Genomic DNA, 55,439 nt, shown 5'->3' on the forward strand with positions numbered 1-55,439 from the left:
TGAGCATCGGCGCAGATCTGGCGGATGTTGCTGCGGGTGGCGGTGGCGCTCTGGCGGCGCAGAAAGTCGTTGCCGCCAATGCTCACGATCACCAACGCCGGCTTGTGCTTTTGCAGCAACCCCGGCAGGCGCGCCAGCGCATCGCCCGAGGTGTCACCCGAAATGCCACCATTGACCACCTTCCAGCCTGTCAGGCGTGCCAGCACGGCCGGGTAGGCGGTGTCGGCCGAGGCACCCACGCCCGATGTCAGCGAGTCGCCCAGGGCCAGCACGGTGGCATCGGGCGGCAACGATTGCGCGCGCGGGGTTTTGCGCCCGCAGCCCACCAACGGCACAAGCGCCAGCGCCACCAGGCTTGCCATCAGCGCGCGGCGGCTTGCCAAGGCGTCGGAACCCAGGGCTCTGCGGGAATCGGTCATCGGAGAAACCCCAGCGCAAACGGCAGGCTGACCATGCCCAGCAATGTGGAGAGCGTCACCAGCCCCGCCACATACGGCCCGTTGTAGCCCATGCGCGCTGCCAGCACATAGCAGGTAGAGGCAGTGGGCAGGGCCGAGAAAGCGAGCAGCATGGTGGTCTGCACGGCATTGAGCCCAAACAGCCGGGCCATCGCAAACGCCAGCAGGGGCTGCACCAGGTGCCGGATGGACAACACCGCCACGCTCAGGGCCTTGCCGCGCGAGAGCAGGCCAAATTGCAGGCCTGCGCCGGCTGCCATCAGCCCCAGCGCGAGCGACGCCGCACTGATGCGGCTGACCGTGGGGCTGGCCCATTCCGGAATCTGAAAGCCCAGCAGGTTGGCCACCAAGCCCGACACCGTGGCGACGATGAGCGGGTTGCGCACCAGCTCGCGCGCAAAGCTGTGCTGGCCATGCCGTGCCATGGGCCACACGGCCGCCACGTTGAACAGCGGCACACACACGCCGATCAGCACGGCAATCATCAGCAGTCCCTCAGCGCCCGCCAGGCGCTCGGCAATGGCCAGGCCAATGAACGAGTTGAAGCGGAACGCCACCTGCGCGCTGGCCGCGTGGTCGCGTGCGTCGATGTGTTGACCCAGCCCGGGCCAGTGTGGCAGGCTGTAGGCCAGCGCAATGCCCGTGATGCCCATGGTCAAGCCCGCAGCGATGAGGCCGGACGCAGCGCCGATGTCCACCGGGCTCTTGACGATGGACTGGAACAACAGCACAGGGAAGAGCAGGTAGTACACCAGGCTCTCCACGGGTTGCCACACCGAGCGGTTGAGGGCGGTGTACCGGCAGATGAGGTAACCGCAGAGGATGAGGGAGAAGTCCGGGATCAGGAGCTGGGCGTAATTCACGTGCCGAGAATACTTGATCCGTGTCAGTCTCTGCGGGTTAGCCCTTATGTGGAATCCGCAGGGCTCCAAAGCAGCCATTGCGCATACCATCAGCGCTGTTTGTTACCCCCGCTCGAAGGAGAACTCCATGCATCGTCGTCAATGGCTCGCGCTGACCGTACTGGCTGCCGCCGCAGGCACCGCAGCCGCCCAGGGCTACCCCAACAAGGTAATCAAGCTGCAGGTGCCGTTTGCACCCGGTGGCACCACCGACATCATTGCGCGCGTGATCGCCGACCCGCTGGGCAAGGCCCTGGGCCAGAGCGTGATCGTGGAGAACAAGGCCGGTGGCGGCGGCATCGTGGGTGCGGCAGAAACGGCACGCTCGGCACCAGACGGCTACACGCTGGGCGTGGCCACCGTGTCCACCACGGCCGCCAACCCCGCCATCAACCCCAAGACCCCGTACAACCCGCTGACGGACTTCACGCCCATCATCAACATTGCGGCCACGCCCAATCTGATTGCCGTGAACCCCAGCTTCCCCGCCAAGGACTACAAGTCGTTTGTGGCCGAAGTGCAGAAGAACCCCGGCAAGTACTCGTATGCATCGTCGGGCACGGGCGGCATTGGCCACCTGCAGATGGAGCTGTACAAGAGCCTGTCCAACACCTTCGTCACGCACATCCCCTACCGCGGTGCGGGCCCGGCGCTGAACGACACCGTGGCCGGCCAGGTGCCGATCATCTTTGACAACATTCCATCCGCGCTGCCCTTCATCAAGGACAACCGCCTCGTGGCCATCGCTGTGGCCGCGCCACAGCGCGTTGCCGCACTGCCCAATGTGCCCACGTTCAAGGAACTGGGCCTGGAGCCCGTGAACCGCATGGCCTACTACGGCATCCTGGGCCCCAAGGGACTGCCCAAGGACATCGTTGACAAAATCAACGCCGCCGTGCGCACCGCACTGCAAGACCCGGCCGTGAAGAAGCGCATCGAAGACACCGGCTCCATCGTGGTGGGCAACACGCCCGAGCAGTTTGCCGAGCAGATCAAGGCCGAGTTCGCGGTCTACAAGCAGGTGGTCGCCAAGCAGAAGCTGACGCTGGAATAAGCAAGCGCCGTATTCCATACTTCTCAGTCAAAGCCGCCCGTTGCCACGGGCGGCTTTTTTACGTGCTATCGTTTTTTGCATGCTTGCCACCAGCCTGACCGCCATCGACACCTTTGTGGACGCCCTCTGGCTGGAGGTCGGGCTTTCGCGCAACACGCTGGCCGCCTACCGGCGTGACCTGACGCTGTACGCGCAGTGGCTGGCCGACCAGCAGCCTCCGCAGGCGTTGGACGGCACGGCCGAGCACCATCTGCAGGGTTACTTCGCCGCCCGGCATGCGCAGACCCGCGCTACGTCTGCCAACCGGCGCCTCACGGTGCTGCGCCGCTACTTTCACTGGGCGCTGCGGGAGCGGCGCATCACGGTCGACCCCACGGTGCGGTTGCAGGCTGCACGCCAGCCCCTGCGCGTGCCCAAGACCTTGTCGCAGGCGCAGGTGGAAGCCCTGCTGAATGCGCCAGACGTCGGCAACCCGCTCGGGCTGCGTGACCGCACCATGCTGGAGCTGATGTACGCCAGCGGCCTGCGCGTGACGGAGCTGGTCACGCTCAAGACCTTTCAGCTGGGCCTGAACGAGGGCGTGCTGCGGGTCATGGGCAAGGGCAGCAAGGAGCGGCTCGTGCCGTTTGGCGAAGTGGCCCGCCAGTGGCTGGACCGCTATCTGCAGGAGGGCCGCAGCGCCATCCTGGGCGGGCAGCAGACAGACGACCTGTTCGTCACCCAGCGGGGCAGCGGCATGACGCGGGTCATGTTCTGGGTCATCGTGAAGAAATGGGCGCAGGTGGCGGGCATCACCGTGCCACTGTCTCCCCACACGCTGCGGCACGCGTTCGCCACGCACCTGCTCAACCACGGTGCAGATTTGCGGGTGGTACAGCTGCTGCTGGGCCACGCCGATATTTCCACCACCACCATCTACACCCACGTGGCGCGCGAGCGGCTCAAATCGCTTCATGCGCAACACCATCCGCGCGGGTAGCGCAGGCGCCCCGCCCTGGTTGTGGTGCCCCTGCGGATACACGCCCTTTCACCCAAGGAAACATTCATGAAAAAACTATTTGTCGGCGCGTTGCTGCTGAGCACGGTCACCCTGGCCATGGCGCAGGCCTGGCCCACGGCCAAACCCATTCGCATCGTGGTGGCCTACCCCGCCGGCGGCGTGAGCGACACGGTGGCCCGAGCGCTGGCCGACAAGCTGGCTGTGCAGCTCGGCACCCCCGTGGTCATCGAGAACAAGGCCGGTGCGAGTGGCAGCCTGGGCGTGGACGCGGTGGCCAAGGCGGCTCCCGACGGCTACACCCTGGGCTTTGCGGCGGTGAGTCCGCTGGCGCTCAATCCGCACCTGGGCAAGTCGCCGTTCGATCCCCAAAAGGACATTGCACCGGTCGTGAGCGTGATGTATTCACCCGTGCTGCTGCTGGGCACATCCGCCAGCAAGGCGGCGGATTTCAAGGACCTCATCGCCACCGCACAGGCCAAGCCGCGGGCTGTGCGCTGGGCGACCTCGGGGCAGGCGTCGCTGGGCCACATCATGCTGGAGCAGATCATGGGCAAAAGCCAGGTGCAGATCACCCATGTCCCCTACAAGGGCGGCGGCCAGCAGATGAACGACGCGCTGGGCGGCCAGTACGAGGTGTTGTCCACCAACGCGGGCCCTGCCGTGCTGCAGCACATCAAGGCGGGCAAGCTCAAGCCGCTGGCGGTGGGCGCACCAGCGCGGCTCGACTCGCTGCCCCAGGTGCCCACGCTGGCAGAGCTGGGCCAGCCTGCTGCCAACCTGTCTTCGCTGTTTGGCATCTATGCGCCAGCGCAGACGCCTGTGGCCGTGCTGGAGCGCATCAATACCGAGGTGAACAAGGCGCTGGCTCTGCCCGACATCCGCAACAAGCTCGAAGCCACGGACAACGTGCCGACCGGCGGCACGGCTGCCGAATTCGCGCGCCAGATTGCGCAGGAGTCGGAGAACAACGCGCGCATCATCCGCGCGGCCGGTATCCAGGGCAATCAATGACCGCCTGAAAAACCACGGGCCCTGGATGACCAGGGCCCGTGCAGGCAAAGGTGTTTCTGGGACGAATCAGTCTTCGTTGAGGCTCTCGGCCCAGGTCAGTGCCTGCAGGTGGGCCCAGTTGACCTGGCGATTGGACAGGTGCAGCGCATCGGCGTTCTTGGCAAAGGCCACTTCGTCGCCGCTTTCGCAGGCCTTGGTCAGTTCCAGGAAGGGCGCGAACACACCGGTGCCGCGCAGCAGGGCGTCCATCACGGGCTCGGGCAGGGCCACGGATTCGAGCGCCTTTTCAATCGGAACTCCCAGCATGGTGTCCAGCAGCGAGAACACGCCCACCACAAAGGCGTTGTCACATTCTTCGGGTGGCAGCAGCTCGGCGGCCAGCAGCTCCATCAGGCGGCCGCGCACCACGGCGGTCTGGCCCACGGCGGGGGGCGCGCCGCCGGCGCGGGACGTGGTCATGAGCAAGGCCGCCCATCGGAACAGCTTCTTGAGGCCCAGGATCATCACCGCATGGCGGAACGAGGTGATCTCGCACGACAGACCAAAACCGGAGGAGTTGATGAAGCGCAGCAGGTTGAAAGACAGCGTGGGGTCTTTCTTGAGCAGATCTTCGATCTCGGCCGTGCTGGCCTGTTTGCGCACCAGGTTGATGAGCTGGATGATCGTGGCCTGCGAGGGGCGGATGGTGGTGGCCTTCACCAGCGAAGGCTGGGCAAACCAGTAGCCCTGGAAGAGCTTGACGCCCAGGCCGCGCATCAGCTCGTACTGTTCGGCAGTTTCCACCTTTTCGGCCACCAGCGTGGCCTTGCTGTGGGTGGTGGAGAACTTGACCAGCGGCCCAGCCAGTTCAGGCTTGAAGGCCTGCATGTCGAGCTTGATGAAGGAGGCCATGGGCAACCAGCTGGTGTAGGCGCGCTTGAGGGCCTGCTGGTCGAATGCCAGGCGAAAACCGCGCGTGCGCAGGGCTTCCAGCGTGGGAATGCGGCCTTCGATCTCCTCGGGCGTGGCGCCGTCGGGTAGAGGGGGGACTTCCAGCACCACCTTTTCGGGGTGGATCAGTTCAAGGTGGCCGCCCGAGAGGCTGTCGTGCGTGCAGTTGATAAACACCGTCTTCTTGCCGACCAGGGCCTCGGTGCCGGCGTACGACAGGGCGTTGAACAGCAGGGCAGCGTCGCTGGCCGCTGTGTGAGCGTCGGAGGCGGTGGACCGGTCAAACAGCTCATAGCCATAGACAGCGCGGGATTCGTCCACGATGGCCTGGCGCGCAATGATGGCGATGTTCTCGTCTACAGGGTCAACCGCAGGCGATGCAGCTTCGGGGGCGTCTTGTTCAGGTGTGGTCGACATGGGGTCTGCTGGAGTGATGTGCTGGGGTCTGCAATGATTCTAGACCTGCACGTGGCGTGCGCCTATCAATCAATATGAGCTTCAGTCGGTGAGTTGGTCCGCCCAGGCCAGGGCTTGCAGGTGCGCAAAGTTGATCTGCTGGCTGGTCAGGTGCAGCAGGCCCGCCGTGCGGTCGAACACCACATCGTCGCTGGATTCGCAGGCTTCGGCCAGGGTCAGCAGGTCTCCCAGGAAGCCTTCTCGCCGCAGCAGCGCCGCCGCCACGGGCTCAGGCACGTTGAGCAGGCCGAGCGCGGATTCCATGGGCATGGACAGCATCACGTCCAGCAGCGAGAAGATGCCTACGACGAAGGCCTGGTCGGCTTCTTCGGGCGGAAGGGTTTCGAGCGCCAGCAGTTCCATGAGGCGGCCCCGCACCACGGCGGTCTGGCCCACAGACGATGGGGTGCCGCCCGTGCGCGAGGCAGTGAGCAGCAGCGCTGCCCAGCGGAACAGTTTTTTCAGGCCCATGAGCATCACGGCCTGGCGGAAAGACGTGATCTCGCGCGACAGGCCAAAACCTGCCGAGTTGATCAGCCGCATCAGGTTGAAGGCCAGGCCAGCGTCTTTCTTGAGCGTTTCTTCGATGTCATCGGTGCTGGCCTGTTTGCGCACCTGGTTGATGAGTTCAATGATGCTGGCCTGCGACGGGGTCAGCAGCTTGGCCTCGACCAGCGCGGGCCGTGCGAACCAGTAGCCCTGGAACATCTGCACGCCCTGGCTGGAGACCATGTCGTACTGCTGAGCAGTTTCCACCTTTTCCGCGATCAGTTCGGCCTGGCTGTGGCGCCCGGCGTAGCTGATCAGCACGGCCAGCTGGTCGGGCGCCAGCACCGAAAGATCCAGCTTGATGTAGTCCGCCAGCGGCAGCCACGGGGCATACGCGGACTGCAACACCGTGTGGTTGAACGCCAGGTGAAAGCCCCGGTCGCGCAGCTCGGTCAAGATAGGCAGGCGTGTGGCGACTTCTTCGGCCGCAGTGTGGCCCAGTGGAGGAATTTCGAGCACCACCTTGTCGGGCTCCACGAGTTCGAGGTGGCCACCGGAAAGGCTTTCATGCGTGCAGTTCACGAAGATGAGCTTTTTGCCCACCAGCTCTTCGGTGCCAGCGTGCGAAAGGGCGGTGAAGACCAGGATCACGTCGGTGGCGGCCGTGTGTGCGGCGCCGCTGCGCGAGCGGTTGAACAGCTCATAGCCGACCACCACCTGCTGCGCATTCACGATGGCCTGCCGCGCGATCATGGCGACCGAGGACTGGTTGCCGGAGGGCGGTGCGGTGGGAGTGCCGGGGGCAGTGGGTGAAGTCATGGAGGGAGTATCGAAGAAAGAGGGGCCAGTGTCAGCGGGCGGGGCTGGCGCGGCAAATTGTAGGAGCCGCTGCGGGCGCGCGCTGCAACCAGGAATTCAGACAGGGCTTGCATACATCGGGATGCGCCAGCCTTCTCGCCCTGGGACTGGCCGCTTGACGGAGCCTTTTTTTGCGCAAGCCATGTCAGATCTGCTGGAGCCAGCGCAGCTCGTTGTCAGTGAACCCGGCCTTGCGGCGGGCGGCTTCGTTGAACGGCGGTTTCAAGCGGGGGGCTTCGTACTGCTTGACCAGGGTGCCATAGTGGGTTTCAGGGTCTACCCCCTGGCGCTCGCACAGCCAGCGGTACCAGTGGTTGCCGATGGCCACATGGCCGACCTCGTCGCGCAGGATGATGTCCAGAATGGCCACGGCGGCGAGCGCATCGGGCGTGCCCACCTGGCGCAGCTTGGCCTGGATCTGGGGCGTGGCGTCCAGCCCCCGCGCCTCCAGCGTGCGCGGCACCAGGGCCATGCGGGCCAGGATGTCGTGGCTGGTTTTCTCGCACATGGTCCACAGGCCCTGGTGGGCCGGGAAGTCGCCATAGTCATGGCCCTGGCGGCGCAGGTGATCGCGCAACAGGCGAAAGTGCCGGGCCTCTTCCCCTGCGACCAGCATCCAGTCGGTGTAGTAGCTGCGGGGCATGCCGTCAAAGCGCCATACCGCGTCGAGTGCCAGATTGATGGCGTTGAACTCGATGTGCGCAATGGCGTGGATCAGAATGGCGCGTCCCTGTGGAGTGGCCGGCGAACGGCGGGCGACGTCGGTATGGCGAAGCAGCTCCGGCCGCTCGGGACGGCCAGGCAGTGCACTGGCGTCGGATGGGGGCGTGGGGGATTGTTTTGCTATCGAAAGAGTAGCTGATTGCGCTTGCAGGTCAAGCGCTGCGGCCGCTTTTTGTTCAGGGTCTGCAAGGCACAAGACCTGCAGTGCACGGTGGCGAAGCTCCATCCTTACAATTCTAGGCCCTGCCATGCGGAACACGGCGCACGCTTTGTAACGTCTGGCGACTTCCCTGGGCCTGTGCAAACGCTGGCCTTTCCTCTTTTTTGGAGTGGTGCATGGCGATTTACGAACTCGATGGCATGGTGCCCCAGTTGGCGGCATCGGCCTGGGTGGCGGACAGTGCCCAAGTGATGGGCAATGTGGTGCTGGGCGAAGACGCCAGCGTCTGGTTCGGCACGGTGATCCGCGGCGATACCGAGACGATCACCATCGGCGCTGGCTCCAACATCCAGGATGCCAGTGTCTTGCATGCAGACATCGGCAAGCCCCTGGTGGTGGGTGAGCGTGTGACGGTGGGCCACCAGGTCATGCTGCACGGCTGCACCATCGGCGACGAATCGCTCATCGGCATTGGCGCCGTGGTGCTCAACGGCGCCAAGATCGGCAAGCATTGCCTGGTGGGCGCGGGCGCGCTGGTGACCGAGGGCAAGGAGTTCCCGGATGGCTCCATGATCATCGGCAGCCCTGCCAAGGCAGTGCGCGAACTGACTCCCGAGCAGATTGAAGGCCTGCGCCAGAGCGCCCAGCACTACATCGACAACGCGCGCCGCTATCACAACGGCCTGCACAAGCTCGCCTGAGCGGCGGCCACTTTTTTTCGTTGCTGCCGTCCATTTTTCTCCTGGAACCCCTGCGTGTCTGAACTCCACAAGTTTCTTTTCGACGGCCTGCCCGTGCGCGGCATGATCGTGCGCCTGACCGATGCCTGGACCGAAATCCTGCGCCGCCGCGCCAGCAACACCAGCACGGGTGCCTACCCTGCGCCCGTGAGCGAGCTGCTGGGCGAGATGGCCGCCGCCGGTGTGCTCATGCAGTCCAACATCAAGTTCAACGGCGCACTGGTGTTGCAGGTGTTTGGCGATGGCCCCGTAAAGCTCGCCGTGGCCGAAGTGCAGTCGGACCTGAGCCTGCGAGCCACGGCGACCGTGAACAGCGAGGTGCCAGAGGGCGCAGCCCTGAGCCAGATGGTGAATGTGGGCGGTGGCGGCCGCTGCGCGATCACGCTCGACCCCAAGGACCGCCACCCAGGCCAGCAGCCCTACCAGGGCGTGGTGCCGCTGTATGGCGACCGCCACGAGAAGCTGGAGCGTCTGTCCGACGTGTTGCAGCACTACATGCTGCAGTCCGAGCAGTTGGACACCATCCTGGTGCTGGGCGCCAATGACCAGGTGGCTGCGGGCCTGTTGATCCAGCGCATGCCGATCAAGGGCGAGGGCAATTTGGCCGCAGGCCTCACGCACCGCGAGAACGAAGACCAGATCGGCCACAACGAAGACTACAACCGGATCGCCCACTTGGCTGCCAGCCTCACGCGCGAAGAGCTGCTGACCCTGGACGTGGACACTATCCTGCGCCGCCTGTTCTGGGAGGAAAAGCTGCTGCGCTTCGAGCCCCAGCAGGGCGCCAGCGGCCCTCGGTTTGCCTGCACCTGCAGCCGTGAACGTGTGAGCAACATGCTGCGCAACCTGGGCGTCGAAGAAGCCGAGAGCATCCTCTCCGAACGCGAAGACATCGAGGTGGGCTGCGAGTTCTGCGGGCAGCAGTACCGCTTTGACGCGGTCGATGCCGCGCAGATTTTTGTGCCACCCACCGTCAGCCAGCCGCCGGGACCCACCGGCATCCAGTAGGGCATCCGGTAGGTCTTCCGGCGCCCGTCGCAGCCACGGCTGCCTGCGCTCCACGGGCCAGCCGACGTGCCGGGCGGATGACCATCGTTGACAATCGCACGCGCTTTATCACGCTGTGCGCCCCTAAGATGTCGCCTTCCACACGGCAGGTTCTCTGCAAGGCCACCCCAGGGGCAGGCCCGCAGCCGCACCGCTTTCTTGGTGTGGTGCTGCAAGTGCAAGAGGAGCTATGGGGTTACTACGCCGTGTGTTTGGGGGTGCCCGGGGGCAAGAGGCTGTGCCTTCCCTGGAGCTGTGCGACAGCAGCCGGGCTTCCGGCACGCAGGATTCGCTGCGCGCGGACACCGTGCTGGCGGCCCTCGACATCGACGCCGCCATCAATGCCCACGAGCGCTGGAAAACCCATCTCATGGACTACCTGGAAGGCCGTACCACCGAGGGTCTGGACCCTGAGGAGGTGCGCCGCAGTGACCGGGGTGCCCTCGGGCGCTGGCTGCATGGGGTGGGCGGTGAATTGCTGGGCGACCAGCCTGCGTATGCGGTGCTGATGGCACGCCACCAGTATTTCCACGAACAGGCCGCGATGCTGGTGGAGCTGGCCCAGCAGGGCGAGTGGGACAAGGCCGTGCAGGTGCTCCATGGCGGCTACCGCTATGGCTCGAGCCAGGTGGTGCTGCTGCTCAAGGAGCTCAAGCGCGGACTGGTGCAGCAGGCCTGATCTCATCCCTCTACCTCCATCCCCTCCACGTTTTTTGGGGATATGCCTCGGGTCGCGGGTTTTAGGTGGAGCCTGTGTCCCGCCCCATCAGTGCAGTGAAGAGTCGGTGTTCGCATTCGGGATCACTGCATTTTTCGCAGTTCCAGGCGCGCAGGCGGGGCACTGTCCGGGTACTGGAGCCAGAATCTGAATCGAAATTGCCTCTGGCGCTTGATGGGTATGTGCTAGAAGCTATGTTTTTTATAGCATTCAGCGCATTGGCAATGCGCTGCTCACCGTGGCCATACACAACGCGATAGCCCATACCCACCTGGGTCAGATCCGCACGCAAACGTGCATCGGCGGCTTCCTGTGCGGCCCGCTCGCTGGTGGGGCAGGGCAGATCCAGCCCCATGAGCAGAATCAGGCTGGCATCCACGACCCCCTCAGAGGGCAGGCCAGGGTTGCAGAGAATTTGCGCGGAGCCGGGGGCAAGTTGCGCGTGGAGCGCATCGCGCAGCGCCTGGGCCCCGGTGCCGGGCGCGCCGAGGAGAACAAGGGTGGGCGGGAAGGGCACGGTGGCAGGGGGGCAGAAGGTGGGGCGTCGTCCCCAATCCACCATCAAGACATCCGACGGGCGGCTTTTGGGGACCGGGGCACTGAACCCCGGAGGGGCGAGCACAAGGACTCAGCGTGGCGTGAACTGCACGTAGACCTCGTTGGGCTTGACCATGCCCAGTTCGCTGCGCGCCTTTTCTTCCACCATGTCGAGCCCTTCCTTGAGGTCATGCACCTCGGACGACAAGCGCTCGTTGGCCAGCTTGGCCTGGTCATTGGCAGCCTTTTGCACATCGATTTGCCGCTGCATCTCGTTGACGCGCGGCACGCTGCCCCGCCCGAGCCAGAGCTGGGCGTGCAGCGCTGCCAGCAGAGTCAGCAGGATCACAGGCACAAGGCGGGAGCCCATGGCTCGCTCGGGCTGGATGGGGATCAGCGCAGGTTATAGAACGCAGCGCGGCCGGGGTACTGAGCGATTTCACCCAGGTCTTCCTCAATGCGCAGCAGCTGGTTGTATTTGGCGATACGGTCCGAGCGGCTCAGCGAGCCGGTCTTGATCTGGCCTGCGTTGGTGCCCACGGCGATGTCGGCAATGGTGCTGTCTTCGGTTTCGCCCGAGCGGTGCGAGATCACGGCGGTGTAGCCTGCGCGCTTGGCCATCTCGATGGCGGCAAAGGTTTCGGTCAGCGTACCGATCTGGTTGATCTTGATCAGGATCGAGTTGGCAATGCGCTTGTCGATGCCTTCCTTCAGGATCTTGGTGTTGGTCACGAACAGGTCGTCACCCACCAGCTGCACCTTGTCGCCCAGGCGTTCGGTCAGGTGCTTCCAGCCGTCCCAGTCGCCTTCGTGCATGCCGTCTTCGATGCTGATGATCGGGTACTTGTCCACCCAGGCCGCCAGCATGTCCGTCCACTGCTGCGCAGTCAGCTTGAGGCCGCCTTCGCCTTCCAGCACGTAGTGGCCGTCCTTGTAGAACTCGCTCGCGGCGCAGTCCAGGCCCAGGGCGATCTGTTCGCCCGCCGTGTAGCCAGCGGCTTCGATGGCTTGCAGGATCAGGCGGATGGCCGCCTCGTGGTTTTCAACGCTGGGGGCAAAGCCGCCTTCGTCGCCCACGGCGGTGCTGATGCCCTTGTCGTGCAGAATCTTCTTGAGCGCGTGGAACACTTCGGCGCCCCAGCGCACGGCTTCACGGAACGTGGGAGCGCCCACCGGGATGATCATGAACTCTTGCAGGTCCAGGCTGTTGTTGGCGTGCGCGCCGCCGTTGATCACGTTCATCATGGGCACGGGCAGTTGCACGCTGCCCATGCCGCCCAGGTAGCGGTACAGGGGCAGGCCGGACTCTTCGGCGGCAGCACGGGCCACGGCCATCGACACAGCCAGCATGGCGTTGGCGCCCAGGCGGCTCTTGTTCTCGGTGCCGTCCAGGTCGATCAGGGTCTTGTCCAGGAAGGCCTGCTCGGAGGCGTCCAGGCCCAGCACGGCTTCGCTGATCTCGGTGTTGATGTATTCCACGGCCTTGAGCACGCCCTTGCCCAGGTAACGGCTCTTGTCGCCGTCGCGCATTTCAATGGCTTCGCGGCTGCCGGTGGAGGCGCCCGATGGCACGGCGGCCCGGCCCATCACGCCCGATTCGAGCAACACGTCGCATTCGACGGTGGGGTTGCCGCGGCTGTCCAGAATTTCGCGACCTACGATGTCAACGATTGCGCTCATTTTTTTCCTTTGGATAGATAGAGGTCAGACCGGGGCGTCAACGCCTTCGACCAGCACCATATTGAAAAACTCGGTCGCACCGGCGCGCTTGCTGCGCGCGGCACGGTACAGCTCGGCGTCGTAGAAAGCCTTGGCGGCATCGAAACTGGGAAAGCGCAGCATCGCCACGCGCGCGGGCGTCCAGTTGCCTTCCAGGGTCTCGAACTTTCCGCCGCGCACCAGGTATTCGCCACCGTGGGCCTTCACGGCTGCGGGCGCGGCCGCCATGTAGTCTTTGTACTGTTCGGGGTTGGACACTTTCATGTCCACGATGATGTAGGCAGCTGGCATGGGGTCGTCCTGTTAGTTGAAATTGTTTTCGAGAAATCCGCTTTTCTTCGTGATGTCGTCCAGTGCCACCAGGGTTTCGAGCAGCGCCTTCATGTGCTTGAGCGGCACGGCGTTGGGGCCGTCCGACCAAGCCTCAGCAGGGCGGGGGTGGGTTTCCATGAACAGGCCCGCCACGCCCACGGCTACACCGGCGCGGGCCAGCACGGGCACCATGTCGCGCGCGCCACCACTCACGGCACCCAGGCCGCCGGGTTTTTGCACCGAGTGGGTGACGTCAAACACCACGGGCGCACCGGAGTTGCGCATCACGGCCAGGCTGGTCATGTCGGCCACGAGGTTGTTGTAGCCAAAGCTCACACCGCGCTCGCAGGCCAGGAAGCGGTCTTCCGACAGGCCAACTTCGGCCGCTGCAGCCCGGGCCTTGTCGATGACGTTCTTCATGTCCCAGGGCGCCAGGAACTGGCCCTTCTTGATGTTCACCGGCTTGCCGCTTTGCGCCACCGCGCGGATGAAATCCGTCTGGCGGCATAGGAACGCAGGCGTTTGCAGCACGTCCACCACGCTGGCCACCTCGGCCACGTGCGAGGTGTCGTGCACGTCGGTCAGGATGGGCAGCTGCAGCTGGCGGCGCACTTCATCAAGGATCTTGAGGCCAGCGTCGATGCCGACGCCGCGCTTGCTGGTGCCGGAGGAGCGGTTGGCCTTGTCGAACGAGCCCTTGTAGATCAGCGGAATGCCCAGCGGCGCGCAGGCTTCCTTGAGCTGGCCTGCGACGTCGAGCGACATTTCCAGGCCTTCAATGGAGCAAGTGCCCGCGATCAGGAAAAAGCGCTGGTCCAGGCCAACGTTGAATCCGCACAGCTGCATGCTTGAGTCCCCTTATGCTTTTTTTGCGGCTTGCTGGTGTTCCACTGCGGCCTTGATAAAGGCGTTGAACAGCGGGTGGCCGTTCCAGGGCGTGGACTTGAACTCGGGGTGGAACTGCACGCCGATGAACCAGGGGTGCACGGTTTGCGGCAGCTCCACGATTTCGGTGAGTTCTTCACGCTGGGTCAGCGCCGAGATCACCAGGCCCGCCTTGCGCAGCTGGTCCAGGTAGTTCACGTTGGCTTCGTAGCGGTGGCGGTGGCGCTCGGTAACCACGTCGCCGTAGATGCTGTGGGCCAGCGTGTCCTTGGACACATCGGAGCTCTGCGCGCCCAGGCGCATGGTGCCGCCGAGGTCTGAGTTCTCGTCACGCTTCTTGATCGTGCCGTCCGCATCCTTCCACTCGGTGATCAGCGCGATCACGGGGTGGGGCGTGGTGGGGTCGAACTCGGTGCTGTTGGCGTTGGCCAGGCCTGCCACATGGCGGGCGTATTCGATGGTGGCCACCTGCATGCCCAGGCAGATGCCCAGGTAGGGCACCTTGCGCTCGCGGGCAAACTGCGCCGTGGCGATCTTTCCTTCCACGCCACGCTGGCCGAAGCCGCCGGGCACCAGGATGGCGTCGTATTTGGCGAGCTTGGCGGCCGCGTCGGCGCTGTCGATGGTCTCGGAATCGACATGGTCGATCTTCACGCGCACATGGTTGCGCATGCCCGCGTGGCGCAGGGCCTCGTTGACGGACTTGTAGCTGTCCGACAGGTCCACATACTTGCCGACCATGGCGATGGTGACTTCGCCCTGGGGGTGTTCGGTTTCGTACACCAGGTCGTCCCAGCGCTTGAGGCTGGTGGGTGGGGTGTTCAGACGCAGCTTGTCGCAGATCAGGCCATCGAGGCCCTGTTCGTGCAACATTCGGGGCACCTTGTAGATGGTGTCCACGTCCCACATGCTGATCACGCCCCACTCGGGCACGTTGGTGAACAGCGAGATCTTGGCGCGCTCTTCTTCAGGGATGCGGCGGTCGGCGCGGCACAGCAGCGCGTCGGCCTGGATGCCGATTTCGCGCAGCTTTTGCACGGTGTGCTGGGTGGGCTTGGTTTTCAGCTCCCCCGCTGCAGCGATCCAGGGCAGGTAGGTCAGGTGCACGAAGGCTGCGTTGTTCGGGCCCATGCGCAGGCTCATCTGGCGCACGGCTTCCAGGAACGGCAGCGATTCGATGTCACCCACGGTGCCGCCGATTTCGACAATGGCCACATCCACGGCATCCGGCGTGCCGATGCCGGCGCCGCGCTTGATGAATTCCTGGATTTCGTTGGTGACGTGCGGAATGACCTGCACGGTTTTGCCCAGGTAGTCGCCGCGACGTTCCTTCTCCAGCACGGACTGGTAAATCTTGCCCGTGGTGAAGTTGTTGGTTTTCTTCATGCGCGTTTCGATGAAACGCTCGTAGTGGCCCAGATCCAGGTCAGTTTCTGCGCCGTCGTCGGTCACGAAAACCTCGCCGTGCTGGAACGGCGACATGGTGCCCGGGTCTACGTTGATGTAGGGGTCAAGCTTGATGAGGGTGACTTTGAGTCCCCGCGATTCGAGGATCGCGGCAAGGGAGGCTGAGGCGATTCCCTTACCGAGGGAAGACACCACACCGCCGGTGACGAAGACAAATTTGGTCATGTCTGAAGGGGGCCTCTCACGAGAGGTCTCCTGGTGGTGGGAAATTGGGATTATAGATGGCACCCCGGCGACACCCCGCCGGGCAGGGTCGCCCCCGTCTGCTAAATTCGCCCCATGAATGAGCTTGTTGGCAAACACATTGTTCTGGGTCTGAGCGGGGGCGTGGCTTGCTACAAGGCGGCTGATCTGTGCCGCCAGCTCATCAAGGAGGGGGCCACCGTGCAGGTGGTGATGACCGAGGCGGCTGAACAATTCATCACGCCGGTCACCATGCAGGCGCTGTCTGGCCGCACGGTGTACGGCTCGCAGTGGGATGCGCGCGAGCCCAACAACATGCCCCACATCAACCTGAGCCGTGAGGCCGACGCGATCCTGATAGCGCCATGTAGCGCCGATTTCATCGCGCGGCTGGTGCAGGGCAGGGCGGATGAGCTGCTCAGCTTGCTGTGCCTGGCCCGCCCTGCGCAGCGGGTGCCGTTGCTGCTGGCTCCGGCCATGAACCGCGAGATGTGGGCCCATCCGGCCACGCAGCGCAACCTGGCCCAGGTGGCGCAGGATGGCGCGGTGGTGCTGGGTGTGGGCAACGGAGACCAGGCTTGTGGCGAGACGGGCGATGGCCGCATGCTTGAGCCTGTGGAGCTGCTGGAAGAGTTGATTGCCTTCTTCGCGCCCAAGGTCCTGGCGGGGCGCAAGGTGCTGGTGACGGCGGGGCCCACTTTTGAGGCGATCGATCCCGTGCGTGGCATCACCAACCTCTCGAGCGGAAAGATGGGTTTTGCCATTGCCCGTGCGGCCCGCGAGGCCGGTGCCGAAGTCACTTTGGTCGCTGGGCCTGTGCATGTGCCCACGCCACGTGGGGTGCAGCGTGTGAATGTGCAGTCGGCCCAGGAGATGCTGGCGGTTGTACAGCGCCATGTGCAGGCGGCGTCGGTGTTCGTTGCCACCGCTGCCGTGGCGGACTGGCGGCCCGCCAGCCAGTCCTCCCAGAAAATCAAGAAAGACGGCTCGGGCCAGACACCGACCCTGGGTTTCGTGGAAAACCCCGACATCCTGGCCATGGTCGCGAAGTCATCGCATGCCCTGGAGGGTGATCTCTTTTGCGTCGGTTTTGCTGCTGAAAGCCATGATCTGCTGGCCCACGCCACGGCCAAGCGTGCGCGCAAAGGGGTGCCGCTGCTGGTGGGCAACATTGGCCCTGCCACCTTTGGGCAGGATGACAATGCCCTGCTGTTGGTGGACGCCCAAGGGCACCGCGAGCTGCCCCGGGCTTCCAAGCGGGTGCTGGCCCAGCAGCTGATCGGGGAGATTGCGGCGCGGTTGTCCCCTGTGGGTTCCTAGAGGCCTTTGCCGGGAGGCCGTATGAAGACTGGTGCCACCAAGCCTGAATGGGATACGCCGCCCGATGGCGACTTTGCACGCTACGTGGAACGGCTGACCGCGCCTGCACCTGCCAGAGGTGTACAGGCTCCAGCCCCTGGCTCCACCACCGCCCAGAAGCCCGCTGGGGCGGGTGGGGTGCGCCCGGCGCCCCAGTCCGGTCCGCCGGATCTCGCTCTGGTTCTGAAGCCTTTGCTGGGCGTTGTGCGTGCGGTGCGCGCCGTGCTGCTGGTGTTGATTGCCTTGCACGGGGTGGCGCTGTTCATGTTCAGTCAAGGGTCTTTGCCGGGGCTCGCGGTCATGGCGGCCACCTGGTGGGGGTTGGGGCGTTTGATTGACGTGGCTCCCAAGGCCCTATCATCCGCAGCCTTCGGGGCCGCGTCTGGCGTGGAGCCCTTGCAGGAGCGGCTGCGGCAAGTGGCCCAGCAGCGCACAACTGGAAAGAAGAAATAACCGTGAAGATTGACGTGAAGATTCTGGATCCGCGCATGGCGGACCAATTGCCCACCTATGCCACCCCCGGCAGTGCTGGCCTGGACCTGCGCGCTTGCCTGGATGCTCCGCTCACCCTGCAGCCGAATGCCTGGCAACTGGTGCCCACGGGCATTGCCGTCTACCTCAAAGACCCCGGGTACGCCGCGCTGATCCTGCCGCGCTCGGGTCTGGGCCACAAGCATGGCATCGTGCTGGGCAATCTCGTGGGCCTGATTGACAGCGACTACCAGGGGCAGCTCATGGTGAGCGCCTGGAACCGCAGCAGCACCGCATTCACGCTGGAGCCCATGGAGCGGCTCGCACAGCTGGTGATCGTTCCGGTGGTGCAGGCGCAGTTCAATGTGGTGACTGAGTTTGCAGCGACGGAGCGGGGCGAGGGTGGCTATGGGTCAACCGGGAAGGCCTGAGCACCGGGCTGAATGGGGTCGTGGCAGGTTGGGGTTGTAAGACGCCGCTTACCTTTGGATGGGTTTGTTACTGACGCAGGCGCAGCCCCTGCGTCTACGGGACAGGGGGCTGGGGCGTTGTTCCAATCTAGGTATGCGCACCAAGGCCGGATTCCCTGCAAGCCGTGTGCACCCCCTGACTTTAGGAGTACGAAAATGCTGCAAATTACCCGTTCTTTCGCCATCGTTGGCGCCGTGGTCCTTGTGGGCTCGTTGGCCGCCTGCGGCCACAACCGATCGGCCCCTGCGCCACAATATTCGGGGGGCTACTCGGGCGGCTACCAAACGGCGCCGGCCTACCCGAACAATCCGGCCGGCACGGAGTACGGTCGGGTTTCCAATATCGAAGTGCTGCAGGGGCGGTCGCAAGGCCAGACCTCCGGGGCTGGTGCTGTGATCGGCGCTGTCGTCGGTGGTGTTCTGGGCAACCAGATCGGCAAGGGCTCCGGTCGTGCCGCCGCAACCGGCGTGGGCATTGTTGGAGGCGCAGTAGCAGGCAATGCCATTGAAGGTCGCAACAACAGCCAGGAGGTACAGGGCTACCGCCTGTCGGTGCAACTCGATCACGGCGGCTACCGCGTCTACGACGTAAGCAGCCCCGGCGATCTGCGCATTGGCGACCGTGTACGCCTGTACAACGGCCAGATTTCACGCCTTTAATCGACCATTCGGGCTTGGCTAGGCTCTGAAAACCGTTCAGGGCCTTCCTTTCGCCTAGCTCAGTGGAGCAGGTTACTGCCAGGCGCCTGCGGCTGTACCCGAAAAAAGCCTGTGCCGGCGCTGCCCCGGCCAATTTCCTCTTCGGTGGCTTCCCGCACGGCCTGTACGGTCAACTGCAAGCGCAGTGCAATTCCCGCCAGCGGGTGATTGCCGTCCAGGACCACATGCTCCGGATAGATCTCCGTGACCGTGTAGAGCCCCGTGCGGGGGGCATCGGGATTGCAGCCCTCGGGCAGCGCGGCGCCGTCAAACGTCATTCCCTCTTCGATCTCTGCCGGAAAAAGATCGCGTGGCTCCAGGAACAGCAGTTGGTCGTTGAAGTCACCAAACGCATCTTCGGGCTCCAGGTGCAACGCCAGCGTGGCACCGGGGCCGTGGCCTTGGAGGGCTTCTTCGATGCGGGGTAGAAGGTCGTCGCCGCCCACCAGAAACTCTACGGGATCGTCGAGCACATCCAGTTCTTCGCCAAGGGTGTCTTTCAGTGTCCAGGTCAGTGCGACCACACATTGTTGGGTAATTTCCATAGGAGAATTGTCGCAGTTTGACCAACGGCTCCGCAAAGGGGCAGACCAGTTCCCATGGATATCCAGCAACCTCTTACCCTGCTCGGTGGCCTGACCCCCGCCCAGTTCATGCGCCGCCATTGGCAGAAGAAGCCCCTGCTGGTGCGCCAGGCCATTCCCCAGTTTGCTCCCCCTGTGTTGCGGTCGGACCTGTTCGCGCTGGCCGCCCAGGAGGGCGTGGAGTCCCGCCTCGTGCAACTGGCCAAAGGGGCGTGGAAGCTACGCCATGGACCCTTTCAAAGGCGTGCCCTGCCTGCGCTCCAGCAGCCCGATTGGACTTTGCTGGTGCAGGGCGTGGACCTGCACAACGACGCCGTGCATGCGCTGATGCAGCAGTTCCGGTTTGTGCCGGAGGCGCGGCTTGATGACCTCATGATCAGTTATGCGTCCGACGGCGGTGGTGTGGGCCCGCATTTCGACAGTTACGACGTCTTTCTGTTGCAGGCCCACGGAACGCGGCGTTGGCGCATTGGCCGCCAGAAGGATCTCACGCTGCGCGAAGGTATTCCCCTCAAAGTGCTGGCGCAGTTCGAGCCTGAAGAGGAGTACCTGCTGGAGCCGGGCGACATGCTGTACCTGCCGCCGCGTTATGCCCACGATGGCATAGCCGAGGGCGAATGCATGACTTATTCGATCGGCTTTAAGGTGCCGTCCCGCGCCGAACTGGGCCAGGAATTGTTGGTGCGCCTGGCCGAGGATGCTGCGGATCAAGACAAGCCCCTCCTGTACCGCGATGCCCAGCAGGAAGCTGTGTCTCAACCTGCGGCCATTCCGGCGGGTTTGCAGGACTTCGCGCGGGATGCTTTGAGCCGCGCACTGGCGCAGCCCCTTGTTTTGGAGCGCGCACTGGGGGAGTATCTGACTGAGCCCAAGCCGAATGTGTGGTTTGAACCCGGCGATACAGGCGTGATGCTGGAAGGGGTGCGCCTGGACCGCCGCAGCCGCATGATGTACGACACGCACCATGTGTTCATCAATGGCGAGAGCTACCGTGCAGCAGGCCGCGACGCAACGCTAATGCGCCGCCTGGCTGATGAACGTCAGCTGACCGCCCGTGAGCTTGCGCGCGCCAGTGACGACGCGCTGGAGCTGCTGTCGTCCTGGTGTGATGCGGGCTGGGCCCACGTCTGGGCTGGATAGATCGAAGCACTCCAGGAGACACCGCCATGACCGAGATTTCTGCCAGTTCCGCCGATTCGCGGCCCGATCTCCCGGTGGGTCGTTTCAGCAGCCGTGAAGCGTTTCAGCAAATGGTGCGCGACGCGATTGCCACAGCCGCCCGGGATGGCTGGAAGGAAATTGTGATCAGCGATGCGAATTTCCATGACTGGCCCCTGGGCGAACGCAGTGTGGTGGAGGCCTTGCAGGATTGGGCCCATGGAAGTCGGCGTTTCACCATGCTGGCGTGCAGCTACGATGATGTGATCCGTCGGCACGCGCGTTTTGTGCGTTGGCGGGGCACCTGGGACCACATCATCAATTGCCGTCGCAGCCCGGCGGCTGATCCCCTGGATATTCCCAGTGCATTGTGGTCCCCGCACTGGGTGATGCAACGGCTGGACCCGGAGCGGTGCGTGGGGGTTGCAGGCTTTGAACCAGATCGCCGTGTGCTGCTGCGCGAGACGCTCAACGAGTGGGTGCGCAGCAAAAGCACGCCCGGTTTCCCCGCATCGACGCTGGGGTTATGAGCAAAATGCGCGCTTTGCGCCTTGTCAATTGGGCGTAAAGGTTTCGTCAGTGTTAGTCTGTATTGACTAAATACCAATATAATCAGCGGCTGCGCCGAAAAGGTGCAAGCCAAGCGCATTGTGCCAAAGCGTACCGGGGCTTCCAAAAAGCCTGACGCCGTGGCTTTTCAAGATTCTGTCTGTCCAACTAGGAAAATCGAAATGAAGAACTCTCTCGTTCTGGCCGCCCTGATCGCCGCTGCTGCACTCGCCGCTTGTGGCAAGAAGGAAGAGCCCGCTCCTGCTCCAGCACCAGCTGCCGTGGAAGCCCCAGCTCCAGCACCCGCACCAGCTCCTGCCGCTTCTGAAGCCGCTCCTGCCGCTTCCGACGCTGCCTCGGCTGCTGCTGCACCTGCTGCTGATGCTGCCAAGGCTGCCGCTGACGCTGCTGCCACCGCTGCTACTGGCGCTTCCGCAGCCAAGTAATTCGCTGCAGGCCGTAGCGGGTTGCAAAACCTGCTGTCGACCGAGAGCCCCGCACCGCAAGGTCGGGGTTTTTTCTTTTGGGAGGCGCTTTCCTTCCCCGGGGGGGCGTTGGCGGCGTTACGGGAGTCACTTCATCCTGCAACTGCAAGCCAGGGCGTTCCCACCGTTGGGCTGGCGACGGTGATTTCCTCGGCGGACCACTCCAGTGCAAGGCCTAGCGCCTGTTGAGCGAGGCTGGGTGCATTGTTCTGTGCGCTCAGGTGGGCGGCCACCACACGCTGCAGGCCAGGGTGCCGCACGGCACGCAGGATGTCGGCTGCCGCAAAATTGGCCAAGTGCCCATACGGTCCCCCGACGCGGCGTTTCAAGAAGGTCGGATACCGGGATGCTTCGAGCATTGCGGGGTCGTGGTTGGCTTCAATCATCAACGCATGGCAGCCTTGAAGTTGCTGCAGAACATGGTCGCTGGCGTGGCCCAGGTCGGTGAGCACGCCCAGGTGGAATGCGCCGTCCGAGCAGCGCAGCTGCAGCGGCTCTCGCGCATCGTGGGGCACCGTGAAGGGCAGGGCGCTGAAGGTGCCGAGGTCCAGAGCCTCCATGTCGTGTGCGATGCGCAGCATGCCATCAAAGTCGGGGGCTCCGAGGGCGGCGTAGGTGCCCTGGCTCATCCATACCGGGATGCGGTAGCGCACGGCCACGGCCAGTGCACAGCCGATGTGGTCCGAGTGTTCGTGGGTGATGAAGACGGCATCCAGGTCTTCGATCTGCAACTGCGCTTGCGCCAGGCGGGTCTGCAGTTGCCGGATGCCGAATCCGCAATCGATCAGCAGGCGGCGTACCTGTGTGCCGCTGCTGCCTTCCACCACCGTGGCATTGCCCGTGCTGCCGCTACCCAGGTTCTTGAAACGCAGCATGTCGTGGTTGAAGGCGCTTGCCGCGCAGCACCTCTGTAGCCTGGGCCCCGGGCCCAGGCAGGGGGAGCGAAGAGGCGCGCGGTTCGTCGCTTATTTCAGATCGTCGGCAATCACGCGGACGATGCGCTCGGCATTGGCGGACGATTCGGGGACGCCGGCTTCGTTGAGCACCGATACCGTGGTGGACTCCCCTTGGCTGCGCACCAGAATGCGGTACTTGAGTGGAGGTGTGGCGTTGGACGAGCTGAAGAGTTTGCCGAAGAACCCTGGCTCCTTCTTCTCGGCATTGGGCGCCACATAGCGCACAAAGTAGGTGCCTTCATTGCGATTGCGGTCTTCCACCGTGAAGCCAGTGCGGTCCAGGGCCAGGCCGATGCGGCGCCAGGCGCGGTCAAAACCCTCGTCAAGCTGGACCACGGGTTTGTTGTCTACCGTGGCCATGCGGGCCGACTGAGCGCGTGGGGCGGGGGCTGCAGCCACTGCCTTGGACTGCTCTTGGCTCACGCCCAGCTTGACCATCAGGCGGCGCAGGAATTCGGTTTCGAGTTCCGGGTCGGAAGGGCGGGGTTGCCACACGGTGCTGTCTTTGGAAACGTTGCCGTAGACCTCAATCATGCCGCGGTGGGTGATGTAGATCTCGGTGCCGCCATTGGCGTTGCGCTCCAGGCGCGTGCGGAACTTGTCGCGTTCACCGGTGGAGTACAGCGAGTCGAGCAGCTTGCCCAGGGTCGAGCGGATGAAATCCTGCGGCAGCTTGGCACGGTTTTCGGCCCAGTCGGTTTCCATGATGCCCACGTTGGCGTCTGCCTGCGCCAGGTTGAAGCCGCTTTCCTGCCAGAAGTCGCGCACGGGTTCCCAGAGCTTGTCGGCCGGGCGGTTGACCACCAGCCAGCGCTGGTTGCCGTCGCGCTCGATGCGCACGTCGCCCAGTTGCAGGGCTGCGGCGTTGGCGGTGCCCGATGGCTGAGCAGCCTGGCCGGCCTGCATGGCGGCGGCCGAGACGGCGCCGCCTGGGACGTTGTAGCGTGAATCACGCGACAGCTGGGTCAGGTCTGGCGGGACTTCCAGGGTCGAGCCTTTGGTCGCGCTCTTGTAGTCGATCTTGTCGCCCTCCAGGGCGGCACAGGCAGACAGGGCCATGGCAAGGGCCAGCAGGCTCAGGCGGGTGGTAGCAGCTTTCACGCGGAAATCCTTGGAGAGTGTCTCGGGGAGCGGGCGCAGCCCGGATTAGATCAGGCCGCTGGTGCGCAGCGCAGATTCGACCACAGCCTCGTTGCTGGTGGTCAGCGGCGTCATGGGCAGGCGCATCGTGCCACCGCACAGGCCCATGCGGGCCATGGCCCACTTGACCGGGATGGGGTTGGCTTCGACAAACAGGTTCTTGTGCACCGGCATCAGCTTGAACTGGATTTCCATGGCCCGGCGTGCATCGCCCGCCAGGGCAGCCACACACAGTTCGTGCATCAGGCGCGGGGCGACGTTGGCCGTCACGCTGATGTTGCCGTGGCCTCCGCACAGCATCAGCGCCACAGCGGTCGGGTCGTCGCCCGAATACACGCCAAAGCCCTGGGGCACATCGCGGATGAGCCACTGGGCGCGTTCGATGTTGCCGGTGGCTTCCTTGATGCCGATGATGCCGGGCACCTGGGTCAGGCGCAGCACGGTGTCGTGTTGCATATCGGCCACCGAGCGGCCGGGCACGTTGTACAGCACGATGGGCAGGTCGCCCGTGGCTTCGGCAATCGCCTTGAAATGCTGGAACTGGCCCTCTTGCGTGGGCTTGTTGTAGTAGGGCACGACCTGCAACTGGCTGTCGGCCCCCACGCCGCGCGCGAACTTGGCCAGCTCGATGGCTTCGGCGGTGGAGTTGGCGCCACAGCCCGCCATGATGGGCACGCGCTTGGCAGATTGCTCCACGGCCACGCGGATGATCTCGCAATGTTCTTCGACGTTGACGGTGGGCGACTCGCCCGTGGTGCCCACCACGCCGATGCAGTCGGTGCCTTCGGCAATGTGCCAGTCGATCAGTTTGCGCAGGGCCGGGTAGTCCACGCTACCGTCCTCGTGCATGGGAGTGACGAGGGCGACGATGCTGCCGGTGAGAGCGACGGAGGAAGAGGTCATGTCCGCAGTGGTAAACGGTAAAAGAGCATTCTAACTAGCCCACATGGGCAGAAGATGTCGTGAGGGTCCCCCAGGCGGCGGGAGTTCCCGCATGGCCGTGATGCGTTGCACGAAACGGTCGGGTTTTTTTTGGAAGCCGTCTTCATAGGCCAGCGTGCGCAGCCCCGTGCAGGCGGTCAGCAGTTCTCCGGGCTGCAGCAGGAATTCCGGCCGGGCCGGGCGGCCCACAGTTTCGTTGCCGTGTGCAAAGGTCTCGTAGATCAGCACACCGCCTGGGGCCACGCTTTCCACCAGGGTGGCCAGCAGGGGCCGCCACAGGTAGTTGGTGACCACCACGGCACCAAACTGGCGGCCTGCAAAGGGCCATGGGCCGCTCTCGATGTCGGCCAGTACCAGTTCACCCAGACCCTCGCAAGCGGCCAGAGCCTCGGCAGAGCGGTCCACCCCCACCACGGAGTGCCCCAGGCCGCGCAGCCAGCGCAGGTGGCGCCCGGCGCCGCAAGCCACGTCGAGCACCGTGCTGCCCGGCGCAATCAGGTGGGACCAGCGGCGGACCCAGTCGGAGGGAGCTTCGTTACCGTGCATGTGCTATTGAAAAAATAGCTATCAGCGCTTGTCCATCAAGCGCTAGCGGCCAAAAAACTTGAAAGAGGAAGGCGCGGGCTCAGAAGCACGCCCACATCTGGTCGGCCAGCATCACCATGAAGTCCGGCACCGTGTACATGCCAAACACCGCCAGGCACAGCACCACCGCCGTGATCCAGCCAAGCCAGCGCCATACCCGTGGCACGCTGCTGCCGGGCGGGGTGGTGGATGCGCTGACGGTGGGCATGAAGAAGTTCTTTGCAGGGGATGGTCAGGCAGGTTGGGCTGCGCCGCGCTGGATGGGGCTTTCCCGGACCGGCAGGTTTACCAGCCCGGCAAAAATACCCAGGCCGATGGCGATGTACCAGACGATATCGTAGCTGCCCGTCGCGTCATACAGATAGCCCCCCAGCCACACGCCCAGGAAGCTGCCGATCTGGTGGCTGAAGAACACGAAGCCGCCCAGCATCGACAGATGCTGCACGCCAAAGATTTGCGCGATGGTGGCGTTGGTGGGCGGGATGGTAGACAGCCACAGCGTGCCCATCACCGCCGAGAACACATACACCGACAGCGGCGACAGCGGCACCAGCAAGAACACGCTGATCGCCGCAGCCCGCGCAAAGTAGATAAAAGCCAGGATGAACCGCTTGGGTATGCGCTGGCCCAGCGTGCCGGCCACATAGGTGCCCAGCACATTGAACAGGCCAATCAGCGCCAGTGCATAGCTGGCCACCTGGGGCGACAGGCCGTGGTCCTTGAGGTAGCTGGGCATGTGCACGCCGATGAACACCACCTGGAATCCACAGACGAAGTAGCCCGCCATCAACAGGTTGAAACTGGGGTAGCGGAACGCCTCGCCCAGCGCTTGCAGGATCGTCTGCTCGCGCTTGACCGGGGCCGCTCCCGCGAAGTTGGGCTCGCGCAGCCCAAAGGCCAGCGGCACGATGAGCAGCACCATCAAGGACAGCGCCAGCAGCGCCTGCTGCCAACCCAGTCCGGCAATCAGCCAGCCTTCCACCGGCACCATGAGGAACTGGCCGAACGAGCCTGCCGCAGCAGCCACACCCATGGCCCAGGACCGGCGTTCGGGTGCAATCTGGCGCCCCAGCACACCGTAGATCACGGCATAGGTGGTGCCTGCCTGGGCCGCGCCAATCAGCACGCCCGCCGTCAGCGCAAACAGCGTGGGCGTGGGCGACAGTGCCATGCCCGCCAGGCCCAGGCCGTACAGCACGGCACCGCCCATCAGCACGCGGAACGCGCCAAACCGGTCGGCCACCATGCCCGCAAAAATGCCGATCAGGCCCCAGGACAGGTTCTGGATGGCAATTGCCAGTGCGAACGACTGGCGCGTCCAGCCCATCTCCTGGGTGATGGGCAAGAGCCAGAGCCCGAAGCCGTGGCGGATGCCCATCGACAGGGTCACGATGGCCGCGCCGCAGGCCAGCACCTGGAACATGGACAGTTTGGGAGGATTCGTATGCATGCGCAGGAATGTAGCCAGATTGCGTGAAACGTGCTGATACACCGGGGACCAATACAGTTGGTAGCAGGGGCGAAGGTGGGGCTGGTTTTATATCCAGCTATTGCTGCGTTGCCGCACTACAATCCGCCCCATGTCTGCCAAACCGTCTTCTGCATCCGCCAGCGAATATTCCGAAGGCTCGATCCGCGTGCTCAAGGGCCTGGAGCCCGTCAAGCAACGCCCGGGCATGTACACCCGCACCGACAACCCCCTGCACATCGTTCAGGAGGTGCTGGACAACGCGGCCGACGAGGCGCTGGCCGGGCACGGCAAGAAGATCCGCGTCACGCTGCATGCCGACGGCTCGGTCAGCGTGGAGGACGACGGCCGGGGCATTCCGTTTGGCATGCACCCCGAGGAAAACGCCCCGGTGATCGAACTGGTGTTCACCCGGCTGCACGCGGGTGGCAAGTTCGACAAGGGCAAGGGCGGGGCCTACAGCTTCTCGGGCGGCCTGCACGGCGTGGGCGTGAGTGTGACCAACGCTTTGGCCACACGGCTGGAGGCAACGAGCTACCGCGAAGGCAAGGCGGCACGCCTGGTGTTCTCGGCCGGTGACGTGATCGAACCCCTGGTGGCCCGACCGCTGGAGGCGGGCGAGCGCAAGCAGGGCACGTCGGTGCGCGTATGGCCCGATGCCAAATATTTCGAGTCGAGCGTGCTGCCCATGGGCGAGCTCACCCACCTGCTGCGCAGCAAGGCGGTGCTCATGCCCGGCGTGACGGTGCAGCTGGTGAACGAGAAAACCCGCGACACGCAAACCTGGCAGTACAAGGGCGGCCTGCGCGACTACCTCATGCAGACGCTCAACGGCGACCCGGTGATCCCGCTGTTTGAAGGCGAGGGTTTTGCCGACCGCAACAACGAAAGTTTTGCCGAAGGCGAGGGCGCATCCTGGTGTGTTGCCTTCACCGAAGACGGCCAGCCCGTGCGCGAGAGCTACGTCAACCTGATTCCCACGAGCGCGGGCGGCACGCACGAGAGCGGTCTGCGCGACGGCCTGTTCAATGCAGTCAAGAGCTTCATCGAGCTGCACAGCCTGCTACCCAAGGGTGTGAAGCTGCTGCCCGAGGACGTGTTTGCGCGCGCCAGCTATGTGCTCAGTGCCAAGGTGCTCGACCCGCAGTTCCAGGGCCAGATCAAGGAGCGCCTGAACTCGCGCGACGCGGTGCGGCTGGTCAGCGGCTTTGTGCGCCCCGCGCTCGAACTCTGGCTCAACCAGCATGTGGAATACGGCAAGAAGCTTGCCGAGCTGGCCATCAAGGCCGCGCAGACGCGCCAGAAGGCGGGCCAGAAGGTCGAAAAACGCAAGGGCTCGGGCGTGGCCGTGTTGCCCGGCAAGCTCACCGACTGCGAAAGCAAGGACATCGCCCACAACGAAGTCTTCCTGGTCGAGGGCGACTCGGCCGGGGGCAGCGCCAAGATGGGCCGCGACAAGGAAAGCCAGGCCATCCTGCCGCTGCGCGGCAAGGTGCTCAACACCTGGGAGGTGGAGCGCGACCGCCTGTTTGCCAACAACGAAATCCACGACATCTCGGTGGCCATCGGCGTGGATCCGCATGGCCCCAACGACACTCCGGATTTGAGCGGCCTGCGCTACGGCAAGGTTTGCATCTTGAGCGACGCCGACGTGGATGGCTCGCACATCCAGGTGCTGCTGCTCACGCTTTTCTTCCGCCACTTCCCCAAGCTCATCGAAACCGGTCACATCTACGTGGCGCGCCCGCCGCTGTTCCGCGTGGATGTACCCGCGCGCGGCAAGAAGCCCGCCGCCAAGATGTATGCGCTGGACGATGGCGAACTGACGGCCATCCTCGACAAGTGCGCCAAGGACGGCGTGCCCAAAGAGAAGTGCCAGATCAGCCGCTTCAAGGGCCTGGGCGAGATGAACGCCGAGCAGCTGTGGGAAACCACGCTCAACCCCGACACCCGCCGCCTGCTGCCCGTGCAACTGGGCGACATGGACTTTGCCGCCACCGAAGGCCTCATCACCAAGCTCATGGGCAAGGGCGAAGCCGCCGCGCGCCGTGAGCTGATGGAGTTGCATGGCGATGCGGTCGAGATCGATATCTGACCGCATCGACGCGCTCCGCCCGGTGTTTGTGATCAAAATATGAATAAAAACAGTGCCCTGCGCTTGTCTGTATTGGGTTTGCTGCTATGTTTTGTGCAGCAAATGGCCCATGCGGACCTGTGGGCGCATGTGGACGAGCGTGGCGTGACGCACTTTGCGGCCGAGCAGGTCGATGCGCGCTACCAGCTGTTTTTTCGCGGCAACGACTTTGACTCCACCCGCGACGCGCCTGCCAATGCGTCGCCCATGCCCTACGCGCTGCCCGCAGCGGGCGCGCGCCTGCTGGCCTTTTTTGACATCGCCCCCGACTACAAACGCGTCAAACACCACCTGCGCGCTGCGTCCGCCAAACACGGTGTGGACTACGAGCTGCTGCAGGCCGTGATCGCGACCGAGTCCGGCTTTGACGCCACCGCCGTGTCGCCCAAGGGCGCCGTGGGCCTGATGCAGGTGATGCCCGCCACCGCCAACCGCTTTGGCGTGAGCAGCGACGCCAAGCGCACGGTGGAACAAAAACTGGCCGACCCGGCGGTGAATGTGCCCACTGGCACCCGTTACCTGCGCCACCTGCTGGACCTGTTCCCCGGCCGCATGGACCTGGCCGTGGCGGCCTACAACGCCGGTGAAGGTGCGGTACAGCGCGCGGGCAACCAAATCCCCGCGTACAAGGAAACGCAGAGCTATGTGCGCACCGTGCTGGGCCTGTATGCCCAGCTCAAGCCCCCGGCACCCGTGCTGGCACAGCGTGCAGCGCCTGGCCGCGTACGCATGGAGCTCTCGGGCGGTGCCACCAACAGGGGCAACTTGCCGCCCACCCGCGTCGCGCAGACACGCGACCAGAACCTGAATCAAGAACCTGTAGTTAACGAATGAGCGACCAACCGACTTTGGATTTCACCACCGCAGGCGATGACGGGGGCGACTCCCTGGGCCTGGCAGGCTATGCCCAGCGCGCCTACCTTGAATACGCACTGTCGGTCGTCAAGGGCCGCGCGTTGCCCGATGTGTGCGACGGCCTCAAGCCCGTGCAGAGGCGCATCCTGTATTCGATGGACCGCATGGGCCTGGGCTACAGCGGCCCCACGCGCAATACTGCCGCCAAGCCGGTCAAGAGCGCCCGCGTGGTGGGCGATGTGCTGGGCCGCTTCCACCCGCATGGTGACCAGTCGGCCTACGACGCGCTGGTGCGCATGGCGCAGGACTTTGCCCAGCGCTACCCGCTGATCGACGGCCAGGGCAACTTCGGCAGCCGCGATGGCGATGGCGCCGCTGCCATGCGCTACACCGAGGCGCGCCTGTCGCGCATCACCAGCCTGCTGCTCGACGAGATCGACGAAGGCACCGTGGATTTCATGCCCAACTACGACGGCAGCACCGAGGAGCCGCGCCAGCTGCCCGCGCGCCTGCCGTTTGCGCTGCTCAACGGCGCCAGCGGCATCGCTGTGGGCCTGGCCACCGAGATCCCCAGCCACAACCTGCGCGAGATCGCCGACGCCTGCATTGCACTCATCAAGACACCTTCGCTGAGCCAGGACGAGCTACTGGCCATCGTGCCCGGGCCCGACTACCCCGGCGGTGGCCAGATCATCAGCAGCCCCGGTGACATTGCCGATGCCTACCGCAGCGGCCGGGGCAGCCTCAAGGTGCGCGCGCGCTGGAAGATCGAGGAACTGGCGCGTGGCCAGTGGCAACTGGTGGTGAACGAGCTGCCACCGGGCGTGAGCACGCAGCGCGTGCTCGAAGAGATCGAGGAAATCACCAACCCCAAAGTCAAGGCCGGCAAGAAGGCTCTGAGCCAGGACCAGACGCAGCTCAAGGCCAGCATCCTGGCTGTGCTCGATGTCGTGCGCGACGAGTCGAGCAAAGACGCGCCCGTGCGCCTGGTGTTCGAGCCCAAGACGGGCAAGACCCCGCAGCAGGAGCTGATCACCGCGCTGCTGGCGCACACCAGCCTGGAGACCTCGGCCCCGATCAACCTGACGATGGTGGGGCTCGACGGCAAGCCGGTGCAAAAGTCGCTGCGGGTGATGCTGGAAGAGTGGATCGCCTTCCGCCAGACAACGATCACGCGCCGCAGCCAGCACCGCCTGAACAAGGTGCTAGAGCGCATCCACATCCTCGAAGGGCGGCAGACCGTGCTGCTCAACATCGACGAGGTGATCGCCATCATCCGTGCGGCCGAGGAGCCCAAGGCCGCGCTGATTGCGCGCTTCAACCTCAGCGATCGACAGGCCGAAGACATCCTTGAAATTCGCCTGCGCCAGCTTGCGCGGCTCGAAGCCATCAAGATCGAGCAGGAACTGAAAGAACTGCGCGAAAGCCAGGGCAAGCTCGAAGACATTCTGAACAACCCCGGCTCGCTGCGCCGTACCATGGTCAAGGAGATCGAAGCCGATGCCAAGACCTTTGCCGATGCGCGCCGCACGCTGATCCAGGCCGAGAAAAAGGCTGTGGCCGAAGTGAAGGTGGTGGACGAGCCCGTCACGGTGATCGTCTCGCAAAAAGGCTGGGTGCGCGCTCGCACCGGCCATGGCCACGAGGCTGCCAGTTTTGCCTTCAAGGCGGGCGATGGCCTGTATGGCACGTTTGAATGCCGCACGGTCGATACCTTGCTGGCCTTTGGCAGCAATGGCCGCGTGTACTCGGTGGCGGTGTCATTGCTGCCCGGCGCACGCGGTGACGGCCAGCCGGTGACCACGCTCATCGAGCTGGAAGCCGGCACGCAGCTGCTGCACTACTTTGCAGGGCCCGCCAACGCCACGCTGCTGCTGTCCAACTCCGGTGGCTACGGCTTTCTGGCGGCGGTGGAGAACATGGTCTCGCGCCAGAAGGGCGGCAAGGCCTTCCTCACGTTGGGCGAGGGCGAGACGGTGTGTGTGCCTTCGCATGCTGCGGGCACCACGGGCAGCAAGCCCGTGCTGCCTGCCACGCATGTGGCCTGCGCCTCCACGGGCGGACGCATCCTCACGTTCGAGATCGCCGAGCTGAAAACCATGGTCAACGGCGGTCGCGGGCTGATGCTGATTGACCTGGAAGACAAGGACTCGCTGGCGGGCGCGGCGGCGTACACACGCAGCATTCGCCTGGATGGCATTGGCCGGGGTGGCAAGCAGCGCGACGAGACGCTGGAGATCCGCAGCCTGAACAACGCCCGCGCCGCGCGAGGCCGCAAGGGCAAGGCGGCGGACCTGGGCTTCAAGCCCAACGCAGTGACGCGCGTGGAGTAAGACTGTGGCGTCGCGCTCACCCACGCTGGATGAGCTGCGCCGCTACGCGATTGCGCGCAGCCTGTTCAAACCGCTGACGCTGCCCGGCGCAATCCGCAAGCTGGGGTTTGTGCAGGCTGACCCGATGCGAGCACCCGCGCGGGCGCAGGACCTGATTTTGCGTCTGCGGGTGCGCGACTACCGCGCGGGTGACCTGGAACGCCGCTACGAGCGCTTAGGTATTGAAGAAGACGCCTTCGTTAACTACGGCTTTGTGTCCCGCGAGATGCTGGCGCTGCTGCACCCGCGCACGCCGCGCAGGCCGTGGGACGCCGCCACTACCGAACGTGCGCTTGAGGTGCTGGCGTTTGTGCAGGAGCGGGGCATGGTGCACCCGCGCGAAGTGAGCGAAGCGTTTGCGCACCATGGCCGCGTGGCGGGCTACTGGGGCGGCGAGCTCAATGCCAGCACACGCCTGCTGGATGCGATGCACCACCACGGCTGGTTGCGGGTGTGCCGCCGCGAGTCGGGCACTCGGGTGTATGCACCCGTTGCGCATCCCGAGCAGGACATCAGCCCCGCTGCACGTTTGGCCCGCGCCGAAGCCCTGGTGGATCGCATCGTGGCGCTGTATGCCCCGTTGCCTGCCCCCAGCCTGGGTTACCTGGTCACGCTGCTGCGCTATGGCGCACCGCAGCTGGCTGCCGAGGCGCGCGCGGTGGCCAAGGCCGCACCGTCACGCTACGGCCATGCGGTGGTCGATGGAACCACCTGGTTTTGGCCTGTCGCTGAAAGTCCGGCATCGCGCCGCCACCAGCCGGATAACGGCGTGCGGCTATTGGCACCGTTCGATCCCGTGGTGTGGGACCGACGCCGCTTCGAGATGCTGTGGGGCTGGGCGTACCGGTTCGAGGCGTATGTACCGGCGCCCAAGCGCACCATGGGCCACTATGCGTTGCCGGTGCTGTGGGGCGAACAGATGGTGGGCTGGGCCAACCTGCGCGTGGAGCGTGGTCGGCTGCAGCATGCTCTGGGTTTTGTGGCCGGGCGCCCACCACGCGACGCGGGGTTCCGGCGCGCGCTGGGCGAGGAACTGGCGCGTTTTGAGGCCTTCCTCGGCTCCGCAGCCTGACAGCCCGCTCATGCACCCGGCACCCCGGGCCTGCGAGTTAGCACCTGTCGCCAGTTTTTTTTCAGGGTGTTGCAGCGGGCGACAGGGGCCGCTGGCACCGCGCTTTTGTCGACGATGGGCGTACAGATGGCATGCGAATGGGGCATTTGCCCGAGCGACACGACTTGCTGAAACCCCGTGGCCGAACCCTGGCGGCGCGATGATGCCCGCCCCGGGAGGTGTGGTGGGACCCATGCAGGCAGGGCAGACCCTGATGTGCAGTGCCGGAGTTTGTGCAATCGTGAAAAAGCGTGCAACATCTGTACACAAACACAACGCTTCAGGAGGCAACCATGCCCAAGCATCTTCGGATGGCTCACAAGCTCTGGCTGGCGGTGATTTTGATTGTGGTCATGCTGGTGGCGGTGGTGGGCTTTGCGGCCTACCGGTCTGCCAAGGTACAGGCCCATGCTGATGCGGTGAGCAAAGACATGGAGTCGCGCGTGCAGGCGGCATTGCGCTGGTCGGGTCTTACCGAGACCAATGCCGCCAGAACCCAGGCCCTGATCGTCAGCAGCGACCCGGCCGTCGAAGCCGAGTTCAAGGATGTGATCACGGCCACATCGGCGCAGATCAGCGAAGTGCAAAAGTCGCTGGAATCCATGGCCCTGTCAGAGGCCGACAAGCAGCAGATGGCCAAGATCGCCGCTGCGCGCAAGACCATGATCGACCTGCGCGGCGAGGCCCGCAAACTCAAGAGCGATGGGCAGCAAGAACAGGCTGTGACGTTGATCACCCAGAAGTACAACCCTTCGGTGGCGGCCTACACCACCACGCTGCGTGAGTTCGTTCAGCAGCAGCAGCAAGGCGCCGAGGCCGTTCAGAAGCAGATGGCGGCAGAGCGCATGCTGACGGTCAAGATTGCTGCCGTGGCCGTAGGCCTGCTGCTGCTGGCCATCATTGTGGGTGCCTACTACCTGATCGGCAGCATCCAGCGGCCCTTGGAGCAGGCCAACGGGCTGGCCGAACGCATTGCGGGGGGCGACCTGAGCATGCAGGAATCCGTGACCCGGGGCGACGAGTTTGGCGACCTGCTGCGTTCGCTTTATGCCATGAGCAGCGCCTTAGGTCGCATGGTGCACCAGGTGCGCCAGAGCACCGACAGCATCGCCATCGCCAGCGCCGAGATCGCTACGGGCAACCACGACCTGTCGGCCCGCACCGAGCAGACCTCCAGCAACCTGCAGGAGACGGCGGCCGCCATGGAGCAGTTCACCAGCACCATCCAGCAAAGCGCAGGCAGTGCGCAGCAGGCCAGCAGCCTGGCGGCGGGCGCCACGGGCGTGGCGCGCCGGGGCGGCGAGGTGGTGAACCAGGTGGTGGCCACGATGGAGGACATCAACCACAGCAGCAAGAAGATCGCGGACATCATTGGCGTGATTGATGGCATAGCGTTTCAGACGAACATCCTCGCGCTGAACGCCGCTGTGGAAGCTGCCCGCGCGGGTGAGCAGGGCCGGGGTTTCGCGGTGGTGGCCAGCGAGGTGCGCAGCCTTGCCCAGCGCAGCGCCGAGGCCGCCAAGGAGATCAAGTTGCTCATCAGTGCATCGGTCGAGAAGGTGGAGACGGGCTCGCGCCTGGTGTCGGACGCGGGCACCACCATGACCGACATCGTGCAGTCGGTGCAGCGCGTGACCGACATGATTGGCGAGATCACCGCAGCATCGTCCGAACAGAGTGCGGGGGTGTCGCAGGTCAACAAGGCGATCAGCAACCTCGACCAGATGACGCAGCAGAATGCGGCGCTGGTGGAAGAAAGCGCCGCCGCCGCCCAGAGCCTGCGTGAGCAGGCAGACCACCTTGCGCGCGAGGTGTCCATGTTCAAGGTGAATGCCGCCAGCTATGGGCCCGCGCAGGCGGCCATTGGTGCGGCGCGCGCTACGGCTGCCCAGCGGCCACAGGCACCCGCCGCTACCGCTGTCCCCTCGGCACCCGCACGGCCTGCACCGGGTTCTGGTGCGAAGGCACTCCACGGCACGCCCGCTGCGGTGGCCAAGGCTCCGGCTGCAGCGGCCGCTGTTGCCAAGGTATCTGCCGCACCCGCCAGCCGCAAGCCCGCGGTGGCCCAGGGATCGGAAGAGGACTGGGAGTCTTTCTGACGCTCTGACAACTGGCAGCCATGGTGTCATGGCGGCTGGGAGGGGCGTATCCGTCACCGCCCAGCGCAGAAAACAAAAAAACCCATGGCAGTCATGCCATGGGTTTTTTTTGGTGAGGGGGGTGGGGTCTGTCAGGCCAGCTCTGCGATCAGCTCGATTTCCACGCAGGCGCCCAGGGGGATCTGCGCCACGCCAAAAGCACTGCGGGCGTGCACGCCTTTTTCGCCAAAGACCTGGCCCAGCAGTTCGCTGGCACCGTTGGTCACCAGGTGCTGCTCGGTGAAATCACCCGTGGAATTCACCAGGCTCATGACCTTGACGATGCGCTTGACGCGGTTGAGGTCGCCGCCACAGGCAGCCTGCAACGTGCCCATGAGGTCAATCGCTACCGAGCGTGCAGCTTCCTTGCCTTCTTCGGTGCCGATATCGCGGCCAAACTGCGCGGCCCAGGGCTTGCCGTCCTTGCGTGCGATGTGGCCGGACAGGAACACCAGGTTGCCCGTCTGCACATAGGGCACATAGGCTGCAGCGGGCACCGACACGGGGGGCAGGGTGATGTTGAGTTCTTTCAGCTTGTCGTAAACGCTCATGGTCTTTCCTCGGTTTGGCGTGAAGGTGGATGGCGGGGGCTGGCCGGTGCAGGTGCGCCGGCACGGCCTGCTGGTCAGCGCGGTGGCTTCGCGGTCCGGCGGCACCCGGATGGCCGCGAGTGTTACACAGCCTGGTGTGCAGAATCCAGCGGCCAGCCCCCAGGCATCGCATTAGCATCAGCCCATGCCCGCCATAAGCGCCCCTAATGCCATTTCATCCGCCCCTGTGGGCCTGGATGGCGCCGTGGCCAGCGAAAGCTCCGCGATGGTCGCCGCCGTTCCCTGGCGCTTGCCTGCGTGGCTGCTGGGGGCCGTATTGGGGGCCGCGCTGCAGCTACAGCAGCCGGTGTTGTGGCCCGGGGTGGTCTACGGGGCGGTTCTGGTGGCGGCGTGTGTGGTGGGCGGGTGCGCGCGGGCAGCGTCCAGACGCAGCAGATGGGGCGCTCATGCTGCCACCGCGCTGGCCGTGGGCGCCGGAGTGCTGGTGATGTTCGCCCTGTGTGGGCTGCGCGCTGTGGACTATGCGGCCCAGGGCCTCGCGCCCGCGCTGGAGGGCCAGGACATCCGGGTGACCGGCGTGGTGGCGGCCATGCCCCAAACCAACGAGGCTGGCACCCGCATCCGCGTGGACGTGGAGGCCGCGCGCCTGAACGGTGCCCCGGTGACGCTGCCGCCGCGCATCGATGTGGCCTGGTACGGCGGCCCGTTCCGCGATGCGGCCGGAACCTTGGACCTGCAGCGTCCACCGCCCGCCCTGAAAGCCGGCGACCGCTGGGCGTTGACGGTGCGTCTGAAGGCGCCGCACGGGCTGCGCAACCCCCATGGTTTTGACTACGAGTTGTGGATGTGGGAGCAGGGCGTGCAGGCCACAGGCTACGTGCGTGCAGGGCCCAAGGACGAGCCGCCGGAGTTTGTGGCTGCAACCTGGCGGCATCCGGTGGAGCGGGCGCGGCAGTCGGTGCGCGATGCGATCCTGGAGCGCCTGGCGGGCGACCAGGATGGCAGTGACCCGGCCCGCACGCGCGTTGCGGGCGTGGTGGCGGCGTTGGTGACGGGTGACCAGCGCGCCATTGACCGTGCCGATTGGGATGTGTTCCGCGCCACGGGCGTGGCTCACCTCATGAGCATCTCCGGGCTTCACATCACCTTGTTTGCCTGGCTGGCCGCGCTGGTGGTGGGTGCCCTGTGGCGGCGTTCCACCCGGCTGTGCCTGGCGGTGCCCGCGCCCTCTGCAGCACTGGCCGCCGGGGTGGTGCTGGCGGCAGCCTACGCGCTGTTCAGCGGCTGGGGCGTGCCTGCAGAGCGCACGGTGATCATGCTGGCGGCCATTGCCGTGCTGCAGCTCAGCGGCCGCCGCTGGCCCTGGCCGCAGGTGTGGCTGTGGGCCTGTGCAGCTGTGGTGGTGGCAGACCCGTGGGCGCTGGCGCAGGCAGGCTTCTGGCTGAGCTTTGTGGCGGTGGGTATTCTGTTTGCTACTAATTCAATAGCTGGTAGCGCTTATCCAACCAGCGCTAGGCACCATTTTTATGCATTGATTCGGGAGCAGTGGGTGGTGACGCTGGCGCTCACGCCCCTGACCCTGCTGCTGTTTGGCCAGGTGTCGGTGGTGGGTTTTGCCGCCAACCTGGTGGCGATTCCCTGGGTCACCCTGGTGGTCACCCCGCTGGCGTTGGGCGGCGTGCTGTGGGCGCCCTTGTGGAGCCTGGCCGCCCTCAGTTTGCAGCCGCTGGCAGCTCTGCTGCAATGGCTGGCGTTGTGGCCCTGGGCCGTGGTCTTCCTGCCTGCCGCGCCGTTGTGGGCGGGCATGCTGGCCGTGGCCGGAGGCGCGCTGCTGGCCACGCGCCTGCCCTGGCGGCTGCGGCTGCTGGCATTTCCCCTCCTGTGGCCCGCGCTGTGGTGGCAGCCGGTGCGCCCGGCGGCAGGGCAGTTTGAACTGCTGGCCGCAGACATCGGCCAGGGCAATGCGGTGCTGGTGCGCACCGCCACCCACACGCTGCTGTACGACGCAGGGCCGCGTTTCAGCCGCGAGAGCGACGCGGGCCACCGCGTGCTGGTGCCGCTGCTGCGGGCACTGGGGGAGCGCGTGGACACCCTCATGCTCAGCCACCGCGATGCAGACCACACCGGCGGTGCGGCCGCGGTGCTGGCGCAGCAGCCGCATGCGGAGCTGGTGGGCTCGATCGAGGCAGAGAACACCTTGCAGGCCTTGCGCCCAGTCCAGCCCTGCCTGGCGGGCCAGCGCTGGGAATGGGATGGTGTGGCTTTCGAAGTGCTGCACCCGCAGCCGGACGACGCGGCGGTGCGCAGCGTGCGCCCCAATGCGCTGAGCTGTGTGCTGCGCATCACCTCCGCCGGGCCGCAGGGCGTGTCGGCCTTGCTGGTGGGCGACATCGAAGCCCCGCAGGAACAGGCCCTGCTGGCGCGCGGTGCGGCGCTCCAGGCCGACCTGCTGCTGGTGCCCCACCACGGCAGCAAGACATCATCGTCCCCGGCGTTTCTGGATGCCGTCCAGCCGCGCACTGCTTTGGTGCAAGCCGGGTACCGCAACCGCTTTGGCCATCCAGCCCCGCAGGTGTTGCAGCACTATCGCCTTCGCGACATCGAGGTGGTGGAGTCTTCGCGCTGTGGCGCCGCGACCTGGGCCTCTGCCAAACCCGCAGCAATAGGGTGTGAACGCGATGCGGGCCGACGCTACTGGCAGCACCAGATGGTGCCCCGGGCGGACTCAGCAGGCGCGATGCCGTAGTGCCACCAGGGGCCGTTTGCAGAGTGTGGGCGCGCAACTTGCTATCCTGTCTTCAGGAGGCCAGTTCATGCAGAAATTTGACGAGATGTACGCCATGCTGCCTTTTGATGGCAGCGATGTGCGGGAACACTACAAGCGCTACGCGCAGTGGTTGAGCAAACAGCCCCCTGATGTGATGCAGGCCCGCAGGGCCGAAGCCGAGATGATCTTCCGGCGCGTGGGCATTACCTTCGCCGTTTACGGCGCAAAGGACGAGGGCGGCGCGGGCAATGAGCGGTTGATTCCGTTTGACCTGATTCCGCGCATCATTCCGGCCCATGAGTGGAGCAGCATGCAGCAGGGGCTGGTGCAGCGGGTCACGGCGCTCAATCGCTTCATCCACGACGTGTACCACGGGCAGGACATCATCCGCGCCGGCATCGTGCCTGCCGACCTCATCCTCAACAACGCGCAGTACCGGCCCGAGATGGCCGGGTTGCATGTGCCGCAGAACATCTACGCGCACATTGCCGGCATCGACATCGTGCGCGCCCCCAACGCGCAGGGCGAGGGCGAGTACTACGTGCTGGAAGACAACCTGCGCGTGCCCAGCGGCGTGAGCTACATGCTGGAAAACCGCAAGATGATGATGCGGCTGTTCCCCGAGCTGTTTAGCCTGCACAAGGTGGCGCCCGTGGCCCACTACCCCGACATGCTGCTCGAAACCCTGCGCGCCAGCGCGCCCGCAGCGGCCGACGAGCCCACGGTGGTGGTGCTAACGCCCGGCATGCACAACAGCGCGTACTTCGAGCATGCCTTCCTCGCGCAGCAGATGGGCGTGGAGCTGGTCGAAGGGCAGGACCTCGTCGTCAAGGACAAGTTCGTCTACATGCGCACCACGCGCGGCCTGCAGCGGGTGGACGTGATCTACCGCCGGGTGGACGACGACTTCCTCGATCCGCAGGTCTTCCGCCGCAACTCCACGCTGGGCTGCCACGGTCTCATGGAGGCCTACCGCGCAGGCAACGTGGGCATCTGCAACGCCGTGGGAACGGGCGTGGCCGACGACAAATCGGTGTACCCCTACGTGCCCGAGATGATCCGCTTCTACCTGGGGCAGGAGCCCATCCTCAAGAACGTGCCCACGTGGATGTGCCGCAAGCAGGAGGATCTGCAGCATGTGCTGGCCAACCTGAAGGACCTGGTCGTGAAGGAAGTGCACGGTGCCGGTGGCTACGGCATGCTGATCGGCCCGGCCGCCACGCAGGCCGAGATCGAGGACTTCCGCCGTGCCCTGCTGGCCAACCCGGCGGGCTACATCGCCCAGCCCACGCTCAGCCTGTCGAGCTGCCCGACCTATGTGGAAAGCGGCATCGCCCCGCGCCACATCGACCTGCGCCCTTTCGTGCTCAGCGGTCGCGAGGTGCAGATGGCCGCAGGGGGCCTCACGCGCGTGGCGCTGCAAGAGGGCTCGCTGGTGGTGAATTCGTCGCAGGGCGGCGGCACCAAGGACACCTGGGTGCTGGGCGAGGGTGCGCCTGCCGCGCAACCCAAGGCCGTGCAATCCCAGTCGCAATCGCAATCCCAGGGCCAGTCGCAAAGTCAATCGCAAGGGAGTCTCTGAACATGCTGAGCCGCACCGCCGACCATCTGTTCTGGATGTCCCGCTACACCGAGCGGGCTGAAAAGCCCCATGCCATGGGGCTTTCGACACAACACCGCGTGCGTGCGCAGCACGTGCGGGGTTCTCAGCCCTGCTCGATCAAGGAGGCCGCATGCTGAGCCGCACCGCCGACCATCTGTTCTGGATGTCCCGCTACACCGAGCGGGCTGAGAACACAGCCAGAATGCTCAATGTGAGCTACGAGACTTCCCTGTTGCCCCAGGCTGCCGATGTGGCGCAGAAAGGCTGGGAGGGCCTGCTGTCCATCAGCGAGCTGATTCCTGCCTACACCGCCAAGCATGGCGAAGTGACGCCCGCCAACGTGCTGGAGTTCATGGTGCACGATGGCAACAACCCGTCGTCCATCCTGTCGTGCCTGCGTGCAGCGCGCGAGAACGCGCGGGCCGTGCGCGGTGCGTTGACCACCGAGGTGTGGGAAACGCAGAACCAGACCTGGCTGGAGCTGCACCGCCAGCTGGAGGGTGGCGCCTTTGAGCGCGACCCAGGCCAGTTCTTTGAATGGGTGAAGTACCGCTCGCACCTGTCGCGCGGTGTGGTGCTGGGCACCATGCTGCAGGACGAGGCGTTTCACTTTTTGCGCATGGGCACCTTCCTGGAGCGCGCGGACAACACCGCGCGCCTGCTGGATGTGAAGTTCCACGCCGTGAAGAATGACTTTTTTGGCCGCCCCAGCGACCGCAACCAGGAAAGCGACTTCTACCACTGGAGCGCCATCTTGCGCAGCGTGTCGGCGTTCGAGGTGTACCGCAAGGTCTACCGCGATGTGATCACGCCGGGGCGCGTGGCCGACCTGCTGATCCTGAGCCGCGATATGCCCCGATCGCTGCACGCCTGCCTGCGCGAGGTGGTGGACAACCTGGCCGTGCTGGCCAATGGGCAGTCCGCCGAAACCAGCCGCAGGGCAGGGCGCTTGCTGGCCGACCTGCAGTACGGTCGCATCGACGAGATCCTGGCGACCGGGCTGCACGCGTTCCTCACGCAGTTCCTGGACCGGGTCAACGACCTGGGTGGCGGCATCAGCCGCGATTTTCTGGTGACGTCCGGCGATTGAAAACCAGCATGGCGGCGCCATGCAAGGCCAGCCCCGCTGCGTAGGGAAGGAGTGGTGCCCAGGGAGAGCCCAACCAGGCTCTTGCCTGCGCGCCACGCAGCCAGTCGGGCATCACTGCGCCCCAAGGGGCGTGCAGGCTCGTCTGCAGAAACCCATAGGTCGTCAGCCCCAGACCTACAGTCGCACCCAGAGCGATGCCGTAGGCCACCGGCAGCTTGCGGCGACCCGCCATGGCCATGAAGGCTGCACTGAAGAAAACCCCCAAGAACATGGTGGCCAGCCACGCCACGGGCCACCATCCTGCATCACCCCTTCCGGACTGAGCCGCCAGCAAAGCATTGAACCCACCGATGACGCCCAGCGTCAGCAGGGGGACCAGAAAATTGCGATACCGTGCGCTCAGCCGTGCCGAATACGCATTCGGGGTTGGCGATGCTTGGGGCGTGGTAGCGCGCATTGCCAGTCATTCTTGCGCGTTGCGCCGCTGGTCGCGCAGCATGAAGAGGTAAAGGCTCTCGACCTTCTCGCGCGCCCAGGGGGTTTTGCGCAAAAACTTGAGGCTGGAGCCCACGCTGGGGTCGATCTGAAAGCAGCGGATGGGGATCTGTCGGCCCAGCTCGTCCCAGCCAAAATAGTCTGCCAGGCCCACTACCATGGCTTCCAGCGTTACGCCGTGCAGGGGGTTGCGGGGCTGTTTGGCAGAAGCTGCTGGAGGTGTGGGCTCAGCAGCTTGCGCGGTGTGGCCGCCCTCGGTGGTGCGCGCGTCAGGGGTGGGGGTGGACTCGGTAGCGTTCATGGGCCCAAGCATAAAGGCCCCTGCCCGCCTTTGTGGAATGCCTTCACTGCGTGCGTTGCAGGTGGGTCTCGCGCTGAAACAGCTCGGCCGCCCAGTCCACAAACGCACGCACCTTGGCGCTCAGGTGGCGGTTGGGTGGATACACCACGTACACAGGCAGTGGCGGCTGGGTCCACTCGGGCATCAGCCGCACCAGGGCGCCATTTTGCAGGTGTTGTTGCGCCTGGTAGCTGGTGATCTGCCCGATACCCAGCCCCGCCAGCACAGACGTCACATAGGCATTGGCTTCATTCACGCTCAACTGGTAGGGACCCGTGATGTCGATGGATTCGGAGCCCTTGACGAACTCCAGCGGGTAGTGCCGGCCGCTTTGCGGAGAAAAATAGATCACGCTGGCGTGTTTTTCCTCAATCTCCAGCGGATGGGTGGGCGTGCCCTTGCGCGCCAGATAGTCGGGCGATGCCACCGTGATGAACTCCAGGTTGCCCACCCGCCGCGCCACCAGCGACTGGTCGCTGAGCTCGCCACCGCGAATCACGCAGTCCACGTTGTCTCCGATCAGGTCCACGATGCGGTCGCTCACCCCCAGGTCCACCTGGATGTCCGGGTACCGCGCATGAAACTCTGCCAGGTTCGGAATGATGAGCAGCTGTGCCACCGACGTGCCGACATCGATGCGCAGGCGACCGCGCGGATTGGCGCGTGCATTGGTCATGCTGGCCTCAATGTCATCCAGGTCGGTCAGCAGCCGGACGGTGCGGTCGTAGTAGGCGGCGCCGTCGGGCGTCACTGTCACGCGCCGCGTGGTGCGGTTGAGCAGCTTTACGCGCAGACGCTCCTCCAGCGCCTGCACATGCTTGGTCACGGTGGCTTTGGGCAGCGATAGCGAATCCGCTGCCCGGGTAAACGTGCCGGCCTCCACCACCCGCACGAATATGCGCATGGCCTGTATTTGGTCCATGGCTTCTCCTTGAATCTGGAACGTCAGCACCCACCAGTGGGTGCTGCGGAATTCTCACACGGGCACTGCCATTTGATTGTTGAGCTTTTGGAAACAGTGCGGTGGTGTTTGACCTGTTTATCTGAAAGGCCCGAGCCACTACATTTCATCCATCGTCAATCCAATGGGTACATGCCATGCAGCCCGACCAGCCGTCCTCGCTATCTTCCACATTGCCACCCGTTGCCAAACCCACCGAAGGGGGCAAGGCTGCCTCCGTGTGCTCCGACTCCACTATTGAAGTGACCAAGGGGCAGGATGTGGCCGTGCGCATGTATGGGCGCAAGAAGACGGGCCAGGCGTCGCCGGTGGTGGTGCATTTTCATGGAGGCGCATTTACCTCGGGGGGGCTGGACAACGGCTGCACCGTGGCCTCGCTGCTGGAAGGTGTGGGGGCCGTTGTGGTGTCGGTGGCGTACCCGCTCACCCCGTTCCCGCAGCCGGTGGACACGGGCTACGACGTGCTCAAGTGGGTGCACCGCAACCGCACCAAGCTCGGCGGGCAAGGTGCACTGGTCTACCTGGCGGGTGAAGAAGCGGGCGGCAATCTGGCAGCGGCTGTGGGGCTGATGGCGCGCGACCAGTCGCACCCGCCGCTGGCCGGGCAGATCCTGCTCTCGCCCATGCTGGACCCGTGTGTGGGCACAGCCTCGCTGCGCGAAGCCACGGGCAATGCCACTGGCTGCAAATGGGCCGAAGGCTGGCGCAATTTTCTGCGTTGCCCGCGCGATGCCGAGCACCCCTATGCGGTGCCTGCCGCAGCACACCGTCTGGCCGGCTTGCCGCCTACGCTGGTGCTGGTGGGCGACACCGACCCCATGCACGATGAGGCACTGGCCTATGCCGCCCGGCTGGAGGCGGCGGGCCTGCAGGTGACCCGCCATGTTTTCTCGAAAACGGCGCAGTGGCCCGATGCCTTGCTGCAAACCGGCCCCCACGAATGCCCTTGCGCAACCGGTGCGCAGGAACAGTTCCGCCTGTTCTTTGAAGCCACCCGATGTCCGGTGCCTTCCTGAGACCCTGAACCCGGCAAGGCTGTCTCCAGAAAGTCATTGACCTCAACTTTGGTTGAGGTTTGATACTGCGGCCTTACCGCCAACCACCTGGTTATCAACGCTGATTTTTCCGGCCCACACGTGCCGGAGGGAGAAGCTTTGCCCACGTATTTCTGCACGCCGGGCCCATCAGGGCGCAGACGGCGGGCAGGTGCCATTGATGTCAACGATACATACGGAGGAAATCACACCATGAACAACCCGTTGGGCGACTTGCGTGTCCGCAGCCACGGCTGTCACAACACACAGTGTTGCCGCGTCTTCTGACGTCGGTTCTCAGTGTCCCGGCGGTGTGCTGCCGGGGCCTTGACTTTGCCACGGTGTCATTGCCGAGACTGCCCATCTGCCCACGGTTGTGACACCTTTTTTGATTCTTGTCGGTACAACGCCACCTACCGGGGCGCGGCAGAAAACCTCCACTGGCTCGCTCCACAAGGGCGGCCTTAACGATTGAAACGACCATGAACTCCAATCCTCTCTCCAAGAGCCGCCCGCTGGGCCTGGCCACCCTTGCCACTGCTGTGACGGCCACCGTGGCCGCCATCATCCTTGTGTTCCAGGCGCCCGCCGCCCAGGCCGATGGCACCCCTGCTGCGCCCCCGGCCATGCCGGTGTCGGTGGCGGCCGTGCTCCAAAAAGACATCGCCCTGTGGGACGAGTTCTCCGGCCGGCTCGAAGCCGTGCAGCGCGTGGACGTGCGCCCGCGCGTCTCGGGCGCCGTGCAGGCCGTGCACTTCCGCGAAGGCTCGCTGGTCAAGCAGGGCGACCTGCTGGTCACGGTGGACCCAGCCCCCTACGCTGCGGAGGTGGACCGCGCCGAAGCCCAGGTGGTCGCTGCGCAGGCCCGCCTGTCGTACACCCGCAGCGAACTGGAGCGCGCCACGCGCCTGCTCGAAGAAAAAGCCATTGCCCAGCGCGAGCATGACGAGCGCCTGAACGCCCAGCGCGAGGCCGATGCCAACCTGCGCGCCGCCCAGGCCGCGCTGCAGACCGCGAAGCTGAACCTGGGCTACACCCAGGTGCGCGCCCCGGTGGCGGGCCGTGTGGGCCGCATCGAAGTCACGGTGGGCAACCTGGTGGCGGCCGGTCCGGGCGCTCCCGTGCTGACCACGCTGGTTTCCGTGAGCCCCATCTACGCGAGCTTCGACACCGATGAGCAGATCGTGGTGAAGGCCCTGGCCGACCTGCAAAGCGGCCAGCGCGGCAACAGCGCCCGCCAGCTCATCGAGCGCATTCCTGTGCAGATGGGCACCGGCACTGCGGGCGGCACGCCGCACGCCGGTCGCTTGCAGCTCATCGACAACCAGGTCGATGCCAAGAGCGGCACCGTGCGCGTGCGCGCCGTGTTCGACAACGAAGACGGCTCGCTCATCCCCGGCCAGTTTGCCCGCGTCCGCATGGGCCAGGCCCGCAACACGCAGGCGCTGCTCATCAACGAACGTGCGGTGGGCACCGACCAGAACAAGAAGTTCGTGATGGTGGTGGGCGAGGGCAACAAGGCCGAGTACCGCGAGGTCACCCTGGGCGCGCCGATTGACGGTTTGCGCGTGGTCACCTCGGGCCTGAAGGCGGGCGAGAACATCGTCGTCAACGGCCTGCAGCGCGTGCGCCCCGGCGCCGTGGTGGCGCCACAGCCTGTGCCCATGACCGCCAAGGCCGAGATTGCGGGTGATCGCAAGGAAGCCAAGAACGCCGCCAAGTCGCCAGCCGCCTGAGCGCGCTGGACACCAGGAATTTGCATCCATGAACCTGTCCCGTTTTTTCATCGACCGCCCCATCTTTGCCGGGGTGCTGTCGGTGCTCATCTTCCTCGGGGGGCTGATCGCATTGCGCGGTCTGCCCATCTCCGAATACCCTGAAGTCGCGCCGCCGTCCGTGGTGGTGCGCGCCCAGTACCCGGGCGCCAACCCCAAGGTGATCGCCGAGACCGTGGCCACGCCGCTGGAGGAATCCATCAACGGCGTGGAAGGCATGCTCTACATGGGCAGCCAGGCCACCACCGACGGCGTGATGACGCTGACCGTGACCTTTGCCCTGGGCACTGATCCCGACAAGGCCCAGCAGCTGGTGCAAAACCGCGTCTCGCAGGCCGAGCCGCGCCTGCCCGAGGAAGTGCGCCGCCTGGGCGTCACCACTGTGAAGAGCGCGCCGGACCTGACCATGGTGGTCCATCTGGTCTCGCCCAACAACCGCTACGACATCGACTACCTGCGCAACTACGCGGTGCTCAATGTGAAGGACCGCCTCGCCCGCATCGGCGGCGTGGGCCAGGTGCAGATCTTCGGCGGCGGCGACTACTCCATGCGTGTCTGGCTCGACCCGCAAAAGGTCGCGCAGCGCGGCCTGTCGGCCAGCGACGTGGTGACCGCCATCCGCGGCCAGAACGTGCAGGCCGCTGCCGGGGTGGTGGGCGCATCGCCCGGACTGCCCGGCGTGGACCTGCAGCTGTCCATCAACGCGCAGGGCCGTCTGCAGACCGAAGAAGAGTTCGGCGACATCATCGTCAAGACCGGTGCCGACGGCGCGGTGACGCGCCTGCGCGACATCGCCCGCCTGGAGCTGGGCGCGGCCGACTACTCGCTGCGTTCGCTGCTCAACAACGACCCGGCCGTGGGCATGGGCGTGTTCCAGGCGCCGGGCTCCAACGCGCTCGACATCTCGTCGAACGTGCGCGCCACCATGGACGAGATCCAGAAGAACATGCCCGAAGGTGTGGAGTACCGCATTGCGTACGACCCCACGCAGTTCGTGCGTGCCTCGATCAAGTCCGTGATCCACACGCTGCTCGAAGCCATCGCCCTCGTGGTGCTGGTGGTGATCCTGTTCCTGCAGACCTGGCGCGCGTCCATCATCCCGCTGCTGGCTGTGCCGGTGTCGGTGGTGGGTACGTTTGCGGTGCTGCACCTGCTGGGCTTCTCGATCAATGCCTTGAGCCTGTTCGGCCTGGTGCTGGCCATCGGCATTGTGGTGGACGATGCCATCGTGGTGGTGGAGAACGTGGAGCGCAACATCGAGGCGGGATTGACCCCGCGCGAGGCCACCTACCGCGCCATGCGTGAAGTGTCCGGCCCCATCATCGCGATTGCGCTGGTGCTGGTGGCAGTGTTCGTGCCGCTGGCCTTCATCAGTGGCCTCACAGGCCAGTTCTACAAGCAGTTCGCGGTGACCATCGCGATCTCCACGGTGATCTCGGCGATCAACTCGCTGACCCTGTCGCCCGCCCTGTCAGCACTGCTGCTCAAGGGCCACAACGAGCCCAAGGACGCGCTCACGCGCGGCATGGACAAAGTGTTCGGTGGCCTGTTCCGCGGCTTCAACCGCCTGTTCCACCGTGGCTCCGAGGCCTACAGCGGCGGCGTCAAGCGCGTGATCGGCCGCAAGGCGCTGATGTTCGTGATCTACCTCGCGCTGGTGGGGGCCACCATGGGCCTGTTCAAGATCGTGCCCGGCGGCTTCGTGCCCGCGCAGGACAAACAGTACCTCATCGGCTTTGCGCAGTTGCCCGACGGCGCCACGCTGGACCGCACCGAGAACGTGATCCGCCGCATGGGCGAGATCATGAAGGAGAACCCCAACGTCGAAGACGCGATTGCCTTCCCGGGCCTGTCGATCAACGGCTTCACCAACAGCTCCAACGCCGGCATCGTGTTCGCCACGCTCAAGCCCTTTGCCGAGCGCACCCGCGCCGACCAGAGCGGCGGCGCCGTGGCAGGCCAGCTGAACCAGGCCTTTGGCAGCATTCAGGACGCGTTCATCGCCATGTTCCCGCCACCCCCGGTGGCGGGCCTGGGCACCACGGGAGGCTTCAAGCTGCAGATCGAAGACCGTGCCTCGCTGGGCTACGAAGCCATGGACGGCGCCGTGAAGGCCTTCATGGCCAAGGCCTACCAGACGCCCGAGCTGACCGGCATCTTCAGTAGCTGGCAGGTCAATGTGCCGCAGCTGTACGCCAACATCGACCGCACCAAGGCACGCCAGCTCGGTGTGCCGGTGACGGACATCTTTGACACGCTGCAGATCTACCTGGGCAGCCTCTATGCCAACGACTTCAACCAGTTCGGCCGCACCTACAGCGTACGCGTACAGGCCGATGCGGCCTACCGCGCGCGGGCTGAGGATGTGGGCCTGCTCAAGGTGCGCTCTGCAACCGGCGAGATGGTGCCCCTGTCGGCGCTGATGAAGATGGAGCCGAGCTTCGGCCCCGAACGCGCCATGCGCTACAACGGCTACCTGGCTGCCGATGTGAACGGCGGCCCTGCACCCGGTTATTCATCGGGCCAGGCGCAGGCAGCCATCGAGCGCATCGCCAAGGAGACGCTGCCCCAGGGCATCACCTTCGAGTGGACCGAGCTGACCTACCAGGAAATCCTGGCGGGCAATTCTGCCGTGCTGGTGTTCCCGCTGGCCATCCTGCTGGTGTTCCTGGTGCTGGCCGCGCAGTACGAAAGCCTCACGCTGCCGATCGCCATCATCCTGATCGTGCCCATGGGCATCCTGGCGGCCATGACCGGCGTGTGGCTGAGCAACGGCGACAACAACGTGTTCACGCAGATCGGGCTCATCGTGCTGGTGGGGCTATCGGCCAAGAACGCGATCCTGATCGTGGAGTTTGCGCGCGAGCTGGAGTTTGCCGGGCGCACGCCCGTGCAGGCCGCCATCGAGGCCAGCCGCCTGCGGCTGCGCCCCATCCTGATGACCTCGCTGGCCTTCGTCATGGGTGTCCTGCCCCTGGTGCTGTCCACCGGTGCCGGCGCCGAGATGCGCAGCGCCATGGGTGTGGCGGTGTTCTCCGGAATGATCGGGGTGACGGCCTTCGGCCTGTTCCTCACGCCCGTGTTCTACGTGCTGCTGCGCAAGCTGGCAGGCAACCGCCCGCTGGTGGAGCATGGCACGCATGTGGCGCCTATCTCGCACACCCCGGGCAGCGGCGGCATTGCCCACCCGGTGCTGGCAGCGCCGCGCAAGGAGCACGAATGATGCTTTTGAAAACGGTGACAAGAAAAATCTTTGTGGCCCTCGCCACGTGCTCCGCGCTGCCGAATGCAGCGGGCGTAACGACTGGGGCAGGAGAACAACCATGACCGATTTGCTATTGAAGAAAAACTCCACCGAGGGTGCTGCCTTTGGCGTGCGCAAGCGCAGCCTGCTGGCGCCCCTGGCCGCCGCCCTGGTGCTGGCCGGTTGCATGACCCAGCCCGTGGCTCCCGCGCCGCATGCGGGCGTGCCCGTGCCCACCAGTTTCACCGCAGGTGGCGACGCGCTGCCCGCCGCCCCCTGGACGGTCGCCGCCCCCGCCGAGGCACAGCCACGCGGCGAGTGGTGGCTGGGCTTTCAAGACCCGGTGCTGGCCGACCTGGTGCAGCGCGCGGGCCAGGCCAACACCAGCATCCAGCAGGCCGCCGCGCGGCTGGCCGAAGCGCGCACGCTGCTGCGTTCTGCCGACGCCGCGCGCTCGGTGCAATTGGGCGCCTCGGCGGGCGTTGCGCGCCAGGCCGGTGCCAACAGCACGGGCAGCGTGGTGCCATCCACGCTGGGCACGGCGGGGCTCAATGCCTCGTACGAGCTGGACCTGTTCGGCCGCCTCTCGCAAACCAGCGACGCTGCGCGCTTGGACGCCGACACGCGCGAGGCCTTGCTGCAGAGCACGCGCCTTATGGTGCAGGCCGATGTGGCGCAAACCTACCTGCAGCTGCGCGCCGTGCAGGCCGAGCAGGTGCTGGTGCAAGAGAGCTTGGCCGCCTACCAGGACACCCTGCGCCTGACACAGCGCCGCCTGCAAGCCGGCGATGTGGCCGAGCTGGACGTAGCCCGTGTACAGACCGAGGTGGCGGCCACCGAGTCCGATGCCCTGGCCTTGCAGCGCCAGCAGGCCCTGCTGACCAACGCGCTGGCCGTGCTGGCCGGCGAGGTGGCCAGTGGTTTTGTGCTGCCGCCCGCGACGGGCGACGCCGCGTTGCCGGTGATCCCGCCCGGCGTGCCTGGGACGGTGCTGGCGCGCCGGCCCGATGTGTCTGCCGCGCAGACTGCCGTGCTGGCCGCGCAAGCGCGCGTGGGCGTGGCGCAAAAGGCCTGGTTCCCGGCCGTCACGCTCACCGGCAATGCGGGGCATGCGTCGCCAGAGCTGGGTGACCTGTTCAAGTGGTCGGCCCGTGCCTGGGGCGTGAGTGCGCTGCTGTCGCTGCCGATCTTTGACGGCGGCCAGCGCGATGCACAGATCGAGGGCGCCAAGGCCCGCCTGGAGGCTGCGCTGGCGGACCATCGGGGGCAGGTGCTCAACGCGTTTCGTGACGTTGAGGACCAGTTGACCTCGCTGCGCTTGTTGTCTGGCCAGGCCGAGGCGCAAGGGCGTGCGGTGACTGCGGCGCGGCGGGCCACGCAGTTGTCGGATGTGCGGTATCGCAATGGCTTGGTGAGTCAGCTGGAGTTGCTGGACGCGCGGCGCAGCGAATTGCGCAATCGGCGGCAGGAGTTGCAGGTGCGGACGGCGCAGTATGTGGCGACGGTGGGGTTGATTCGGGCGCTCGGAGGCGGGTGGGGGGATCAGCCTGCTGTGAAGGTGGCGCAGGTGGCGCAGTAGGTTTTTTGAGTGATTTTGGCTGCTGGCGCTTATCTATCAAGCGGAGGTTGCTATTATTTTTGTAGCTACTGGGGTTGACTTGGGCCGTTCGGTCTGAGCTTGTCGAAGCTGGGGCGTGCTGGTTTGAAAAGCATGCTGGGGTTGAGGGCGGAGGCCGGGTTGTCGCCCCGGCGGGCGACTCACTTTTCTTTGCTTCGCCAAAGAAAAGTGAGCCAAAGAAAGGCGACCCCCAGTCTGCGACCCCTGCGCTTCGCTACGGGGCAAACCTGCGTCGTGTCGATTGCGGGGTGCGCCGTGGAAATCGCTTTGCGCTGCGCGCGCCGCTCGGACAACCACGGCGAGTCAGAGCACGAAGCACGCGCGCTACGACGCGCGTGCCACCCCGCGACCGCCCCGCCGCAGGCGCAGCCAGCAGGGGGTGGACAGCCGAACATCCAACAGCCGAACAGCCCCACGAGCCATTGCTTCGCTCGGCCCTGCCTGCGCAGCGCGTGGCGCTTGCGCCCGCGAGAGGGGGCCGAGCGAAGCGATGGCTCGTGTGGATGCCCGATTCGCGGGTTCCCTTCTGTATGCGCCTGGGGCGCGCAGGGCGCGGGGTGGCATGCGCGCCTTCGCGCGCATGCTTCGTGATCTGACTCACCGCAGTTGTTCGAGCGGAGCGCCGCAGGCGCGCAGCGAGTTCTGCGGTGCACCCCGTGACCGAGTACCCCTGGTTGCCCCGGAGCGCAGCGAAGGGGTCGCAGACAGCAGGGTCGCCCTTTCTTGGGTTCCTTTCTTTCGGCGACGCGAAAGAAAGGGACTCGCCCGCCGGGGCGACAACCCGGCCTCCGCCCTCAACCCAAGCACGCCGCTCAAACCGGAGAACGAGCTTCCCCCGGCTTCGGCAAGCTCAGCCCGAGCGGCAGGAGCAAGACTAACGACTATAAAAACAATAGCTACTACCGTATATTCCACAGGCGCCAGCAGCCAAAAACGTTCAAAAATCCCTTTCCATCACCCTTTCAACCACCCCCTCAACCTCTCCACCCCTTCCCCCAACCGCCCCACATCCCGGCTCGCAAAACACCACCGCAACCACCCCGACGCCTCCCCCCCAAACGCACTGCCCGGCGCCAGCCCCAACCCCGCCTCCCGCACCAACCGCTTGGCCAGCGTCAAACACTCGTCATGCCCGTCGATGTGAAAGAACGCATACATGCCCCCACGCGGCGTGGCCACCGACACTCCCGGCACATCGGCCAGCAGCGGCACCAGCGTGTCCCGGCAGTTGCGTAAATGGTTCACCAGCGCAGGCGTCACCTCATCCGTGCGCTGCAGCGCCACCGTGGCCCCGCGCTGCACAAACACCGGCGCGCACGAGGTGTTGAATTCGATCAATTTGCCCACGGCGGGCGTCATGGATGGCGGCAGCACCAGCCAGCCCAGTCGCCAGCCGGTCATCAAAAAGCTCTTGGAAAAGCTGTGCGTCACGATCAGCCGGTCCTCGGGCTCGGCCACATCCAGAAAGCTGGGGGCCGCGCCATTGGCCGTGTCGCCCGCGTAGTACAGCCGCTCGTACACCTCGTCCGCCAGGATCCAGGTGCCCGTGCGACGGCAATGCGCCAGGATGGTGGCTTGCTCCTCGCGCGTCAGTGTCCAGCCTGTGGGGTTGTTGGGCGCGTTGACGACCAGCAGGCGCGTGCCTGGCGTGATGGCGGCCAGCAGCGCACCAATGTCCAGGCGCCACGCGCCGTCTGCATCCGCCACCAGCGGCACGGTGTGCACCTGTGCGCCCAAAATGCGCGGCTGCGCAACCAGGTTGGGCCACACGGGGGTGACCAGCACCACCTCGTCGCCCGCGTCCACCAGGGCCTGCACGGCCACCATCAGGCCGTTCACGCCGCCGGACGTCACTGCGATGCGGTCGAACCACGCATCGGTGTGCTGCTGCGAGTGCAGGCCGTGCATGTAGCCCGCAATCGCGTGGCGCAGTTCGGGCAGGCCCAGGTTGTGGGCGTAAAAGGTCTCGCCCTTTTGCAGCGACGCAATGGCCGCATCGCGGATGAAGTCGGGCGTCACCTCGTCGCTCTCGCCAAACCAGAACTTCAGCACATCGCTGCGCCCCAGGCCTTCGTTGGCCACTTCGCGGATGCGCGACTCTTCGAGGCTTTGGACTACTTCTCGCATGCAATCTCCTTGCGTCAACAACTCTCCCATCATCGCAGCGATTCTCCAACCTGCTGATGTCGTCACGTAGCACCGAAGGCCGCGGAGCAGGCTTCGCCTGGCCACTGGCGTTGTCCCCCGGTGGGGGAAGGCGACGAAGGCGACTCAGGGGGATTTCGTCGCTGCAGGCGTATAGTCGTTTTTTTGATTTTTTTGGCTGACTCCAACGCTCATGACCTATCCCAACACCCAGCTCTTCATCGCAGGCCAGTGGCAAGACGCCGCCGAAGGCAAGACCCTTGCCGTGTTCAACCCCGCCACTGGCAAAGAAATCGGCCGTGTGGCCCATGCCACCAAGGTGGACCTGGATCGCGCCCTGGATGCGGCACAGAAGGGTTTCGAGGCCTGGCGTGACATCCCTGCCGCCGAGCGCGCCAAGACCATGCGCCGCGCCGCCGCTCTGATGCGCGAGCGTGCCGACACCATCGCCGCCATCATGGTGCAGGAGCAGGGCAAGCCCCTGGCCGAGGCCAAGGTCGAGACCATGGCGTCTGCCGACATCATTGAATGGTTTGCCGACGAGTCGCTGCGCGTGTACGGCCGCATCGTGCCCTCGCGCAACCTCAAGGCCACGCAGATGGTGCTGAAGGACCCGGTGGGCCCGGTGGCGGCCTTCACGCCGTGGAACTTCCCCATCAACCAGGTGGTGCGCAAGCTGGCCGCCGCGCTGGCTGCAGGCTGCTCCATCCTGGTGAAGGCGCCCGAAGAAACTCCCGCCAGCCCGGCCGAGCTGATCCGCGCATTTGCCGATGCGGGCGTACCCATGGGCACCGTCGGCCTGGTGTACGGCGACCCGGCTGAAATCTCCAGCTACCTCATCCCGCACCCCATCATCCGCAAGGTCACGTTTACCGGCTCCACGCCCGTGGGCAAGCAGCTGGCCGCGCTGGCCGGCAAGCACATGAAGCGCGTGACCATGGAACTGGGCGGCCACGCCCCGGTCATCATTGCGGAAGACGCCGACTTGGAACTGGCCATCAAGATCGGCAGCGGGGCCAAGTTCCGCAACGCAGGCCAGGTCTGCATCTCGCCCACCCGCTATCTGGTGCACGAGAGCATCCGTGCCGATTTCGTGGCTGCCTTCGCCAAGTACGCGCAGGGCCTGAAGGTGGGCGATGGTCTCACGGCCGGCACGCAGATGGGCCCGCTGGCCAACCCCCGCCGCATCACAGCGATGGCCGACCTGATGGCCGACGCCGTGCAGCAGGGCGCCACGCTGGTGACGGGTGGCGAGCGCATTGGCAGCGAAGGCAACTTCTTCCAGCCCACGGTGCTGAACGACGTGCCCCTGTCGGCCCGCATCGTGAATGAAGAGCCCTTCGGCCCCGTGGCCGCGATTCGCGGGTTTGAAAAGATTGAAGACGCCATTGCCGAAGCCAATCGCCTGCCGTTTGGCCTGGCCGGTTATGCCTTCACTTCGTCGCTGAAGAACGCGCACCTGTTGGCGCAGCGCCTGGAAGTGGGCATGTTGTGGATCAACCAGGCCGCCGCGCCCGCAGCCGAGCTGCCGTTTGGCGGCCTGAAGGATTCGGGCTATGGCTCGGAAGGCGGCCCTGAGGCCATCGAGGCGCACCTGAACACGCGCCTGGTTTCGATCATGAACGTGTAAGGACGAAACGCCGGAGAGCTGGCGCGGCTGGGCTGTCGCGCGCAGCCCGGCTGCGGGTGCAGCCCGGCTGCGGGTGCAGCCCAGTCAAAGCCTGCGGGCGATCTTTCAGGAGCCTTCCTGCGAGATCGTCCGCAGGCTTTTGTTTTTGCGCGTTGGAACCAGTCTGGCAAGCAGTGCCAAAGCAGCCGCGAAGAAATCGATTGACGCGATCTGTGAAATACATATCATGATATATATCCAAGGAAAAAACATGATCGAAGACGTCGTCAAGGAACTCGGCTTCCTCACCCTCGGCACCCGCTTCAAGCGCATTGGCGAGGCGCTGCAGGCGCAAACGCAGGCACTGCTCACCCAACACGGCATCGACATGCCTGCAGCGCACTTCCCGTTGTTGGCGGCGCTGGATTGGCATGGTGCGCTGGGCGTGGGCGAGCTGAGCCAGGCCGTCGGTGTCAGCCAGCCGGTGGTCACGCGCTCCTTGAAAGGTCTGGAAGACAGCGGGCTGGTGCAGTCGGAGGCGGTGGAGGGTGACCGGCGTGTGCGCCGCGTGGCGCTCAGCTCGCAAGGCCAGGCCCTTGTGCAGCGGGCGCAACGCGATGTCTGGCCTGTGCTGGAAGCCTCCGTAGCCCAGGTGTGTTCGTCGCTTGAAGGGCCCCTGCTGGACCAGTTGGCGGCGCTGGAGGCGGGGCTTGCTCGCACCTCGTTGCTGCAGCGCTCGGCTGCCACCATCGCCGCAGAGCACGCCACAGGCCGTCGCCAAAAAACTCCCCGTGCCCCAGGAAAGGAAACAGCACGATGACCACCACCAACCCCTTCGACCGGCCCGTCTGGGCATCGCTGACCTCCACTCCCGGCCTGGCAGAAGGTGGCGACCTGGCCAAGCGCTACCGGCGGGACGTCAACCTGTTTGCTTCGGCCCGGGATGACGCCGATGACGCCAGCCTTGCCGCGCTGGCCGGTCTGGTGGCCGAGGGGGAATCGGTCTTCGTGCTGCAAGCGCAGCCCATGCCTGTGCCCAAGGGGCTGCAGGCCCTTCGCCGCGCCGAGGGCGTGCAGATGGT

Annotated in this window: 52 protein-coding genes (2 of these 52 running past the window's edge); 29 read left to right on the forward strand and 23 right to left on the reverse strand. The window is 65.3% G+C overall.

Annotated features, from left to right (window positions below):
* Both LPA35_RS23800 and LPA35_RS23805 read right to left on the reverse strand, forming a co-directional pair.
* Positions 1-419, reverse strand: the 5' portion of a protein-coding gene (locus LPA35_RS23800; protein ID WP_370641508.1) for a GDSL-type esterase/lipase family protein. Its footprint begins 259 nt before the window's first position; only the first 419 of its 678 coding nucleotides appear in the window; the start codon lies at positions 417-419; its stop codon lies off the left edge, out of view.
* A complete protein-coding gene (locus LPA35_RS23805) occupies positions 416-1,321 on the reverse strand; it encodes an AEC family transporter (RefSeq protein WP_228899398.1) in 906 nt (301 codons plus the stop codon). Before LPA35_RS23805 ends, LPA35_RS23800 begins: the two co-directional genes overlap by 4 nt.
* Positions 1,322-1,448: 127 nt before the next feature.
* Here LPA35_RS23805 and LPA35_RS23810 point away from each other — a divergent pair, with 127 nt between their 5' ends.
* The 3 genes from LPA35_RS23810 (at position 1,449) to LPA35_RS23820 (ending at position 4,425) form a co-directional block, all read left to right on the forward strand.
* Positions 1,449-2,414 (forward strand): tripartite tricarboxylate transporter substrate binding protein BugE, encoded by a 966-nt coding sequence (locus LPA35_RS23810; protein ID WP_055398604.1) that lies wholly within the window; start codon positions 1,449-1,451, stop codon positions 2,412-2,414.
* A 79-nt stretch (positions 2,415-2,493) separates the two neighbouring features.
* Positions 2,494-3,393, forward strand: a complete 900-nt coding sequence (gene xerD, locus LPA35_RS23815) for a site-specific tyrosine recombinase XerD (protein ID WP_228899399.1) — start codon at positions 2,494-2,496, stop codon at positions 3,391-3,393.
* A gap of 66 nt (positions 3,394-3,459) precedes the next feature.
* A complete protein-coding gene (locus tag LPA35_RS23820; RefSeq protein ID WP_228899400.1) occupies positions 3,460-4,425 on the forward strand; it encodes a tripartite tricarboxylate transporter substrate binding protein in 966 nt (321 codons plus the stop codon).
* Positions 4,426-4,491: 66 nt separating this feature from the next.
* On the opposite strand, the gene LPA35_RS23825 is transcribed toward LPA35_RS23820, so the two are convergent.
* The 3 genes from LPA35_RS23825 to LPA35_RS23835 form a co-directional block, all read right to left on the reverse strand.
* Positions 4,492-5,772: an EAL and HDOD domain-containing protein gene (locus tag LPA35_RS23825; RefSeq protein WP_218300615.1), complete on the reverse strand. Its 1,281-nt coding sequence runs from the start codon at positions 5,770-5,772 to the stop codon at positions 4,492-4,494.
* A gap of 81 nt (positions 5,773-5,853) precedes the next feature.
* A complete protein-coding gene (locus LPA35_RS23830) occupies positions 5,854-7,119 on the reverse strand; it encodes an EAL and HDOD domain-containing protein (protein ID WP_055398607.1) in 1,266 nt (421 codons plus the stop codon).
* Positions 7,120-7,303: 184 nt separating this feature from the next.
* Complete coding sequence (locus LPA35_RS23835; protein ID WP_228899408.1) at positions 7,304-8,107, reverse strand: ferritin-like domain-containing protein; 804 nt, start codon at positions 8,105-8,107, stop codon at positions 7,304-7,306.
* A 110-nt stretch (positions 8,108-8,217) separates the two neighbouring features.
* On the opposite strand from LPA35_RS23835, the gene LPA35_RS23840 reads away from it, so the two are divergent.
* From LPA35_RS23840 to LPA35_RS23850, 3 genes are all read left to right on the forward strand, one after another.
* On the forward strand, positions 8,218-8,742 hold the full coding sequence (locus LPA35_RS23840; RefSeq protein ID WP_121420685.1) for a gamma carbonic anhydrase family protein: 525 nt from the start codon (positions 8,218-8,220) through the stop codon (positions 8,740-8,742).
* A 54-nt stretch (positions 8,743-8,796) separates the two neighbouring features.
* Positions 8,797-9,789, forward strand: coding sequence for an Hsp33 family molecular chaperone HslO (locus LPA35_RS23845; protein ID WP_121420684.1), 993 nt, complete (start codon positions 8,797-8,799; stop codon positions 9,787-9,789).
* Between the two features lie 229 nt (positions 9,790-10,018).
* Positions 10,019-10,507, forward strand: coding sequence for a CZB domain-containing protein (locus tag LPA35_RS23850; RefSeq protein WP_228899409.1), 489 nt, complete (start codon positions 10,019-10,021; stop codon positions 10,505-10,507).
* Between the two features lie 61 nt (positions 10,508-10,568).
* Here the strand turns inward: LPA35_RS23850 and LPA35_RS23855 are convergent, their stop codons facing one another.
* The 6 genes from LPA35_RS23855 to LPA35_RS23880 form a co-directional block, all read right to left on the reverse strand.
* On the reverse strand, positions 10,569-11,063 hold the full coding sequence (locus tag LPA35_RS23855) for a hypothetical protein (RefSeq protein WP_228899412.1): 495 nt from the start codon (positions 11,061-11,063) through the stop codon (positions 10,569-10,571).
* A 111-nt stretch (positions 11,064-11,174) separates the two neighbouring features.
* The gene (locus LPA35_RS23860; RefSeq protein WP_228899414.1) at positions 11,175-11,453 is read right to left on the reverse strand and encodes a septum formation initiator family protein; all 279 of its coding nucleotides are present in this window, start codon (positions 11,451-11,453) and stop codon (positions 11,175-11,177) included.
* A gap of 23 nt (positions 11,454-11,476) precedes the next feature.
* Positions 11,477-12,763, reverse strand: coding sequence for a phosphopyruvate hydratase (gene eno, locus LPA35_RS23865; protein ID WP_108626910.1), 1,287 nt, complete (start codon positions 12,761-12,763; stop codon positions 11,477-11,479).
* Between the two features lie 24 nt (positions 12,764-12,787).
* The gene (locus LPA35_RS23870; protein WP_121420681.1) at positions 12,788-13,093 is read right to left on the reverse strand and encodes a DUF1330 domain-containing protein; all 306 of its coding nucleotides are present in this window, start codon (positions 13,091-13,093) and stop codon (positions 12,788-12,790) included.
* Positions 13,094-13,105: 12 nt separating this feature from the next.
* The gene (gene kdsA / locus LPA35_RS23875; RefSeq protein ID WP_228899416.1) at positions 13,106-13,960 is read right to left on the reverse strand and encodes a 3-deoxy-8-phosphooctulonate synthase; all 855 of its coding nucleotides are present in this window, start codon (positions 13,958-13,960) and stop codon (positions 13,106-13,108) included.
* A 12-nt stretch (positions 13,961-13,972) separates the two neighbouring features.
* Positions 13,973-15,631 (reverse strand): CTP synthase, encoded by a 1,659-nt coding sequence (locus LPA35_RS23880; RefSeq protein WP_108496941.1) that lies wholly within the window; start codon positions 15,629-15,631, stop codon positions 13,973-13,975.
* 114 nt (positions 15,632-15,745) lie between these two features.
* On the opposite strand from LPA35_RS23880, the gene coaBC reads away from it, so the two are divergent.
* From coaBC to LPA35_RS23900, 4 genes are all read left to right on the forward strand, one after another.
* Entirely contained in the window at positions 15,746-16,969 is a 1,224-nt protein-coding gene (coaBC, locus tag LPA35_RS23885) for a bifunctional phosphopantothenoylcysteine decarboxylase/phosphopantothenate--cysteine ligase CoaBC (protein WP_228899419.1), read from the forward strand.
* A 21-nt stretch (positions 16,970-16,990) separates the two neighbouring features.
* Positions 16,991-17,461, forward strand: coding sequence for a hypothetical protein (locus LPA35_RS23890; protein ID WP_228899421.1), 471 nt, complete (start codon positions 16,991-16,993; stop codon positions 17,459-17,461).
* Between the two features lie 2 nt (positions 17,462-17,463).
* A complete protein-coding gene (gene dut / locus LPA35_RS23895) occupies positions 17,464-17,910 on the forward strand; it encodes a dUTP diphosphatase (RefSeq protein ID WP_121505833.1) in 447 nt (148 codons plus the stop codon).
* Between the two features lie 195 nt (positions 17,911-18,105).
* Complete coding sequence (locus LPA35_RS23900) at positions 18,106-18,609, forward strand: glycine zipper 2TM domain-containing protein (protein ID WP_121505834.1); 504 nt, start codon at positions 18,106-18,108, stop codon at positions 18,607-18,609.
* Between the two features lie 59 nt (positions 18,610-18,668).
* Here the strand turns inward: LPA35_RS23900 and LPA35_RS23905 are convergent, their stop codons facing one another.
* Positions 18,669-19,193: a peptidylprolyl isomerase gene (locus LPA35_RS23905; RefSeq protein WP_121420676.1), complete on the reverse strand. Its 525-nt coding sequence runs from the start codon at positions 19,191-19,193 to the stop codon at positions 18,669-18,671.
* 54 nt (positions 19,194-19,247) lie between these two features.
* Between LPA35_RS23905 and LPA35_RS23910 the strand changes: the two genes are divergently transcribed.
* The 3 genes from LPA35_RS23910 (at position 19,248) to LPA35_RS23920 (ending at position 21,385) form a co-directional block, all read left to right on the forward strand.
* The gene (locus LPA35_RS23910) at positions 19,248-20,372 is read left to right on the forward strand and encodes a JmjC domain-containing protein (protein WP_228899423.1); all 1,125 of its coding nucleotides are present in this window, start codon (positions 19,248-19,250) and stop codon (positions 20,370-20,372) included.
* 26 nt (positions 20,373-20,398) lie between these two features.
* Positions 20,399-20,920, forward strand: coding sequence for a hypothetical protein (locus LPA35_RS23915; protein ID WP_228899427.1), 522 nt, complete (start codon positions 20,399-20,401; stop codon positions 20,918-20,920).
* Positions 20,921-21,121: 201 nt separating this feature from the next.
* Positions 21,122-21,385, forward strand: a complete 264-nt coding sequence (locus LPA35_RS23920) for a hypothetical protein (protein ID WP_081474651.1) — start codon at positions 21,122-21,124, stop codon at positions 21,383-21,385.
* A 131-nt stretch (positions 21,386-21,516) separates the two neighbouring features.
* Here LPA35_RS23920 and LPA35_RS23925 read toward each other — a convergent pair whose 3' ends face one another.
* From LPA35_RS23925 to LPA35_RS23950, 6 genes are all read right to left on the reverse strand, one after another.
* Positions 21,517-22,299, reverse strand: coding sequence for an MBL fold metallo-hydrolase (locus tag LPA35_RS23925; protein WP_228899431.1), 783 nt, complete (start codon positions 22,297-22,299; stop codon positions 21,517-21,519).
* 90 nt (positions 22,300-22,389) lie between these two features.
* On the reverse strand, positions 22,390-23,481 hold the full coding sequence (bamC, locus tag LPA35_RS23930; RefSeq protein WP_082437569.1) for an outer membrane protein assembly factor BamC: 1,092 nt from the start codon (positions 23,479-23,481) through the stop codon (positions 22,390-22,392).
* 45 nt (positions 23,482-23,526) lie between these two features.
* Complete coding sequence (gene dapA / locus LPA35_RS23935; RefSeq protein ID WP_121505839.1) at positions 23,527-24,423, reverse strand: 4-hydroxy-tetrahydrodipicolinate synthase; 897 nt, start codon at positions 24,421-24,423, stop codon at positions 23,527-23,529.
* Positions 24,424-24,453: 30 nt separating this feature from the next.
* Positions 24,454-25,008, reverse strand: a complete 555-nt coding sequence (locus LPA35_RS23940) for a bifunctional 2-polyprenyl-6-hydroxyphenol methylase/3-demethylubiquinol 3-O-methyltransferase UbiG (RefSeq protein ID WP_228899434.1) — start codon at positions 25,006-25,008, stop codon at positions 24,454-24,456.
* A 79-nt stretch (positions 25,009-25,087) separates the two neighbouring features.
* A complete protein-coding gene (locus tag LPA35_RS23945) occupies positions 25,088-25,255 on the reverse strand; it encodes a hypothetical protein (protein ID WP_176886539.1) in 168 nt (55 codons plus the stop codon).
* 24 nt (positions 25,256-25,279) lie between these two features.
* On the reverse strand, positions 25,280-26,497 hold the full coding sequence (locus LPA35_RS23950) for an MFS transporter (protein WP_228899437.1): 1,218 nt from the start codon (positions 26,495-26,497) through the stop codon (positions 25,280-25,282).
* A 130-nt stretch (positions 26,498-26,627) separates the two neighbouring features.
* Here LPA35_RS23950 and LPA35_RS23955 point away from each other — a divergent pair, with 130 nt between their 5' ends.
* The 5 genes from LPA35_RS23955 (at position 26,628) to LPA35_RS23975 (ending at position 35,086) form a co-directional block, all read left to right on the forward strand.
* Complete coding sequence (locus LPA35_RS23955; protein WP_228899445.1) at positions 26,628-28,610, forward strand: DNA topoisomerase IV subunit B; 1,983 nt, start codon at positions 26,628-26,630, stop codon at positions 28,608-28,610.
* A gap of 39 nt (positions 28,611-28,649) precedes the next feature.
* A complete protein-coding gene (locus LPA35_RS23960) occupies positions 28,650-29,483 on the forward strand; it encodes a lytic transglycosylase domain-containing protein (RefSeq protein WP_228899446.1) in 834 nt (277 codons plus the stop codon).
* Positions 29,480-31,837, forward strand: a complete 2,358-nt coding sequence (gene parC / locus LPA35_RS23965) for a DNA topoisomerase IV subunit A (protein WP_228899447.1) — start codon at positions 29,480-29,482, stop codon at positions 31,835-31,837. Before LPA35_RS23960 ends, parC begins: the two co-directional genes overlap by 4 nt.
* Before the next feature lie 4 nt (positions 31,838-31,841).
* Positions 31,842-32,948 carry a DNA glycosylase AlkZ-like family protein gene (locus tag LPA35_RS23970; protein ID WP_228899450.1) on the forward strand — a complete coding sequence of 369 codons (1,107 nt, stop codon included), beginning with the start codon at positions 31,842-31,844 and terminating at the stop codon, positions 32,946-32,948.
* A gap of 332 nt (positions 32,949-33,280) precedes the next feature.
* Positions 33,281-35,086, forward strand: coding sequence for a methyl-accepting chemotaxis protein (locus LPA35_RS23975; protein ID WP_228899452.1), 1,806 nt, complete (start codon positions 33,281-33,283; stop codon positions 35,084-35,086).
* Between the two features lie 131 nt (positions 35,087-35,217).
* Here the strand turns inward: LPA35_RS23975 and LPA35_RS23980 are convergent, their stop codons facing one another.
* Positions 35,218-35,676: a RidA family protein gene (locus tag LPA35_RS23980; RefSeq protein ID WP_121505846.1), complete on the reverse strand. Its 459-nt coding sequence runs from the start codon at positions 35,674-35,676 to the stop codon at positions 35,218-35,220.
* Between the two features lie 265 nt (positions 35,677-35,941).
* Here LPA35_RS23980 and LPA35_RS23985 point away from each other — a divergent pair, with 265 nt between their 5' ends.
* The 4 genes from LPA35_RS23985 to LPA35_RS24000 all read left to right on the forward strand — a co-directional run bounded on the left by LPA35_RS23985 (position 35,942) and on the right by LPA35_RS24000 (position 41,136).
* Positions 35,942-38,422, forward strand: a complete 2,481-nt coding sequence (locus LPA35_RS23985; protein WP_228899724.1) for a DNA internalization-related competence protein ComEC/Rec2 — start codon at positions 35,942-35,944, stop codon at positions 38,420-38,422.
* A 67-nt stretch (positions 38,423-38,489) separates the two neighbouring features.
* Positions 38,490-40,025 carry a circularly permuted type 2 ATP-grasp protein gene (locus LPA35_RS23990; protein WP_055400921.1) on the forward strand — a complete coding sequence of 512 codons (1,536 nt, stop codon included), beginning with the start codon at positions 38,490-38,492 and terminating at the stop codon, positions 40,023-40,025.
* A 2-nt stretch (positions 40,026-40,027) separates the two neighbouring features.
* Positions 40,028-40,183, forward strand: a complete 156-nt coding sequence (locus tag LPA35_RS23995) for an alpha-E domain-containing protein (RefSeq protein WP_228899455.1) — start codon at positions 40,028-40,030, stop codon at positions 40,181-40,183.
* A complete protein-coding gene (locus tag LPA35_RS24000; protein WP_055400923.1) occupies positions 40,177-41,136 on the forward strand; it encodes an alpha-E domain-containing protein in 960 nt (319 codons plus the stop codon). The genes LPA35_RS23995 and LPA35_RS24000 overlap by 7 nt, the downstream gene beginning before the upstream one ends.
* Here the strand turns inward: LPA35_RS24000 and LPA35_RS24005 are convergent.
* Genes LPA35_RS24005 through LPA35_RS24015 form a run of 3 tightly spaced genes read right to left on the reverse strand, consistent with a single transcriptional unit; the run spans position 41,102 to position 42,893 of the window.
* The gene (locus tag LPA35_RS24005) at positions 41,102-41,593 is read right to left on the reverse strand and encodes a hypothetical protein (RefSeq protein WP_228899457.1); all 492 of its coding nucleotides are present in this window, start codon (positions 41,591-41,593) and stop codon (positions 41,102-41,104) included. The genes LPA35_RS24000 and LPA35_RS24005 overlap by 35 nt on opposite strands.
* A gap of 6 nt (positions 41,594-41,599) precedes the next feature.
* Positions 41,600-41,932, reverse strand: a complete 333-nt coding sequence (locus tag LPA35_RS24010) for a VF530 family DNA-binding protein (protein WP_228899459.1) — start codon at positions 41,930-41,932, stop codon at positions 41,600-41,602.
* Between the two features lie 43 nt (positions 41,933-41,975).
* A complete protein-coding gene (locus tag LPA35_RS24015; protein WP_055400927.1) occupies positions 41,976-42,893 on the reverse strand; it encodes a LysR family transcriptional regulator in 918 nt (305 codons plus the stop codon).
* 176 nt (positions 42,894-43,069) lie between these two features.
* On the opposite strand from LPA35_RS24015, the gene LPA35_RS24020 reads away from it, so the two are divergent.
* The 4 genes from LPA35_RS24020 (at position 43,070) to LPA35_RS24035 (ending at position 50,564) form a co-directional block, all read left to right on the forward strand.
* Positions 43,070-43,948, forward strand: coding sequence for an alpha/beta hydrolase (locus tag LPA35_RS24020; protein ID WP_176886528.1), 879 nt, complete (start codon positions 43,070-43,072; stop codon positions 43,946-43,948).
* 500 nt (positions 43,949-44,448) lie between these two features.
* Complete coding sequence (locus LPA35_RS24025) at positions 44,449-45,702, forward strand: efflux RND transporter periplasmic adaptor subunit (protein ID WP_228899462.1); 1,254 nt, start codon at positions 44,449-44,451, stop codon at positions 45,700-45,702.
* A gap of 28 nt (positions 45,703-45,730) precedes the next feature.
* Entirely contained in the window at positions 45,731-48,964 is a 3,234-nt protein-coding gene (locus LPA35_RS24030) for an efflux RND transporter permease subunit (protein WP_228899465.1), read from the forward strand.
* A gap of 100 nt (positions 48,965-49,064) precedes the next feature.
* Entirely contained in the window at positions 49,065-50,564 is a 1,500-nt protein-coding gene (locus LPA35_RS24035) for an efflux transporter outer membrane subunit (protein WP_228899472.1), read from the forward strand.
* A gap of 993 nt (positions 50,565-51,557) precedes the next feature.
* On the opposite strand, the gene LPA35_RS24040 is transcribed toward LPA35_RS24035, so the two are convergent.
* The gene (locus tag LPA35_RS24040; RefSeq protein ID WP_228899479.1) at positions 51,558-52,730 is read right to left on the reverse strand and encodes a pyridoxal phosphate-dependent aminotransferase; all 1,173 of its coding nucleotides are present in this window, start codon (positions 52,728-52,730) and stop codon (positions 51,558-51,560) included.
* A gap of 211 nt (positions 52,731-52,941) precedes the next feature.
* Here LPA35_RS24040 and LPA35_RS24045 point away from each other — a divergent pair, with 211 nt between their 5' ends.
* The 3 genes from LPA35_RS24045 to LPA35_RS24055 all read left to right on the forward strand — a co-directional run.
* A complete protein-coding gene (locus LPA35_RS24045) occupies positions 52,942-54,378 on the forward strand; it encodes an NAD-dependent succinate-semialdehyde dehydrogenase (RefSeq protein ID WP_228899490.1) in 1,437 nt (478 codons plus the stop codon).
* Between the two features lie 250 nt (positions 54,379-54,628).
* Positions 54,629-55,177 (forward strand): MarR family winged helix-turn-helix transcriptional regulator, encoded by a 549-nt coding sequence (locus LPA35_RS24050; protein WP_228899492.1) that lies wholly within the window; start codon positions 54,629-54,631, stop codon positions 55,175-55,177.
* Positions 55,174-55,439, forward strand: partial view of a GNAT family N-acetyltransferase gene (locus LPA35_RS24055; protein WP_228899496.1) — the 5' portion only. It continues 418 nt past the right edge of the window; the window shows 266 of its 684 coding nt (coding positions 1-266); the start codon lies at positions 55,174-55,176; the stop codon falls past the right edge of the window. Before LPA35_RS24050 ends, LPA35_RS24055 begins: the two co-directional genes overlap by 4 nt.

It is taken from the genome of Acidovorax sp. Leaf73 (assembly GCF_916855635.1).
GTDB classification, from domain to species: domain Bacteria; phylum Pseudomonadota; class Gammaproteobacteria; order Burkholderiales; family Burkholderiaceae_C; genus Acidovorax; species Acidovorax facilis.

Excerpts from the sequence above, each read along its gene's own strand:
- LPA35_RS23810 (WP_055398604.1), top strand. The coding sequence starts at position 1,449 with ATGCATCGTCGTCAATGGCTCGCGCTGACCGTACTGGCTGCCGCCGCA.
- xerD (WP_228899399.1), top strand. The coding sequence starts at position 2,494 with ATGCTTGCCACCAGCCTGACCGCCATCGACACCTTTGTGGACGCCCTC.
- LPA35_RS23820 (WP_228899400.1), top strand. The coding sequence starts at position 3,460 with ATGAAAAAACTATTTGTCGGCGCGTTGCTGCTGAGCACGGTCACCCTG.
- LPA35_RS23825 (WP_218300615.1), bottom strand. The coding sequence starts at position 5,772 with ATGTCGACCACACCTGAACAAGACGCCCCCGAAGCTGCATCGCCTGCG.
- LPA35_RS23830 (WP_055398607.1), bottom strand. The coding sequence starts at position 7,119 with ATGACTTCACCCACTGCCCCCGGCACTCCCACCGCACCGCCCTCCGGC.
- LPA35_RS23835 (WP_228899408.1), bottom strand. The coding sequence starts at position 8,107 with ATGGAGCTTCGCCACCGTGCACTGCAGGTCTTGTGCCTTGCAGACCCT.
- LPA35_RS23840 (WP_121420685.1), top strand. The coding sequence starts at position 8,218 with ATGGCGATTTACGAACTCGATGGCATGGTGCCCCAGTTGGCGGCATCG.
- LPA35_RS23850 (WP_228899409.1), top strand. The coding sequence starts at position 10,019 with ATGGGGTTACTACGCCGTGTGTTTGGGGGTGCCCGGGGGCAAGAGGCT.
- LPA35_RS23860 (WP_228899414.1), bottom strand. The coding sequence starts at position 11,453 with ATGGGCTCCCGCCTTGTGCCTGTGATCCTGCTGACTCTGCTGGCAGCG.
- eno (WP_108626910.1), bottom strand. The coding sequence starts at position 12,763 with ATGAGCGCAATCGTTGACATCGTAGGTCGCGAAATTCTGGACAGCCGC.
- LPA35_RS23870 (WP_121420681.1), bottom strand. The coding sequence starts at position 13,093 with ATGCCAGCTGCCTACATCATCGTGGACATGAAAGTGTCCAACCCCGAA.
- kdsA (WP_228899416.1), bottom strand. The coding sequence starts at position 13,960 with ATGCAGCTGTGCGGATTCAACGTTGGCCTGGACCAGCGCTTTTTCCTG.
- LPA35_RS23880 (WP_108496941.1), bottom strand. The coding sequence starts at position 15,631 with ATGACCAAATTTGTCTTCGTCACCGGCGGTGTGGTGTCTTCCCTCGGT.
- coaBC (WP_228899419.1), top strand. The coding sequence starts at position 15,746 with ATGAATGAGCTTGTTGGCAAACACATTGTTCTGGGTCTGAGCGGGGGC.
- LPA35_RS23890 (WP_228899421.1), top strand. The coding sequence starts at position 16,991 with ATGAAGACTGGTGCCACCAAGCCTGAATGGGATACGCCGCCCGATGGC.
- LPA35_RS23900 (WP_121505834.1), top strand. The coding sequence starts at position 18,106 with ATGCTGCAAATTACCCGTTCTTTCGCCATCGTTGGCGCCGTGGTCCTT.
- LPA35_RS23905 (WP_121420676.1), bottom strand. The coding sequence starts at position 19,193 with ATGGAAATTACCCAACAATGTGTGGTCGCACTGACCTGGACACTGAAA.
- LPA35_RS23910 (WP_228899423.1), top strand. The coding sequence starts at position 19,248 with ATGGATATCCAGCAACCTCTTACCCTGCTCGGTGGCCTGACCCCCGCC.
- LPA35_RS23915 (WP_228899427.1), top strand. The coding sequence starts at position 20,399 with ATGACCGAGATTTCTGCCAGTTCCGCCGATTCGCGGCCCGATCTCCCG.
- LPA35_RS23920 (WP_081474651.1), top strand. The coding sequence starts at position 21,122 with ATGAAGAACTCTCTCGTTCTGGCCGCCCTGATCGCCGCTGCTGCACTC.
- LPA35_RS23925 (WP_228899431.1), bottom strand. The coding sequence starts at position 22,299 with ATGCTGCGTTTCAAGAACCTGGGTAGCGGCAGCACGGGCAATGCCACG.
- dapA (WP_121505839.1), bottom strand. The coding sequence starts at position 24,423 with ATGACCTCTTCCTCCGTCGCTCTCACCGGCAGCATCGTCGCCCTCGTC.
- LPA35_RS23940 (WP_228899434.1), bottom strand. The coding sequence starts at position 25,008 with ATGCACGGTAACGAAGCTCCCTCCGACTGGGTCCGCCGCTGGTCCCAC.
- LPA35_RS23945 (WP_176886539.1), bottom strand. The coding sequence starts at position 25,255 with ATGCCCACCGTCAGCGCATCCACCACCCCGCCCGGCAGCAGCGTGCCA.
- LPA35_RS23950 (WP_228899437.1), bottom strand. The coding sequence starts at position 26,497 with ATGCATACGAATCCTCCCAAACTGTCCATGTTCCAGGTGCTGGCCTGC.
- LPA35_RS23955 (WP_228899445.1), top strand. The coding sequence starts at position 26,628 with ATGTCTGCCAAACCGTCTTCTGCATCCGCCAGCGAATATTCCGAAGGC.
- LPA35_RS23960 (WP_228899446.1), top strand. The coding sequence starts at position 28,650 with ATGAATAAAAACAGTGCCCTGCGCTTGTCTGTATTGGGTTTGCTGCTA.
- parC (WP_228899447.1), top strand. The coding sequence starts at position 29,480 with ATGAGCGACCAACCGACTTTGGATTTCACCACCGCAGGCGATGACGGG.
- LPA35_RS23975 (WP_228899452.1), top strand. The coding sequence starts at position 33,281 with ATGCCCAAGCATCTTCGGATGGCTCACAAGCTCTGGCTGGCGGTGATT.
- LPA35_RS23980 (WP_121505846.1), bottom strand. The coding sequence starts at position 35,676 with ATGAGCGTTTACGACAAGCTGAAAGAACTCAACATCACCCTGCCCCCC.
- LPA35_RS23985 (WP_228899724.1), top strand. The coding sequence starts at position 35,942 with ATGGTCGCCGCCGTTCCCTGGCGCTTGCCTGCGTGGCTGCTGGGGGCC.
- LPA35_RS23990 (WP_055400921.1), top strand. The coding sequence starts at position 38,490 with ATGCAGAAATTTGACGAGATGTACGCCATGCTGCCTTTTGATGGCAGC.
- LPA35_RS23995 (WP_228899455.1), top strand. The coding sequence starts at position 40,028 with ATGCTGAGCCGCACCGCCGACCATCTGTTCTGGATGTCCCGCTACACC.
- LPA35_RS24000 (WP_055400923.1), top strand. The coding sequence starts at position 40,177 with ATGCTGAGCCGCACCGCCGACCATCTGTTCTGGATGTCCCGCTACACC.
- LPA35_RS24005 (WP_228899457.1), bottom strand. The coding sequence starts at position 41,593 with ATGCGCGCTACCACGCCCCAAGCATCGCCAACCCCGAATGCGTATTCG.
- LPA35_RS24010 (WP_228899459.1), bottom strand. The coding sequence starts at position 41,932 with ATGAACGCTACCGAGTCCACCCCCACCCCTGACGCGCGCACCACCGAG.
- LPA35_RS24015 (WP_055400927.1), bottom strand. The coding sequence starts at position 42,893 with ATGGACCAAATACAGGCCATGCGCATATTCGTGCGGGTGGTGGAGGCC.
- LPA35_RS24020 (WP_176886528.1), top strand. The coding sequence starts at position 43,070 with ATGCAGCCCGACCAGCCGTCCTCGCTATCTTCCACATTGCCACCCGTT.
- LPA35_RS24025 (WP_228899462.1), top strand. The coding sequence starts at position 44,449 with ATGAACTCCAATCCTCTCTCCAAGAGCCGCCCGCTGGGCCTGGCCACC.
- LPA35_RS24030 (WP_228899465.1), top strand. The coding sequence starts at position 45,731 with ATGAACCTGTCCCGTTTTTTCATCGACCGCCCCATCTTTGCCGGGGTG.
- LPA35_RS24035 (WP_228899472.1), top strand. The coding sequence starts at position 49,065 with ATGACCGATTTGCTATTGAAGAAAAACTCCACCGAGGGTGCTGCCTTT.
- LPA35_RS24040 (WP_228899479.1), bottom strand. The coding sequence starts at position 52,730 with ATGCGAGAAGTAGTCCAAAGCCTCGAAGAGTCGCGCATCCGCGAAGTG.
- LPA35_RS24045 (WP_228899490.1), top strand. The coding sequence starts at position 52,942 with ATGACCTATCCCAACACCCAGCTCTTCATCGCAGGCCAGTGGCAAGAC.
- LPA35_RS24050 (WP_228899492.1), top strand. The coding sequence starts at position 54,629 with ATGATCGAAGACGTCGTCAAGGAACTCGGCTTCCTCACCCTCGGCACC.